The organism is Clostridioides sp. ZZV15-6598, from assembly GCF_020657705.1.
Taxonomy (GTDB): Bacteria; Bacillota; Clostridia; order Peptostreptococcales; family Peptostreptococcaceae; genus Clostridioides; species Clostridioides difficile_F.
The window spans coordinates 1-53,074 of sequence record NZ_JAGWCS010000016.1 but is presented as its reverse complement, the minus strand read 5'-3'; the positions used below and the strand labels follow the sequence as shown (position 1 = coordinate 53,074).

Annotated in this window: 46 protein-coding genes and 2 riboswitches; of the genes, 40 read left to right on the top strand and 6 right to left on the bottom strand. The window is 29.6% G+C overall.

The genetic code is table 11. From position 1 onward, the window contains the following. Positions 1 to 3 precede the first annotated feature (3 nt). Positions 4 to 1,008, top strand: a complete 1,005-nt coding sequence (locus tag KGF50_RS05180; protein WP_227847109.1) for an AI-2E family transporter — start codon at positions 4 to 6, stop codon at positions 1,006 to 1,008. A gap of 144 nt (positions 1,009 to 1,152) precedes the next feature. Here the strand turns inward: KGF50_RS05180 and KGF50_RS05175 are convergent, their stop codons facing one another. From KGF50_RS05175 to KGF50_RS05165, 3 genes are all read right to left on the bottom strand, one after another. Then, positions 1,153 to 1,461: a DUF1540 domain-containing protein gene (locus KGF50_RS05175; RefSeq protein ID WP_021385244.1), complete on the bottom strand. Its 309-nt coding sequence runs from the start codon at positions 1,459 to 1,461 to the stop codon at positions 1,153 to 1,155. Positions 1,462 to 1,522: 61 nt separating this feature from the next. Continuing rightward, the gene (locus KGF50_RS05170; RefSeq protein WP_227847108.1) at positions 1,523 to 1,951 is read right to left on the bottom strand and encodes a hypothetical protein; all 429 of its coding nucleotides are present in this window, start codon (positions 1,949 to 1,951) and stop codon (positions 1,523 to 1,525) included. A 226-nt stretch (positions 1,952 to 2,177) separates the two neighbouring features. Continuing rightward, positions 2,178 to 3,635, bottom strand: a complete 1,458-nt coding sequence (locus KGF50_RS05165; RefSeq protein WP_227847107.1) for a carbon starvation CstA family protein — start codon at positions 3,633 to 3,635, stop codon at positions 2,178 to 2,180. A gap of 420 nt (positions 3,636 to 4,055) precedes the next feature. On the opposite strand from KGF50_RS05165, the gene nadA reads away from it, so the two are divergent. From nadA to saoL, 12 genes are all read left to right on the top strand, one after another. Further along, positions 4,056 to 4,970, top strand: coding sequence for a quinolinate synthase NadA (nadA, locus tag KGF50_RS05160; protein ID WP_227847106.1), 915 nt, complete (start codon positions 4,056 to 4,058; stop codon positions 4,968 to 4,970). Positions 4,971 to 4,982: 12 nt separating this feature from the next. After that, positions 4,983 to 6,284, top strand: coding sequence for an L-aspartate oxidase (locus tag KGF50_RS05155; protein ID WP_227847105.1), 1,302 nt, complete (start codon positions 4,983 to 4,985; stop codon positions 6,282 to 6,284). Beyond that, a complete protein-coding gene (gene nadC, locus KGF50_RS05150; protein ID WP_227847104.1) occupies positions 6,265 to 7,101 on the top strand; it encodes a carboxylating nicotinate-nucleotide diphosphorylase in 837 nt (278 codons plus the stop codon). Before KGF50_RS05155 ends, nadC begins: the two co-directional genes overlap by 20 nt. A 304-nt stretch (positions 7,102 to 7,405) precedes the next feature. Then, positions 7,406 to 7,738 (top strand): DsrE-related protein SaoD, encoded by a 333-nt coding sequence (gene saoD, locus KGF50_RS05145; RefSeq protein WP_227847103.1) that lies wholly within the window; start codon positions 7,406 to 7,408, stop codon positions 7,736 to 7,738. An 86-nt stretch (positions 7,739 to 7,824) separates the two neighbouring features. Beyond that, a complete protein-coding gene (gene saoT, locus KGF50_RS05140) occupies positions 7,825 to 8,082 on the top strand; it encodes a thioredoxin-like (seleno)protein SaoT (RefSeq protein ID WP_255654769.1) in 258 nt (85 codons plus the stop codon). Between the two features lie 26 nt (positions 8,083 to 8,108). Beyond that, positions 8,109 to 9,194 (top strand): efflux transporter SaoE, encoded by a 1,086-nt coding sequence (gene saoE, locus KGF50_RS05135; protein ID WP_227847101.1) that lies wholly within the window; start codon positions 8,109 to 8,111, stop codon positions 9,192 to 9,194. Then, complete coding sequence (gene saoC, locus KGF50_RS05130; RefSeq protein WP_227847100.1) at positions 9,187 to 9,645, top strand: Cys-Cys-COOH (seleno)protein SaoC; 459 nt, start codon at positions 9,187 to 9,189, stop codon at positions 9,643 to 9,645. The genes saoE and saoC overlap by 8 nt, the downstream gene beginning before the upstream one ends. 29 nt (positions 9,646 to 9,674) lie before the next feature. Then, positions 9,675 to 10,763 carry an ABC transporter substrate-binding subunit SaoX gene (gene saoX, locus KGF50_RS05125; protein ID WP_227847099.1) on the top strand — a complete coding sequence of 363 codons (1,089 nt, stop codon included), beginning with the start codon at positions 9,675 to 9,677 and terminating at the stop codon, positions 10,761 to 10,763. A 4-nt stretch (positions 10,764 to 10,767) separates the two neighbouring features. Then, the gene (gene saoB, locus KGF50_RS05115) at positions 10,768 to 11,565 is read left to right on the top strand and encodes an ABC transporter substrate-binding (seleno)protein SaoB (RefSeq protein WP_255654768.1); all 798 of its coding nucleotides are present in this window, start codon (positions 10,768 to 10,770) and stop codon (positions 11,563 to 11,565) included. Then, complete coding sequence (gene saoP, locus KGF50_RS05110) at positions 11,526 to 12,332, top strand: ABC transporter permease subunit SaoP (RefSeq protein ID WP_255654767.1); 807 nt, start codon at positions 11,526 to 11,528, stop codon at positions 12,330 to 12,332. Before saoB ends, saoP begins: the two co-directional genes overlap by 40 nt. Next, positions 12,332 to 13,084, top strand: coding sequence for an ABC transporter ATP-binding protein SaoA (gene saoA / locus KGF50_RS05100; RefSeq protein WP_227847096.1), 753 nt, complete (start codon positions 12,332 to 12,334; stop codon positions 13,082 to 13,084). The genes saoP and saoA overlap by 1 nt, the downstream gene beginning before the upstream one ends. A 12-nt stretch (positions 13,085 to 13,096) precedes the next feature. Continuing rightward, positions 13,097 to 13,738, top strand: a complete 642-nt coding sequence (gene saoL, locus KGF50_RS05095; RefSeq protein ID WP_255654766.1) for a MerB-like organometallic lyase SaoL — start codon at positions 13,097 to 13,099, stop codon at positions 13,736 to 13,738. Positions 13,739 to 13,875: 137 nt separating this feature from the next. Here saoL and yidA read toward each other — a convergent pair whose 3' ends face one another. Continuing rightward, a complete protein-coding gene (yidA, locus tag KGF50_RS05085) occupies positions 13,876 to 14,697 on the bottom strand; it encodes a sugar-phosphatase (RefSeq protein ID WP_227847093.1) in 822 nt (273 codons plus the stop codon). Positions 14,698 to 15,204: 507 nt separating this feature from the next. Here yidA and KGF50_RS05080 point away from each other — a divergent pair. The 11 genes from KGF50_RS05080 (at position 15,205) to KGF50_RS05030 (ending at position 27,726) form a co-directional block, all read left to right on the top strand. Beyond that, positions 15,205 to 16,899, top strand: coding sequence for a M3 family oligoendopeptidase (locus tag KGF50_RS05080; RefSeq protein WP_227847092.1), 1,695 nt, complete (start codon positions 15,205 to 15,207; stop codon positions 16,897 to 16,899). Between the two features lie 318 nt (positions 16,900 to 17,217). After that, positions 17,218 to 17,329: riboswitch (glycine riboswitch) on the top strand. A gap of 103 nt (positions 17,330 to 17,432) precedes the next feature. Further along, positions 17,433 to 17,804: a GrdX family protein gene (locus KGF50_RS05075; RefSeq protein WP_227847091.1), complete on the top strand. Its 372-nt coding sequence runs from the start codon at positions 17,433 to 17,435 to the stop codon at positions 17,802 to 17,804. Positions 17,805 to 17,900: 96 nt separating this feature from the next. Next, positions 17,901 to 18,848 carry a thioredoxin-disulfide reductase gene (gene trxB, locus KGF50_RS05070; RefSeq protein WP_227847090.1) on the top strand — a complete coding sequence of 316 codons (948 nt, stop codon included), beginning with the start codon at positions 17,901 to 17,903 and terminating at the stop codon, positions 18,846 to 18,848. A gap of 76 nt (positions 18,849 to 18,924) precedes the next feature. Beyond that, positions 18,925 to 19,242 carry a thioredoxin TrxA gene (gene trxA / locus KGF50_RS05065; protein ID WP_227847089.1) on the top strand — a complete coding sequence of 106 codons (318 nt, stop codon included), beginning with the start codon at positions 18,925 to 18,927 and terminating at the stop codon, positions 19,240 to 19,242. 267 nt (positions 19,243 to 19,509) lie between these two features. Continuing rightward, complete coding sequence (locus KGF50_RS05060) at positions 19,510 to 20,796, top strand: glycine/sarcosine/betaine reductase component B subunit (protein WP_227847088.1); 1,287 nt, start codon at positions 19,510 to 19,512, stop codon at positions 20,794 to 20,796. 134 nt (positions 20,797 to 20,930) lie between these two features. Next, complete coding sequence (grdA, locus tag KGF50_RS05055) at positions 20,931 to 21,404, top strand: glycine/sarcosine/betaine reductase complex selenoprotein A (protein ID WP_227847087.1); 474 nt, start codon at positions 20,931 to 20,933, stop codon at positions 21,402 to 21,404. Positions 21,405 to 21,435: 31 nt separating this feature from the next. Beyond that, positions 21,436 to 22,746 (top strand): glycine reductase complex selenoprotein B, encoded by a 1,311-nt coding sequence (gene grdB / locus KGF50_RS05050; RefSeq protein ID WP_227847086.1) that lies wholly within the window; start codon positions 21,436 to 21,438, stop codon positions 22,744 to 22,746. A 253-nt stretch (positions 22,747 to 22,999) separates the two neighbouring features. Continuing rightward, positions 23,000 to 24,532, top strand: coding sequence for a glycine/sarcosine/betaine reductase complex component C subunit beta (grdC, locus tag KGF50_RS05045; RefSeq protein ID WP_227847085.1), 1,533 nt, complete (start codon positions 23,000 to 23,002; stop codon positions 24,530 to 24,532). A 10-nt stretch (positions 24,533 to 24,542) separates the two neighbouring features. Continuing rightward, positions 24,543 to 25,688, top strand: a complete 1,146-nt coding sequence (grdD, locus tag KGF50_RS05040; protein WP_227847084.1) for a glycine/sarcosine/betaine reductase complex component C subunit alpha — start codon at positions 24,543 to 24,545, stop codon at positions 25,686 to 25,688. A gap of 243 nt (positions 25,689 to 25,931) precedes the next feature. Beyond that, on the top strand, positions 25,932 to 27,011 hold the full coding sequence (locus KGF50_RS05035) for a M24 family metallopeptidase (RefSeq protein WP_227847083.1): 1,080 nt from the start codon (positions 25,932 to 25,934) through the stop codon (positions 27,009 to 27,011). Between the two features lie 106 nt (positions 27,012 to 27,117). Beyond that, positions 27,118 to 27,726 carry a hypothetical protein gene (locus KGF50_RS05030; RefSeq protein WP_227847082.1) on the top strand — a complete coding sequence of 203 codons (609 nt, stop codon included), beginning with the start codon at positions 27,118 to 27,120 and terminating at the stop codon, positions 27,724 to 27,726. Between the two features lie 186 nt (positions 27,727 to 27,912). On the opposite strand, the gene KGF50_RS05025 is transcribed toward KGF50_RS05030, so the two are convergent. After that, entirely contained in the window at positions 27,913 to 28,785 is an 873-nt protein-coding gene (locus KGF50_RS05025) for a LysR family transcriptional regulator (protein ID WP_227847081.1), read from the bottom strand. 427 nt (positions 28,786 to 29,212) lie between these two features. Here KGF50_RS05025 and KGF50_RS05020 point away from each other — a divergent pair, with 427 nt between their 5' ends. The 9 genes from KGF50_RS05020 to KGF50_RS04980 all read left to right on the top strand — a co-directional run bounded on the left by KGF50_RS05020 (position 29,213) and on the right by KGF50_RS04980 (position 40,685). After that, positions 29,213 to 30,616: a hypothetical protein gene (locus KGF50_RS05020; protein ID WP_227847080.1), complete on the top strand. Its 1,404-nt coding sequence runs from the start codon at positions 29,213 to 29,215 to the stop codon at positions 30,614 to 30,616. Between the two features lie 27 nt (positions 30,617 to 30,643). Beyond that, a complete protein-coding gene (locus tag KGF50_RS05015; RefSeq protein WP_227847079.1) occupies positions 30,644 to 32,188 on the top strand; it encodes an acetyl-CoA hydrolase/transferase family protein in 1,545 nt (514 codons plus the stop codon). Between the two features lie 31 nt (positions 32,189 to 32,219). Further along, positions 32,220 to 33,611, top strand: coding sequence for an aldehyde dehydrogenase family protein (locus KGF50_RS05010; RefSeq protein WP_227847078.1), 1,392 nt, complete (start codon positions 32,220 to 32,222; stop codon positions 33,609 to 33,611). 208 nt (positions 33,612 to 33,819) lie between these two features. After that, on the top strand, positions 33,820 to 35,316 hold the full coding sequence (gene abfD / locus KGF50_RS05005) for a 4-hydroxyphenylacetate 3-hydroxylase family protein (RefSeq protein WP_227847077.1): 1,497 nt from the start codon (positions 33,820 to 33,822) through the stop codon (positions 35,314 to 35,316). A 127-nt stretch (positions 35,317 to 35,443) separates the two neighbouring features. Further along, positions 35,444 to 35,719 (top strand): hypothetical protein, encoded by a 276-nt coding sequence (locus KGF50_RS05000; RefSeq protein ID WP_227432694.1) that lies wholly within the window; start codon positions 35,444 to 35,446, stop codon positions 35,717 to 35,719. A 25-nt stretch (positions 35,720 to 35,744) separates the two neighbouring features. Then, the gene (locus KGF50_RS04995; protein WP_227847076.1) at positions 35,745 to 37,052 is read left to right on the top strand and encodes an acetyl-CoA hydrolase/transferase C-terminal domain-containing protein; all 1,308 of its coding nucleotides are present in this window, start codon (positions 35,745 to 35,747) and stop codon (positions 37,050 to 37,052) included. A gap of 19 nt (positions 37,053 to 37,071) precedes the next feature. After that, a complete protein-coding gene (locus KGF50_RS04990) occupies positions 37,072 to 38,190 on the top strand; it encodes a 4-hydroxybutyrate dehydrogenase (protein ID WP_227847075.1) in 1,119 nt (372 codons plus the stop codon). 302 nt (positions 38,191 to 38,492) lie between these two features. After that, entirely contained in the window at positions 38,493 to 39,410 is a 918-nt protein-coding gene (locus tag KGF50_RS04985) for a 5-bromo-4-chloroindolyl phosphate hydrolysis family protein (RefSeq protein WP_227847074.1), read from the top strand. A gap of 117 nt (positions 39,411 to 39,527) precedes the next feature. Then, the gene (locus KGF50_RS04980) at positions 39,528 to 40,685 is read left to right on the top strand and encodes a toxic anion resistance protein (protein WP_227847073.1); all 1,158 of its coding nucleotides are present in this window, start codon (positions 39,528 to 39,530) and stop codon (positions 40,683 to 40,685) included. A gap of 151 nt (positions 40,686 to 40,836) precedes the next feature. Here the strand turns inward: KGF50_RS04980 and KGF50_RS04975 are convergent, their stop codons facing one another. Continuing rightward, on the bottom strand, positions 40,837 to 42,336 hold the full coding sequence (locus KGF50_RS04975) for an IMP dehydrogenase (protein WP_227847072.1): 1,500 nt from the start codon (positions 42,334 to 42,336) through the stop codon (positions 40,837 to 40,839). A 618-nt stretch (positions 42,337 to 42,954) separates the two neighbouring features. On the opposite strand from KGF50_RS04975, the gene KGF50_RS04970 reads away from it, so the two are divergent. From KGF50_RS04970 to KGF50_RS04940, 7 genes are all read left to right on the top strand, one after another. Further along, positions 42,955 to 44,376, top strand: a complete 1,422-nt coding sequence (locus KGF50_RS04970; protein ID WP_227847071.1) for a PTS mannitol transporter subunit IICBA — start codon at positions 42,955 to 42,957, stop codon at positions 44,374 to 44,376. Between the two features lie 30 nt (positions 44,377 to 44,406). Beyond that, positions 44,407 to 46,542 carry a BglG family transcription antiterminator gene (locus tag KGF50_RS04965; protein ID WP_227847070.1) on the top strand — a complete coding sequence of 712 codons (2,136 nt, stop codon included), beginning with the start codon at positions 44,407 to 44,409 and terminating at the stop codon, positions 46,540 to 46,542. Between the two features lie 30 nt (positions 46,543 to 46,572). Then, positions 46,573 to 46,995, top strand: coding sequence for a PTS sugar transporter subunit IIA (locus KGF50_RS04960; protein WP_227847069.1), 423 nt, complete (start codon positions 46,573 to 46,575; stop codon positions 46,993 to 46,995). A gap of 18 nt (positions 46,996 to 47,013) precedes the next feature. Beyond that, a complete protein-coding gene (locus tag KGF50_RS04955) occupies positions 47,014 to 48,165 on the top strand; it encodes a mannitol-1-phosphate 5-dehydrogenase (RefSeq protein ID WP_227847068.1) in 1,152 nt (383 codons plus the stop codon). A 106-nt stretch (positions 48,166 to 48,271) separates the two neighbouring features. Further along, a riboswitch (purine riboswitch) is annotated at positions 48,272 to 48,373 on the top strand. A 187-nt stretch (positions 48,374 to 48,560) separates the two neighbouring features. Continuing rightward, positions 48,561 to 49,133: a xanthine phosphoribosyltransferase gene (locus KGF50_RS04950; RefSeq protein WP_227847067.1), complete on the top strand. Its 573-nt coding sequence runs from the start codon at positions 48,561 to 48,563 to the stop codon at positions 49,131 to 49,133. 57 nt (positions 49,134 to 49,190) lie between these two features. Further along, complete coding sequence (gene fsa / locus KGF50_RS04945) at positions 49,191 to 49,841, top strand: fructose-6-phosphate aldolase (RefSeq protein ID WP_003423115.1); 651 nt, start codon at positions 49,191 to 49,193, stop codon at positions 49,839 to 49,841. A gap of 137 nt (positions 49,842 to 49,978) precedes the next feature. After that, positions 49,979 to 52,903, top strand: coding sequence for a sigma 54-interacting transcriptional regulator (locus KGF50_RS04940; protein WP_227847066.1), 2,925 nt, complete (start codon positions 49,979 to 49,981; stop codon positions 52,901 to 52,903). The last annotated feature ends 171 nt before the right edge of the window (positions 52,904 to 53,074 follow it).

Sequence of the window (53,074 nt, the reverse complement as noted above, 5' to 3'; positions counted from 1 at the left end):
GAATTGACATCTGATAGTTCAAAATATAAGATTGTTTCTATATCTGTGGTAGTGATTATTTTAATTACATTTTGGTATATGTTAAATATGGTGCTTTTAACATTTATAATGACTTTTGTTTTTTATAATTTATTAGTTTCCATAAGAAAAAGAATTAGGAAATTATTTTCTTTATATGTTCCTGATTCATTGATAATTATAGTATTATATTCATTATTTGCTATATTATTAGTATTGATTAGTTATGCAGTTGTGCCAATAATTATAGTTCAACTTACAGAGTTAAGCAGGATTTTAAGTAATTTTGATGTAAATCAATTTGCTCAATCTTTAGGACCAAAGATTTATCCTATTGTTTCAAAGTTGGATTTTAATAAATATATTTCACAGGCAGGATTGTTAATAGCATCAGCAGCAACTAAAGTTGGAAGTTTTGGGATAAATATATTACTAGCTTTTTTACTGAGTTTACTGCTTTTACTTGAAAAAAATGATATTAAAAAATTTGGAAATAAACTTGCAGAAAGTAAGATTTCTTTTATCTATAATTCTCTTGTATTCTTTGGAAAAAGTTTTGTGAAAAATTTTGGAGATGTAATGAAAGTACAAGTAATGATTGCATTTATAAATTCTATTGTTTCTATGATTTTTTTAGGATTTATGGGTTTTCCTCAAATATGGGCTTTAGGGCTTATGATATTTGTTTTGGGTCTTATTCCTGTAGCTGGAGTTATAGTGTCTCTAATTCCATTAACAGTAATAGCCCTTAATATAGGAGGGATAGCAAAAGTATTTGGCGTTTTGGCTATGATTTGTATAGTGCATGCAGTGGAAACATATATATTAAATCCTAAGTTGATGTCAAATAGAACAAAACTTCCAGTTTGTTTTGTTTTCATTATTTTACTTGTGGGAGAGCATTATTTAGGAGTATGGGGATTATTAATTGGAGTTCCAATATTTATGTTCCTTATGGATATATTTGGTGTAAAGTTTACCTCAAGATGATAATTTATATGACATTAATTTACTAATACATAATGATTTAATTGTAAAAAAGAACCTATAATAATAGATATCTTTTAAAAGGTGTCTGTTTTATAGGTTCCATTTTATTTTTTATAAACACTATATAGTTAAATATCAATGAAATTATTTCATTTCAAAAGTTTCACAACTTGCATTTCCTGAGTTTATATGAACTTTTTCAGCTTTGCAAAGTTCATTTTTGTTGTATTTACATTTTACAGCTTCACAATGAATATTATCTGTATCAACTTGGTTAGTGTCATTAGAACGACTAGTTATTCCAGATGTATATTTGTCTTCAAAAGAAGCACAATAAGTATTTCCTGTAGTAGTTGCTTGCATTCCATCTACTTTTATGCTACCAGCATAGCAATATCCACTAGTATTATAAGCACAGTTAGTAGCGTCACAATTTAAATTATTATTTTTCATAAATAACCTCCTAAGTTTTTTATTTAAACTTATTATGTGAAGTTATTTAAATTTTATACACTTATTTACAATTACATTTCTTACATTTAACAATTACATCTTCAGAAGTTTCTCTTCCTAAATTTTTATTAACATGATATACATCAATATTTTCAGTTGAACCACATATAGAACATTTAAAGTTATTTTCTAGTAAAGTTCTTTCTCTAAACAACTTCCAGTACATAGAATTAATATAATCATTATATTTTACCTTAAGGCATGTCTCAAGAAAGTTTATGTATAGATTGTCTAAATCTCCTGTATTTAAGTCTGTATACTCAGGCTCAAAATATTCACAGCATCCTCTAAAATCAGGTTTGGTATCTGAAATAACACATTTAATATCATATCTGTAATCTAGGCTGGGCCCCTTCAATGAAAGGTGTGTGCAAAAAGAACAAGATGTTTCTGGTAAATTTTTTTCTAGTTCATGTAATTTATTATTCATAAGTATTCCTCCAAAAAATTATTTTGAGTATATAAACAAGTAGATTATTTTAAATCTTTTATTTATTTATATTAGATATATAGGATAAATATTCCAATAAAAGATAGCTGTTTATTTATTAATGTATTTAATAAAAAAGAGGCTAATCTCTATTTTGAGACAGCCTCTTTTTTATTGAGTTATTTAAAATTAAAAGTTTTAATAAAAATCTAATAATATTTTATATTTAGCTAGCTAAATTTGTATCCGTTTTGTTTTTTAGTTTTCTGCCATAGTATACAGTTAAAACTGCATATAAAACAGTAAAAATGGTAGCTAAAATATATGATATATTTATACTTAAGTTAAATCCAATTTGAGCATTGAATATATAACTAGAAATTACAAAAGAATAAAACATACCTGGGATTAAGCTTATGATGTAATTTTTTTCTTTTATTATAAGATAAACTGTAATCATAGCAAAGGCGAATATAGCAATAGTTTGGTTACTCCAAGAGAAATATCTCCATAGTATATTAAATCCAGAAGCACTAAGTTTTGCAAATATAAGGATGGCTATAACAGGAATAAATATACAGATTGATAATATAACACGATGTTTCTTTTCTTTTTGGTCATAATGGAAGTAATCTGCAAGCATTAATCTTAAAGATCTTAAAGCTGTATCTCCAGAAGTTATTGGTAAAACAATAACACCTATTATAGCTATAATACCACCAACAGAACCAAGTAAGTCTCTAGCAACTAAACCTATTACATCAGGAGAACCTATTAATTCACTAGGTATTCCTTTGTTGTAAATACCCATAGCAGCTGCAGCCCAAATCATTGCAATTAAACCTTCTAAAATCATCATATTATAAAAAGTGCTTCTACCTTCTTTTTCATTTGAAACTGATCTTGCTATAAGAGTAGCTTGAGTTGAGTGGAATCCAGAAACAATACCACAAGCAACTGTAACAAAGAATGTAGGGATAAGAGGAATTCCATTAGGATGGATGCCTTTCCAGTTTGCTAGGCTTAAATTAGCTAAGTCATAACCTTGTGTAAATATTCCAATTCCAACACCAGCAGCAGATAAAAGTAGAATGGCTCCAAATACTGGGTATATTTTTCCTATTATTTTATCAATTGGAAATAGTGTTGCACATAAATAATATACAAAGATGATTCCATAAACTATCCAAACGACTGGATTATTGATAGTTGATTTCATATTTAAAATTTGAGTAACTACCAAATCGCCAGGTGTATAAATAAAAACTGCACCAACCAAAAGCATTAATAGGCAAAGGAATATATTATAAACTTGAAAGACCTTATTACCTAAAAATCTGCTTATAAGAGAAGGCATCTGTGCTCCTTTTTCTCTTATACTAATCATTCCACTCATATAGTCATGTAAAGCTCCCCCCAATACACAACCAATAGGAATTAGTATAAATGCAATAGGACCAAATAAAATACCTTGTATAGGTCCTAAAATCGGTCCTGTACCAGCTATATTAAGCAACTCAATAAGACTATTTTTCCATTTTTTCATTGGAACATAGTCTACTCCATCACTCTGAGCAAGTGCAGGTGTTTTTCTGTCATCTGGGCCAAATACTTTTTCACAATAAGCGCCATATAAAGCACCTCCTATTAGTAAAATAGCCAAACCAATTAAGAACGTTGTCATAACATCACCCCATTTATAAAATTTTTTTGGATTCTGTATACATATTGTCTGAATGTGTAAGTTTTTATAAGATTTTATCCTTAAAGTGCTTACAAATTCTATAAAGTATTAAAACTAATATAATTTCAGAAATAAATACATATACATAATCATGTACTTAGTATACATGTATTTGGAAAAATTTTCAATATTATAGCAAGAAAGAATATAAAAAATATTCTGATAATATTCTACAAAAAATTAAAAAATACAAAAAAAATAATTTAAATAGATATAAAAAAATGATAAATTAATTGATAGTGTAAGTGTCTATATCTTAACAATATTAAGAGGTCTAAAATTCTTGAAGAAAAAATAGTCAAGTGATATAATGAATTTACAGGTGTATATACACTAGTACATATAGAAAGCGGTGCAATTATGGATAAAGATTTAACATATCAAATCAAAGAGCTAAAGAAAGAAAAAAATGCAATAATACTTGCTCATTTTTATCAACCACCAGAAATACAAGAATTAGCAGATGCAGTTGGAGATTCGTATTACTTAAGTGAAATCGCTAGAGATTGTAAAGAAGAAGTGGTTGTATTTTGTGGTGTGAGATTTATGGGAGAAAGTGCTAAGATATTATCACCTGAAAAAACTGTATTGATGCCAGTAAGTAACGCTGGGTGTGCTATGGCAGATATGGTAGATGAAGAAGGCGTGATAAAACTAAAACAACAGTATCCAAATGCTTTGGTTGTATGTTATATAAACTCTACAGCTAAAGTTAAAGCACATTGTGATGTTTCAGTTACATCATCTAGTGCAATTAAAATATTAGAAAACATAGATAATAAAGAAATTATATTCCTTCCAGACAAGAACTTAGGAGGATATATTGCAGAAAAATTCCCTAATAAAGAATTTATATTTTGGGATGGATATTGTAAATATCACAACAATATAAAAGCTGAAGAAATAATTGAATTAAAAGAAAAGTATAAAGATGCAGAAGTATTGGTACATCCAGAATGTAAAAAAGAAATAAGAGACTTAGGGGATTATGTAGGTAGTACATCAGGAATAATAAAATATGCGACTAACAGCAAAAATACAGATTTTATAATAGCAACTGAAGAGGGTATCTTACATGAATTAAAGAAAAACAATCCTAATAAAAATTTTTATATTCCTGGTGGAAGAATACTATGTACAGATATGAAAAAAACAACATTAGAGAATTTATATAGTACTCTTAAAAATATGGAAAACGAAGTTATTGTAGAAGCTGAAATTATGGAAAAAGCTTTAAATTCACTGCTTAATATGCACAGATTAGCAGAAGGATAGAGGGATAGACTTATGAATTTAGAACAGGATGTTTTAATAATTGGAAGTGGTGTTTCGGGATTATATTGTGCATTAAATTTGGATAAAAATTTAAATGTACTAGTAGTATCAAAATCTACAATTGAAAACAATAACACATATCTTGCACAAGGTGGAATTTCAACTGCTAGAAATATTGATGATATAGAATCTTTTGTAGAAGATACAATGAAGGCTGGGCAGTATAAAAATAAGGTTGAAGCAGTTAAAGTTCTTGCAGATGAATCTATAGAAAATGTAGGTCAAATAGTAGACTATGGTATGCCCTTAGACAAAGAAAATGGAGAGATAGATTATACAAGAGAGGGAGCTCATAGCGTAAATAGAATAGTTCATAGCAAAGATAATACAGGAGAGGTTGTTTTTAAGACGCTATTGAAAGAAGCTAAAACTAGGGAAAACATAACCCTTATAGAAGATGCTTATCTTTTAGATATATTAAAAGATGGTAATAAGTGTATAGGAGCTAGAATTTTTAAGTCTCAAAAAGAAATTCATATCTTTTCAAAGGTAGTAGTTTTAGCTACAGGTGGAATTGGTGGACTTTTTAAAAATTCTACCAATCAAAGACATCTTACAGGTGATGGAATTGCTATAGCATTAAGAAATAATATTAAAATAGAAAATTTAGAATATATTCAAATACACCCAACAGCTTTCTATGAAGAAAATAGTGAAGGTAGAAGGATGCTTATATCTGAATCTTTAAGGGGAGAAGGGGCTAAGCTTTTAAATAAAAATAAAGAAAGATTTGTAGATGAACTTCTTCCAAGAGATGTAGTTTCAAAAGCTATTTTTGAACAAATGGAAAGAGATGATTTACCTTATGTGTATTTAGATGCAACACACTTAGATAGTGAGTATTTAATCAATAGATTTTCTTTTATATACAATGAGTGTTTAAATAGAGGAACAGATATAACCAAAGAATATATAAAAGTATCTCCTGCACAACATTATTTCATGGGCGGTATACATGTTGATTTAGATTCAAAAACATCTATGGAAAATCTATATGCAGTAGGTGAAATTAGTTGTACGGGTGTTCATGGAGCTAATCGACTAGCAAGCAATTCACTACTTGAAGGTCTTGTATTTTCAAAAAGAGCAGCTAAAAATATAAACTCAGTTATAGGGAGTATAGAAGTGAAGTTTATAGATGTACCAGATATAGATGTGGATGTAGAAAAGGTAAAGGAAGAGAATAAAATATTAGTTATAAAAGAAATCGAAAGAACAAGTGAGGATTTTGGCGATGAATTATTTGATTATTGATAAAATGATACAAGATGCTTTAATAGAAGATGTTCCAAGTGAGGATATAACAACTAATTCTATTGTAGATGAAAATTCTAAGTCTACTGTAGATTTAATTTGTAAACAAGATGGTATAATAGCGGGTTTAGGTGTGTTTAAAAGGGTTTTTGAAATACTTGGAGATGTAGAGATAGAATTGTATAAAAATGATGGCGATAGGGTAAATAATGGTGAAAAGATAGCTGTATTAACTGGAAATACTAGAAACTTACTTGTGGGAGAACGGGTAGCGTTAAATTATTTACAAAGAATGAGCGGGATAGCTACTGCTACAAGTATGTATGTGGAAAAGCTTGAAGGTACAAATACTAAACTATTAGATAGTAGAAAAACAATACCAAATCTTAGAATTTTAGATAAATATTCTGTAAAAGTAGGTGGAGGATGTAATCATAGATTTAATTTATCTGATGGAATATTACTCAAAGATAATCATATTGGAGCTGCAGGTAGTGTTAAAAATGCAGTTGAATTAGCTAGAAAAAACACTTCTTTTGTCAGAAAAATAGAGGTAGAAGTGGAAACTCTAGAGATGGTAAAAGAAGCTATAGAAGCTAAAGCAGATATAATAATGTTAGATAATATGAGTTTGGAGACAGCAAAAAAAGCTGTAGAAATGATAAATGGGAGAGCAGTTGTAGAGTTTTCTGGAAATGTAAATTTAGATACAATAGAATCTATAGGAAAAATTGGTGTTGATGTTGTCTCTGTGGGAGCGCTTACACACTCAGTGAAAGCTCTTGATATAAGTATGAAAAATTTAAGAAACATATAAAACAGTATTAAAATAAATTCAATAAAAAAGTATTAAACAGGTTTAATTTAATAATATGATAAATAAAAAATAGATTACTTAAATAAGTTAGATAAATTTAAGTAATCTATTTTTTATTTATTAAAGTTAACTGAAAGGACAAAATAACCAAAAAATAATTAAATAAATATAGATAAATACTATATACAACTTTCATAATATAGTTATTATCAATTTTACAGATAAATACGAATAAACTTATAATATAATTACATATGTAAAATTTTGTATAAAATTTAGAAAAAAAAGTATAGGGGGAATAAAAATGAAAGTAGCTTATATTTTTAGTAGTACTAACACACAAAAAATTCTAGACAAAATGATAATACCACAATTAGAACAAGGAACTCATGGAGTAGATGTCCTAGGGATGTTTTTCTTTATGGATAATACCTTATTTTTGTCTAAAGGTAATCCAGTAGGAGAAAAATTAAGTAAATTACATGAAAAGACAGATATGATAATAATGGCTTGTGACCAGTGCGCTATAGAAAGAGGCATAGAGGATAACTTGGTCGATGGAGCTACAATTGGATGTTTCCCAAATTTATATGCTTGTTTAGGTGGTGCAGGTGTGGACCAAGTTATAACATTATAAAATCTTGAGGTATACAATCCATAGAAAAATTTTTCTGTGGATTATTTTAAGTAAAAGATAAATTGTTTAGAGTAGGGGATGGAGAAATGGACAAAATTTTAGTTGAATTCATAAATACCTGACCATCTTGTGATGAGCATGGAGTGTTTATAAAAAAAATGTCTGAGAAGTATACTAATAAATTAGAAGTAAAACTTTACCAAGCAGGTAAAGATTTCTCATATGTCAAGAAGTATGGAATCATAACAAAAGGAACATTAATAATAAACCAAAAAAAGAAGTACGATAGATTAAATAAAGATACCATCGAAAAGGCAATAGTAGAAGCTATAAATAATAGTTAAAAGTTTAAAAATTAGGAGCAGTAAAAATGAATATAATAGAAATTGTTTTAAGTGGAGTGAAAAACACTGTAGTAGCTTCTATAGTTACACTAAATGGGGCATCGGGATGGCTTATGATAAGTTTTATATTGGCAGGAGTTCTTCACAATGTTTTAACGCCAAAAAGGTTTCAAAAACAACTTGGAAATAAGAAGTTTTCATCTTTGATTAAAAGCACTATTTCAGGAATGTTTTTACCAATTTGCAGTTGTGGTGTAATACCACTTGGAATAAGTATGTACTATTCGGGAGCATACTTAGGGCCAGTACTTGCCTTTATGACATCAACTCCAATAATAAATCCAATAGCTGTAGTTCTTTGCTTAGGTCTTTTGGGACCTAAAATTACAATCATTTATCTTATATCTGGATTTTTAGTACCATTTTTAGTAGGCGTTTTGGGGAATACTTTTGGAAAAGAAGAATTATTTCTGCAAAATGACTCAGATGAAGAAGCTATAGAATTAGAAGAAGAAAAGAAAAGCTTTATAGAAAATATGATTGATGGGCTTAAATGGTCTTTTGGAGAGTTAGCACTTACTATTAGTAAATATGTAATAATGGGGATGCTTTTTGCGGGATTTATAACAACAATTTTTCCAAATAGTATAATTCAAAAATATTTAGGAAATCCAGGTTTACTATCTCTTGGAAGTATATCAATACTTGCATGTGTTATGTATGTGTGTGCTGTAGGACATATTCCATTTATAGCAGCTCTTGTTGCAAGTGGAGCATCTCCTGGGATAGCGATAACATTTTTGATAGCTGGGGCAGCGACAAACTTACCAGAACTTATAAGTATGTGTAAACTTATTGGAAAAAGAACTGTTGTTATATATTCAGTTACGCTGACACTCTGTTCAATAATAATAGGTTATATAACAAATTTACTTTTGGCAAACAACAATACTGTGAATTTAGAGACAACAAATTCTTCAATACAATTAGCAAATAAACTAATGTTAAATATACCAGATAGTTTTGAATATATATGCACTATTTTAATTATTTTATTTGCACTTAAAGCAGTAATACCAAAGATGAAAGAGGTCATAGGAAATCATGCTTAAAAAGGTAGTTATAATATCATGTGTAGTAATTGCATTAATAGTTTTATCAAGGGTAGTGGATGATAACCTTAAACAAAATGACTCTATTCCAAATGTAAATCAAGAAACATTAAAATATTTCAAGAAAAATCATAGGGAAGATATAATAACTTGTGCTGAAGAAGATTTAAATAATGATGGAAAAAAAGATTTAGTAGTTATATATAAAAAAGGTAATAATTCAAATGAAATGGTAGTGGTAGTTTCTGATAAAGATGGTCATTATATAACAAAACCAATACCAGCACCTATAGAGAATCAAACTATAACTTTTAAAAATATTGATGAGAAGCCACCAATAGAAGTAATAGTGTCAGGTTCTAAAAATGGCAATGTAGGATACGCTATTTATAGAGTAGAGGGTAAAAAACTTGTCGATTTATTTGGAGAAGATATGGACAAGTGTTGCTAAAAATAATACATAAAAGGTGGGTAATTGAAATGAAAGTATCTAAAAAGATTCAAGCATTAATTTTAGTTAGTGTAATGGGAGCATCTATACTAACTGGATGTAGCAGTAAACCGAAAGAAGAGGGGAAAAAAGCTGGAAAGGATGATTATGCGATAACAGTAGGGTATTATAATTGTGACCATATGACAGCTGGACCAGTAGCAGAAGCAGCAGGAATATATAAAGATTTAGGTCTTAATGTAAAAACTGTTGGGAATGGTAAAGTTCCTGAAGCCATGGCAGCAGGAAAGATGGATGCTGGTTATATAGGAACAAAGGGGCTAGTAGGAGCCATACCTAAAGGTTCACCAATAACAATAGCAGCAAATAATCACACAGGTGGGTCTGAATATCTAATAGTTTCAAATGATATAAAAGAGCCTAAGGATTTAGTAGGTAAAAAAATTGCAACAGATATGAGTGATTTCTTGTGGACGAGTGATTATGGACCAGAAACAGGATTACCAACTGATCCATCAAAATATGAAGTTGTAAATATGGATTCAGATAAAGACAAATATTTAGCTCTTAAAACTGGAAAGATACAAGCATTTACATCTTGTGACCCTTGGGGTTCTGTAGCTGAAAATGATGGAGTAGGAAAAATAATAGCATCAACTCAATATAAAGAAAAAGCTAATGATAAAGAATATAACTGTTGCTCATTCTCATTGAATAAAAACTTTATAAAAGAGCATCCAGATTTAGCAAAACAATTGGTTTTAGCTCATACTAAAGCAATAGAATATATATATACAAATCCAGCAGAAGCAGCTAAAATATTTGCAAAATATTATAATGTAGAAGAAGAAGTTGCACTTAGAACTATTTATAAAAAGACAGTTGGAGAAGGAAGAACTCTTACTTGGAAAGTTACAGGAGAAGAATATAAAAACAATTTACAAATGTATAAAGATTTAAAGGCACTAGATGATATACCTAAATATGAAGATACAATTGATACAAGTTTATTAGATTCTTGTGGGGCAGACGATTTTGATAAGTTTATAAAAGAAAAAGTTAATCCAGAGTTTCCAGAAGGTATGAGCTATGAAGATTGGAAAGCAAAGGTATTATAAATAAATGGAGAGAATAAAAAATATAATAATACTTTTTATCATTATTTTAGGAAGTATATTTATAATATTTTTTAATTTTGAAGATAAAGAAGAAATAAAAGGAAAATTAAGAATAGGGGTATCTGATGATACCTCTGGTTTTGTAATAAATTATATGATAAATAAAGATTACTTTGAAAATATAAAAGTAAGTGATGTAATGGAGACTTTTACAATTAATGATTGCTGAGCAAGTACAATGCAATGGGCTCTGAGTTCAGAGGAAATAGATATAGCAATCATATGTAAAGATGCAGCAAAACAGTATGTAAATGCAACTAGTGAGTTTGAAATTGTTGGTACAGTAGTTCAAAATTCAGATATATTTTTATTAAAGAAGAATAATCCTCAAAAGATAGGAATAATTCAAAATAGAAATTATCAATCTGAATTAGTAAAAAAATACTATGAAAATATAAAAATTTCTCCATTATTAGGTACGGCACTAGCATATGGACTGGAAAGTAATTTAGTAGATGGTGTTGTAATAGACTGTATAAAAGCAATTGGATTAGAAGGAGAAAAAAAATCTACAGCTAAGTTAGGGGACTATGATACCTATGTATTAGTTGTGAATAAGGAGTTTAAGAAAAATAAGTCGTATAGTGATTTTATAAAACTATACAATAAAAGTGTTGATGATTTAAAGAATGAAACTATTTTTAAGAAAGCATTAAAAGAGTATAAGAATATAAGAAATATAGATATGGAGGAAATAAGAAGTTGGAAATTAAAATTTCTAAAGATAGAGGAGATAGAATAGCTAAGAAAAAATCTAAAAGTAGTATGGATATTTTATATAAAATAATACTCTTAGTTATTATATTTTTAGCCTGGCATTTTGCAGCAAAAGATATAGGGAGTTCTTTATTACTCCCAATGCCAGTAGATGTAATAAAAGGTTTCTTTTACTGTGTGACAGATGCAGAGACAGTGACTAATCTACTTATAACACTTCAAAGAGTGCTTAAAGGATTTATGTATGCATTATTGTTTGGACTTCCAATAGGATTTATTATGGGATTTTCTAAGACTTTTGAAAAGCTTTTATCTCCAGTAGTAGATTCTGTAAGACAAGTTCCTATAATGGCATGGGTTCCTCTTACAATAGTATGGTTTGGTATAGGAGATGGCCCAACAATATTTTTAATAGCTTTTTCAGGAGTTTTTCCTATAATTTTAAATACTATTCAAGGTGTAAGAGCAATATCAAAGGATTATTATAATGCTGCTAGAAGTATGGGGGCATCACCAATTGTAATATTTGCAAATGTAATAGTACCAGCATCTCTTCCAGATATATTGACTGGTTCGAGAATTGCCATAAGTACAGGTTGGATGTCTGTTATCTGAGCCGAGTTCATAGCTACGAGTGCCGGTCTCGGTTACTCTATGGTACAAGCTCAGACATTGATGCATACAGATGTATTAATTGGGCTTATGATATTTGCAGCCTTAATAGGATTTATAATAGATAGAGTACTAAAATTTATAAATAAAATCCTTTGTAGATGGAGGTTTGCAGATTAATGAAATTAAGTGTGAAAGATATAAATAAAACATTTGTAAATAACAAAGTACATACAAAGGTTTTGGAAGATATAAGTATAGATATAGAAAATGGTCAATTTGTTTGTCTTTTAGGGCCATCAGGATGTGGAAAAACAACTTTACTTACTATAATAGGTGGATTTCAAAAGGCAGAAAGTGGAGATGTTTTTATAAATGATAAAAAAGTTAAAAAACCAGATATAGATAGAGCTTTTATATTTCAAAACTACGCTCTATTTCCATGGAAGACTATAAGAGGCAATGTTCTATTTCCTATGAAACAGCAGAAAATACCAAAAGAAAAGAGAGAAGAAATGTTGGAAGAACTTTTGGTTATGTCTGATTTAAAAGGGAAAGAAAAGCTGTTTCCTCATCAATTATCTGGAGGAATGAAACAAAGAGTTGCTATGATAAGAGCTTTAGCATGTAATCCTGAAGTATTATTAATGGATGAACCACTAGGAGCAGTTGATTTTCAAATGAGACAAAACTTACAAGAAGAACTTGAAAGAATATGGACCAAAAAGAAAATAACTGCATTAATGGTAACTCATGATGTTGATGAAGCTGTATATATGAGTGATAGAGTTATAGTAATGTCAAGGGATAAGGGAAGGATTCTTGACGATATAAATATAGATATTCCAAGACCTAGAGCTAGAGGGAGCCAAGAATATGAAGAATATAAGAATAAATTAACTGACATTTTGTCAAAATGTTATGATGTTTAAAGAGGAGTGGAAATGAGTCAAATAGAAAAATACAATAGTTTAGATGACACACAACGAAAAATAAGAATATATATTATGGATATGATAATAGATAAATGTTCTAGTGTTACACTTAAAGAAGTAATTGGACATATAAGTGAAAATTTAAATTTAGAAAAAGAGTATATAGAAACTACACTAAAACATTTTATTGATAAAAATATAATGGTTGTTGATGAAGATAGTATAAATTTTATATATCCAGTATCAGCATTACCTACTAATCATAAAGTTACATTAAGTGATAATAGAAGCTTTAGTGCAATGTGTGCTATAGATGCGATAGGGACTTCTTGTACATTTAATCAAGATGTAAGAATAAATTCTATCTGTAGTGCCACAGGCAAAGAAGTAGAAATATTTATAAAAGATGAAAAAATTGAATATGTAAACAATCCAGATTTAAGAGTGCTTCATATAAACCTTGATAAGCATTCAAATTGGGCAGCAAGTTGCTGAAATGTAATGAATTTCTTCTGGACGAAGAATGATTTTGATATGTGGACAAAAGAAGCAGGATTATCAGATGATGAAGATATATATTGTTTGGATATTAATGAAGCAATAGTAGAGTCATATAAAATATTTAAACTTGAACAAAAAGTATTAGTATAAGAATATATCTATCAAAAACTAAAAATATCCTTTAGACAAAATCTCTATACAATACAAGTAATATACACTATTAGTACTTGACATATATATGAGATGGATTTAAATCTAAAGGGATATTTTTAGTTTTTTTTAGATATTTAGATAGCTTTATTAAGTATATATTTGTTTATAACCTTTGCAACTCCATTTTCATTGTTGGTATCAGTAACATAATCAGCAATTTCTTTTATACTACTACGTGCATTTCCCATAGCCACACCAAGTCCTGCATATTTTATCATATGTTGGTCATTTTCTTCATCACCAACAGCAATAGCATTTTCTATAGGTATATTTAGATTGTTACATAATGTTTGAAGTGCAGTACCCTTATTAGTAGTTTTACCTAAAAATTCTAAATAAAAAGGGGCAGACCTTACTATAGTATATCTATTGAATAAATTCTTAGGAAGTTGTTTTATAATTTCTTCTAATCTTTCTGGTTCATCAACTATCATGACCTTACAGATTTTAATAGATTTATCAATTTTATCTTTGTGTATATATTTAACTTCTATATCGTTTAATTTAGCTTCATGAAGTGTGTACTTACCAGGCGTTTCGTTTGGCGTGACTAAATTTGTCATTGTATTTATGTGTATTTTGGTATTATATTTTTTACAAACATTGTTGTATATAAAATCGAAGTCATCTAAAGTCATCTCTACATCATGTATTATTTTTTCACTTTTAACCTCTTGAATTATAGCTCCATTGAAGCATATAACATAATCACCTTCGTCTGTTAGGTTTAATTGGTTTAAAAGTCCCTTGACACCAGGAAGGGGTCTACCTGTTGTTATAACTACTTTAGCTCCAGCCTTCTTTGCTTCTTGAATAGATTCAAATACTTCAGGAGTAACTTTTCTTTTTGTATTTAATATTGTTCCATCAATATCTAGTGCGATTAATTTGTACATATCAACCTCCAGTAAATTATATCCTTAATTTTCTAATGAAAACGTTGGCACAGCTAGTGTTGAACAAAATTTCAGTAGAAAATTTAATGTGTATATTATTATACCAAGAGATAAGGAATTTAGAAAGTTTAATAGTATTAATTTTTTGATAAAATTATTACTTATATAACATATTCATGTAATATTGTATCTTTTATAAGTGTATAAATGTTAACTGTAAAAAATGGTATCGTTTGCATTTTGATATAGATATAAGCTTCTATTATAAATGATAGTAGCTTTATATGAAAATTTTATTAAAGTTTGCACAGTGATTAGTTTTATTCTATAAAATATTGTAATTAGAATAATCATATGTTATTATTCAACATGATTACAATGTAAATATTATTCAAAATAATGATTTATAAAGTCATAGTAGTATATAATGCATGTAAATAATAGCATGTAATACATATAAAACTATATTTATAATATAAAGAACAAATTTATGAAGGAGAGTTTTAAATGAAGTTTTCAGAGTTTAAGTATGAAAGACCAAATTATGATAGTATAAAAAAAGAATTTTTAAAGTGTGTAGAAGAAATAGATAATTCTTGTTGTTATGATGAACAACAAGAAAATATACATAAAATTAATTTGTTGAGAAATAAAATAGAAACGTTGTCAAACATAGCATCCATAAGATACAGTATAAATACTCTTAATAAACTCTATCAAGAGGAAAAAAATTATTGGGACGAATACATGCCTTTATATGAAGAATTAAATTCATATTTTTATAATATTATAGTAAATTCAAAATTTAAAACTAATTTAAAAAAAGAATTTGGAGAACAATTTTTTACAATAGTAGATTATTCTTTAAAAAGTTTTTCCAAAGAGATAATAAAGGAATTACAAGAAGAAAATAAATTGTGTTCAGAGTATACTAAACTTTTAGCATCTGCACAGATAATGTTTGAAGGAGAAGAAAGAAACTTATCTGGTATGGGAATATTTATGAGTTCTAAGTCTAGAAAAACAAGGGAATTAGCAAATAAGGCATATTATAATTTCTTTGAAGAAAATGAATCTAAATTTGATGATATATTTGATAAATTAGTTAAACTTAGAGATAAAATAGCAAAAAAACTAGGTTTTGAAAACTTTGTAGAGCTTGGATATATTAGAATGATGAGAAGTAATTACAGAGAAGATAGGATTGAAAATTTTAGAAAACAAGTACTAAAATATATTGTGCCACTAGCTGATGAACTTTATGAAAAGCAAGCTAAGAGAATAGGCTTAGAATCTTTGAGTTACATAGATGAAGACTTAGAATTTTTAACAGGAAATGCAACTTTAAAGGGAAATTCAGAATACATAATTAAAAATGGAAAAAGAATGTATGCTGAGTTATCTAAAGAAACTGATGAATTTTTTAATTTTATGTTAGAAAATGAACTTATGGATTTAGAAACAAAGAAAGGAAAAGGGGCTGGTGGATACTGTACCTATATACCTGACTATAAGTCGCCATTTATTTTTTCTAACTTTAATCAAACATCTGATGATATAGATGTATTGACGCATGAGGCAGGTCATGCATTTCAATTGTATATGTCCAGATGGATTGAGATGCCAGAGATTAATTTTCCGACACTGGATAGTTGCGAAATTCATTCAATGAGTATGGAATTTATAACATGGCCATGGATGGAGTTATTTTTTAAGGAAGATACAGATAAATACAAGTTTACTCATTTATCGTCTGCAATTAAATTTATACCTTATGGAGTAGTTGTTGATGAATTTCAGCATTATATTTATAAAAATCCTAATATCGACAAATCAAAAAGAAAAGAAATATGGAGATTTTTAGAGAAAAAATACTTACCACATAGAAATTATGATGATAATCCTTTTTTAGAACGAGGTTGTTGGTGGTTTAAACAAGGTCACATATTTAAAAATCCTTTTTACTATATAGACTATGCATTAGCTCAAATTTGTGCATTACAATTCTGGGATAAAATGATTAAAGATAAAGAATCTGGATGGAATGATTATATAAACATCTGTAAAGTAGGAGGAACAAAGTCGTTTTTAGATATTGTAAGTATAGGAAATCTATATTCTCCATTTGATAATGAGTGTATAAAATCTGTTATAGATGATGTAAAATCATGGTTTGATGAAATAAATGACATCAATTTGTAAAAAATTATGAGAAATACATTCTGTAAGAGCAAGAATTAAAAAAATATACCTTTCTTACAAAAATGGTTATATTTTTAATTAATCTGAAATAATAAACCAAAAAAGATTTGTACTTAAAAAAAAAAGAAAATACGGGAAATATGTAATATCAACATTTGGAAAAAAAAGTAAAAATGTATACAAAATACATATAAAAAAACTATTGCAAATTTTATAGAATGTTTATATACTTAAGTCAACAGAGATAGAAAAAAGCTATTTATAAAAATAAAAGATAAATTGCTAACTTTTCAATTTTCTGAAAATATAATAATCCGGGCGAAGAGTATGGGAGACTGCTTTATAAAAAAGCGACCGAAGGGACAAATTTAATCTTACATACCCAGAAGATTAAATGAAATTCTCAGGTAAAGATGACTGTATTTGGACGGGTCTCTGAAAATGATTTTAACAGGGAAGACAAATTGGGAGATTTGTTTTTCCTGTTTTTTATTTATCGAGTAATAAATAAAAATTTGAAAGAGAGTAAAAAAATGATAATAATTACAAATAATCCAAAAGTAAAAGAAGAAGTTCAAGACAGAGAAGTTTTATTTAAAGATACAACTTACATTGGAATCTTAGAAACAAGTAGAGATTTGATACATGAAGGATATGAACTTTTATCTCATCCACTATATGGGAGTGTAAAACCAAATGAAACACCTTACAGAACAGTTATACTAAAACAAGGAAATCGTTTGGATATAAACTCTTTAACCTTAATTGAAGAAGCAATCATCACTGCAAGTAAATTTCAGAATAATAAAAAGACTCCAAGATGGACAGAAAGTGTTCAAGATGACTTTAGAGTAATTGACTATGATATATTTTATAATACAATACAAAGAATGCAGTATGAATAAATGAGTTTGTTAAAAAGTTATTAAAAAAGTCTAAATATTAAATATGATTTAATATTAAATAAAAGTAAGAAATTTAATTAGGGAGGATAAGTCAAGATGGAAAATGTGTATGACTTAGTAATAATTGGTTCAGGACCAGCAGGACTTGCAGCAGGTCTTTATGGAGCAAGAGCAAAGATGAAAACTCTAATCCTAGAAAAAGATAAGACTGGTGGGCAAATTGTAATAACACATGAAATTGCAAATTATCCAGGGTCAGTTCCAAATGCAACAGGACCAAGTCTAATAGCTAGAATGGTTGAGCAATGTAAAGAGTTCGGAGCAGAAATGTTAAGAGACAACATTGTAGATACTGAGCTAGATGGAGATATAAAAGTTTTAAAAGGACAAAAGGCAGAATATAGAGCAAAAGCAGTAATAATAGGGACAGGAGCAACACCAAGAAAAATTGGTTGCCCAGGAGAAAAAGAACTTACTGGTAAAGGGGTTTCATATTGTGCAACTTGTGATGCAGATTTCTTTGAAGACTTTGAAGTATTTGTTGTAGGTGGAGGAGACAGTGCATTAGAGGAAGCAATGTACTTAACTAAATTTGCTAGAAAAGTAACGATTGTACATAGAAGACAAGGGTTTAGATGTGCTAAAAGTGTTGAAGAAAAAGCAAAGGCTAATCCAAAGATAGAGTTTTTACTAGATACAGTAATAGAAGAAATAAAAGGTGATGGAATATTAGAATCAGTTGTATTTAAAAACAAAGTTACTGGGGAGACTCATGAATACTTTGCAGATGAAGAAGATGGAACAATGGGAGTATTTGTTTTCGTTGGATTAGATGCTCAAACTGATTTATTCAAAGGGAAAGTTGATATGGATGAAAAAGGTTATATAATAACTGATGAAGATATGAGAACTAATATACCAGGTGTATTTGCAGCAGGTGATTGTAGATCTAAGACTCTAAGACAGGTTGTAACTGCAACTAATGATGGAGCAATTGCATCTATAGTAGCTGAGAAATACATTGATGAAAAGTTTGAAAACTAAAAATCTGTAAAGTAAAGTCGATGGATAATATTTAAAATATTAAAATAAAATAAAAATTTCAAGGGGGAACATGAAAATGTTAGATTTAGATAAAAGTACTTTTGATGAAGAAGTTTTAAACGCAGAAGGTTTTGTATTTGTTGATTTCTGGAGTGAGGGTTGTGAACCTTGTAAAGCTTTAATGCCAGATGTTCATAAATTAGCTGAAACTTATGGGGATAAAATAAAGTTCTGTAAAATGGATACAACAAAAGCTAGAAGATTAGCTATAAAACAAAAAGTATTAGGGCTTCCAACTATGGCTATATATAAAGATGGAGAAAAAGTAGACGAAGTTACTAAGGATGATGCTACAATTCCTAATATAGAAGACATGATTAAAAAATACCTTTAATATGTTGATATAATGTTAACAATAAAAGAAAAAAATCTATTTAAGTCTAGAAGTAGAGTAAAAAGGATTTTTATGTCTTAGTTTGTTAAAAAAATAATTTTAAATAAAATATTTTTTTTACGATAAAGAATTTTTAGTAATAAAACAAATATCAAGACATAAAAGTACAGTATGAAAACATCTTTAAAATAAGTTAGAAAATATTGATATAACTTTGAGAAAAACTCAAATGCATATATACAAAATTAAATAACAGGAGGTGCAAGTATGCGTCTTGAATTAGGGAAAATCTTTATAAAAGATATTCAATTTGGTGATGTAACAGAAGTGAAAGATGGAGTATTATTCATCAATAAGCAAGAGATGCTACAAGAAATTGGTGGAGATGAGCATATTAAGTCTATAGATATAGAATTAGCTCGTCCAGGTGAAAGCGTAAGAATAACACCTGTAAAAGATGTTATTGAGCCAAGAGTAAAAGTTGAAGGTGATGGGGGAATATTCCCAGGTATCATATCCAAGGTTGACACTGTAGGAGAAGGAAAAACTCACGCTTTAAAAGGTGTAGCTGTTGTAACTACTGGAAAGATAGTAGGTTTCCAAGAAGGTATAGTAGATATGACTGGAGAAGGAGCTAAATACACTCCATTTTCTAAATTAAATAATGTAGTAGTAGTAGCTGAACCTATTGATGGTTTAAAACAATATGCTCATGAGAAAGCTGTTAGAATGATAGGATTCAAAGCAGCAATGTATTTAGGAGAAGCAGCAAGAAATCTTACTCCAGATGAAGTTTCAGTATATGAAACTAAACCTCTTCTTGAGTCAATAAAAGAGTATCCAGAACTTCCAAAAGTAGGATATGTTTACATGCTTCAAACTCAAGGATTATTACATGACACTTATGTATATGGTGTAGATGCAAAACAAATAGTGCCAACATTATTATATCCAACAGAATTAATGGACGGAGCAATTGTAAGTGGTAACTGTGTTTCTGCATGTGACAAAAATCCAAGTTATGTTCATATAAACAATGGAGTAGTTGAAGATTTATATGCAAGACATGGTAAAGATATAAATTTTGTAGGTGTAATTATAACTAATGAAAATGTTTACCTAGCAGACAAAGAAAGATCTTCAAACTGGACTTCTAAGTTATGTAAATACTTAGGATTAGATGCAGTTATAGTTTCACAAGAAGGTTTTGGAAATCCAGATACTGACCTTATTATGAACTGTAAAAAAATAGAAATGCAAGGTGTAAAAACAGTTATAGTTACAGATGAATATGCTGGACGTGATGGAGGTTCTCAATCACTTGCAGATGCAGATGTAAGAGCAGATGCTGTTGTAACAGGTGGAAATGCTAACCAAGTTGTAGTACTTCCTAAGTTAGATAAGGTAATTGGTCATTTAGAAGTAGTAGATGTAATAGCTGGTGGTTCTGATGGAAGCTTAAAAGCTGATGGAACTATTGAGGTTGAAATACAAGCTATAACAGGTGCAACTAATGAAACAGGATTTGGTCATTTAACTGCTAAAGGATATTAAGACTTATTTCATTAAACGATTTAGTAATATTATGATTGAGTAATATCAATTAAAAAGATTGTAAATAAATTTATCAAAACATAATGAATGTTATAGATATATAAATAATTAGAAATATAATAAGGAGGATTATTATGAGTTTACTTAGTAATAAAAAGGTTCTTATAATAGGTGACCGTGATGGTATACCAGGACCTGCGATAGAAGAATGTGTAAAAACAGTAGAAGGAGCAGAGGTTGTTTTCTCATCTACAGAATGCTTTGTCTGAACAGCTGCTGGGGCTATGGACTTAGAAAATCAAAACAGAGTTAAAGAAGCTGCTGATAAATTCGGAGCTGAAAATGTTGTGATTTTACTAGGTGCTGCTGAAGCCGAAGCTGCAGGTCTTGCAGCCGAAACAGTAACTGCGGGGGATCCAACTTTCGCTGGACCACTTGCTGGAGTTGCCTTAGGATTAAATGTCTACCACGTTGTAGAGGAACAAATGAAAGAATTATTTGATGAAACTGTATATGAAGATCAAATAAGTATGATGGAAATGGTTTTAGAAGTTGAAGAAATAGCAGAAGAAATGTCTGGTATAAGAGAAGAATTTTGCAAATTTTAATGCCTAAAAGCAAAAGGGGTGAAACTAAGAGATGGGAAAACTAAGAGCAGTACATTATATTAATCAGTTCTTTGCTGGTATAGGTGGAGAAGAAAAAGCTGATACTAAGCCACATGTGGCAGAAACTTTACCTCCAATAAGTTTACAACTTGATAAATTATTAGGTGAAGATATTGAAATAGTTGGTACAGTAGTGTGCGGAGATAGTTATTTCAATGAAAATATAGATAGCGCAAGTGAAGAAGTTTTAGCAATGATAAAAGGTTTTGAACCACAACTTTTCATAGCTGGGCCTGCATTTAATGCTGGTAGATATGGAGTTGCTGCTGGAACAATAACTAAAGTTGTAAAAGAGGCTTTAAATATACCAGCTTTAACAGGTATGTACATTGAAAATCCAGGTGCAGATATGTTCAAAAAGGATGTTTATGTAGTAGAAACTTCTGATTCTGCAGCAGGCATGAGAAAAGCACTTCCTAAGATAGCCAAACTTGCAATAAAACTTGCTAAAGGTGAAGAAATTGGAACTCCTAAAGAAGAAGGATACATAGCTAGAGGAATAAGAGTTAACTACTTCCATGAAGACAGAGGTTCTAAGAGAGCTGTTGACATGTTAGTTAAGAAAATAAAAGGCGAGCCATTTGAAACTGAATATCCAATGCCAAACTTTGATAGAGTTGACCCAAGTAATCCTGTGAAAGACCTATCAAAATGCAAAATAGCTTTGGTTACTTCTGGTGGTATAGTTCCAAAAGGAAATCCAGATAGAATAGAATCTTCTTCAGCTTCTAAATATGGAACTTATTCTATAGCAGGAGTTATGGATTTAACAGAAGAAACTTATGAAACTGCACATGGTGGGTATGACCCAGTATATGCAAACTTAGATGCAGATAGAGTTTTACCTGTTGATGTACTTAGAGATTTAGAAAAAGAGGGTGTAATTGGAAAATTACATGAAACTTTCTATACAACTGTAGGTAATGGTACATCTGTTGCAAACTCTAAAAAATATGCTTCTGAAATTGGAGCAGCGTTGGTAGCTGATGGTGTAGATGCAGTAATCTTAACTTCTACATGAGGTACTTGTACTCGTTGCGGTGCAACGATGGTAAAAGAAATAGAAAAAACTGGACTTCCAGTAGTTCATATGTGTACAGTAGTACCTATTTCGTTAACAGTAGGGGCTAACAGAATAGTTCCAACTATAGCAATACCTCATCCACTTGGAAATCCAGCACTTGACCATACAGAAGAAAAAGCCCTAAGAAGAGGCCTTGTAGAAAAAGCATTAAACGCTTTAACTACAGAAGTAGATGGTCAAACAGTATTTGAAAAATAAAAATAACACACACATATATTATATAGATAAAAATATAAACACACACTAAAAATAAAAAATAACTATACACAAAAAAAATAATATAGATTTCATGAATGGGTAAATGTGAGTTATTCATTCATGAAATCTTAAAAAATACCAAAATACATAAAAAAATAATAAAATAAAATATACAATAAAATAAAAATATAATAATTGAAGTCTTTAATGAAATTAAAATTAGGTGTTCATAAAATTTATGGAGGTGCACAAAATGACTTATCCAGTTTTAAAAGGGGCAGGCTATGTACTTATTCATACTCCAGATATGATAGTGCAAAATGGAAGTACTTGTACAGTTGAAAGAGCAACAAATCCAGATTCAGAATTTTTACAAGAAGTAGGTAATCATATAAGAAGTTACGAGGATGTAGTTAACTACATGCCAAATCAAGTTTACATAGGAAACAGAAGACCAGAAGAATTAAGAGATTTACCAATGCCATGGTGTGAACAAAAAGTTGAGGGAACTAGAAATGGTAAATTTGGTGAAATAATGCCTCAAGATGAGTTTATAGCTTTAATGCAAATAAGTGATGCATTTGACTTAGTAAAGTTATCACAAGAATTTATTGATGAAGTAAAACCAAAAATCGAAAATAACTACCCTGAAATTGCACCATTTGTAGGAAAATTAAAGGGTGATGATATAGAAGAAGGTAAGGAATTAGTAGCAACACACATAGCAGAAGGATTATACCATGATGGAAAATTCGTTGGCTATGTAAAAAGAGCACATGATGTAGATGTTAACTTAAATGCCCATACAATGTTTGAAAATTTAGTAGTAAAAGCATCTGGAGTTTTATCTGCTATTCAAATGCTAAGACATAGTAAAATAGACCCTGCTGAAATAGATTATGTTATTGAGTGTTCAGAAGAAGCTTGTGGAGATATAAACCAAAGAGGTGGAGGAAACTTTGCTAAATCAATAGCTGAAATAGCTGGACTTCAAAACGCAACTGGTTCTGATACAAGAGGATTTTGTGCAGCACCAACACATGCATTAATTCAAGCCGCAGCTTTAGTAAAATCTGGAATACACAAAAACGTAATGGTAGTAGCAGGTGGAGCAAGTGCTAAACTTGGAATGAATGCTAAAGATCACGTTAAAAAAGGTCTTCCTGTACTTGAAGATGTTGTTGGAGGATTTGCAGTACTTGTATCTGAAAATGATGGTGTAAATCCAGTTATAAGAACTGACTTAACAGGTAAGCATACAGTGGGAACTGGTTCTTCACCTCAAGCAGTTATGACAGCACTTATAACTTCAGGTCTTGATAGAGCTAATTTAAAAATAACAGACGTTGATGTATATTCAGTTGAAATGCAAAATCCAGATATAACTAAGCCAGCAGGAGCAGGAGACGTTCCAGAAGCAAACTACAAAATGATAGGTGCACTTGCTGTTAAGCGTGGAGACTTAGAGAAGAAAGAATTAAAAGATTTTGTGGCTAATAAAGGATTACCAGGATGGGCACCAACTCAAGGACATATACCATCAGGAGCACCTTATATAGGATTTTTAATAGATGATTTAACTACAGGAGATAGAAATAGAGCTATGATAGTTGGAAAAGGTAGTTTATTCTTAGGAAGAATGACCAACTTATTCGATGGAGTATCTTTTATAGCTGAAAGAAATACAGGTGTTACTGAAGAGACTTCAGGAATATCTAAAGATGAAATTAAGAAGATAATAGCTGAATCTATGAAAAAACTAGCATTAGATATGTTAGAAGAATAGGGGTGAGGATATGTCAAAAAAAGTAATCGCAGATGTATTCTTAGAAGTAGCTAATGCAATAGAAAGCGGCGAATTTGGCAAAAAAATAAGAATTGGTGTGACTACACTTGGAAGTGAACATGGTGTAGAGAACATGGTTAATGGTGCACATTTAGCAAAATCTAATTTATTTGATATAGTACTTATTGGACCAAAAGTGGAAACTGACCTTGAAGTAGTTGAAGTTAATGATGAAAAAGAAATGCATGGAAAAATGGAAGAATTATTAGATTCAGGATATATAGATGCTTGTGTTACTATGCATTATAATTTTCCAATAGGAGTATCTACAGTAGGTAGAGTAATAACTCCAGCAAAAGGAAAAGAAATGATACTTGCAACAACAACAGGAACAAGTGCTACTAATAGAATAGAAGCAATGGTAAGAAATGCTATTTATGGTATTGCTACAGCCAAATCAATGGGAAATAAATGCCCAAAAGTTGGAATACTTAATGTTGATGGAGCTAGACAAGTTGAAAAATGTCTAAAAGAGTTAAAAGATAATGGATATGATATAGAATTTGCAGATTCAATTAGAGCAGATGGTGGATGTGTTATGAGAGGTAATGATTTACTTGTAGGTGCACCTGATATTATGGTTACTGATACATTATCTGGAAATATATTTATGAAAGTATTTTCTTCATATACTACAGGTGGAGACTATGAAGCTCAAGGCTTTGGGTATGGTCCTGGAGTTGGAGAAGACTATGATAGAAGAGTGCTTATAGTATCGAGGGCATCAGGTTCTCCAGTAGTATCTAATGCATTAAAATATGCTTATGATGTTGTAAAGGGAGAAATAAATAATATTGCAAGAAACGAATTTGCAAAAGTTAAAAGTGCAAAATTTGATGATATTATAGCTTCTCTTACTAAAAAAGAAGTTAAAACTGAAAAAATAGAAGTTAAAATGCCAGATAAAGAGGTTGTTACTCGTCAAATAGCTGGTGTTGATATAATGGATTTAGAAGATGCAGTATCTGAACTATGGAAAAATGGAATCTATGCTGAAAGTGGTATGGGTTGTACAGGGCCAATAGTTCTTGTAAATGATGCTAAAGGTGATTTAGCTGTTGAAACTTTAATCAAGGCTGGTTACACTGCAAAATAAATAGAAATCATACATGTAAATGAGGAGGCTGTCTCAAAATAGAGATAAGCCTCTTTTTTATTGTTAAAATGATGAAAATATTATTTGTTGTTACTTATATTAAGTAAAAAATCAGTGGAAATGTATAAATAATATTAAGAACATATGAAAAAATTTTAGAAGTAAAGCATCTATAAGATAAAAAATAACCTTATTAGTGATATAATATAACTAAAGTAAAAATTATTTTTTGGAGGCAAAATCATGAGCAAAGTAGAAAAAGTAGTAGAATTGTTAGAAGCTAAGGGACTTGATGCATTATACTTAACAAAAAAAACAAATGTAAATTACATAAGTGGCTTTCCTGATGAAGAAGCATATGCAGTTATTTGTAAGGATGGAAATTTTTTAGTTACTGATAGTAGATATATGGAGCTTGCGGAAAATGTTTGTAAAGGTTTTGAAATTATAAACTGGCATAATTTTGATAGAAGTGTAGCAAAAGCTGTAAAAAGTGTGTGTGATAAAGTAGGTATAAAAAAGCTTGGATTTGAAAGAACAAATATTGTATTTGATAAATATGAAGAACTTAAAAATCTAGTTGAACAAGATGGAGGAGAATTGATACCTACAGAAAATATTGTAGAGACACTTAGATATATAAAGGACAAAGAAGAAATTAAAAATACAAGAAAAGCTTGTGAAATAGCTGATAAAGCATTAGAAGAATTGGTTCCACATATAAAAGCTGGAGTTACTGAAATAGAATTAGCTACAAAACTAGAATATTTTATGAAAATGAATGGAGCACAAAATATAGGATTTGAAACTATATTGATATCAGGAGCAAAAACTTCATTACTTCATGGTAAACCAAGTGACAAGGTTATAGAAAAAGGTGATTTTGTACTTGTAGATTATGGAGCTATGTACAATGGATATATTTCTGATACAACTAGAACTTTTATAGTTGGAGAAGCCTCTGAAAAACAATTAGAGATTTATAATTTAGTTAAAGAAGCACAAGATGTTGGAGTTGAAAACATGAAGGCTGGTGTACATGCTACAATTCCAGATGCAGAAATAAGAAAAGTTGTTAAGAAGTATGAAGATTACTACTATCAAGGGATAGGACATGGAGTTGGAAGAGATGTTCATGAAGAACCTTTTATTGGTAATTATGGTGATAAAACAATAGAAGAAGGATGTATAATAACAATGGAACCAGGTATTTATTTCCCAGGATGGGGAGGGGTTAGAATAGAAGATACTGTTTTAATTACAAAAAATGGATCTGAGAGACTAACTAAATTCCCTAAAGATTTGATGATTTTAGACAAATAATTTAATTTTTATATGATTTTTTACAAAAAATAATATTGTAATCTCACAATTAAGCCCTCTTTACATATCTTAGTAAAGAGGGCTTAATTGCGAGGTGATAATGTCTATGGACAAAAAACATAAATTTATGAAAAGTATAAAAAAAGCCTGGTATAAAATTAAGTTAATAGATAGATGTCTTATAATTGTCATGGCAATACTCATGTTTGAATCTATATACACTTTGTTTGTCAATGAAGTTAACTCACAAGATACTACTACTATTGATGTAGTGGTAAGAACTACTTCAGCAGCAATATTTGGATACTTTTTAAGTGCCAATTTTATAAGTAGAACTTCAAGAAAAGTTACAAATACTGATGCATATTCAAATATTTTTATAGATGATAATTCTTCTAATAAAGGTCAAGTACCAAGTCAAAACAATATAATGAATGTGAAAAATACTATTGGATTTGAATTAGAAAGTGACAATTATCAAAATAATGATAAAAAAGTGACTGTTAATAATGATGAAGAGATTGAAAGAGGAGAAACTAGTGAATTGCAAATTGTTATAGCTACTGTGATTTGTGTAGTAGCATTAATAGTGCTTTTTATTGTAAGAAATTTTACGACGCCAGCAACAGCATCTCTAGGAACCATTTCACAGATGAGAGACTTTGTCTCTGGATGCGTGGGTTTTTTGTTAGGTTGTCCAAGTAAACCTAATTAAAAATATGAGTATTAAAATAGGTAAAATTAATATTAAAGGTATCAGTATAATAATATTTAAATTATGAATATATATCATTGTAATTCTCTTGAGATAATATATTTTATTGTTATACTGATACTCAAAAATACTTATAATATTTATCAAAATATATATAATGCTATATTTACATAATATGTAGAAATATTAATTTATATGGATAGAAGCCATATATTCAATAAAAAGTTTCATACTATGAGATATATATTGATGTTTTCTCCAAAGAACACCAATATTAGCAGTAATCGCACGTTCTAAAGGAATTGAACAGAGATTTTCGGTATTTTGAAATATTTCTTTATATAGTATCGTTGAAGCTAAATCATTTTCTAATAAATAACGAATAGTAGAAAGCTGATTTGAGTGTAAAATTATATTTGGTTTAACTTTCTCAAGTCTTTTTGTAATAATTTTGTAGTGATAAGAACCTTCAGATAGTATGACAAAAGGAATATTTTTCAACATATAGTTTGAAATAATGGACTGTTTTGCTAATTCATTTTTAGGATTTGTAACTAAATATAATTCTGTTTTATAAATTGTTTTTGAATCTATATCATCATAAATATCACTATCAATTATACCAATGCAAAAATCAAGTGTAGATTCTTCAATCATTTTGGCACCAACAAATGTTGGAACTTCAAAAATTTTAAGCTCAATATCTGGATAAATTACATTAAATCTAGGTAGTATCTTTGAAAGTAAAAAAGTACCTAAAACTGTAGGAATTCCTATTTTAAGAGATGCTTTTCTTTTTTTTCCCAAGTCTAGTGCATCACTTTGAAAATCTTCAAACTGTCTCGTGAAATTTTTTGCCTTATCTAAAAAAATTTTCCCCTCAGGAGTTAAATCTATTTTATTACCTATTCTAAAAAAAAGTTCAAAACCAAGTTCTTTTTCTAATTCTTTAATAGCTAATGTTATAGAAGGCTGAGAAATATGAATACTTTCTGCTGCTTTAGTCATGTTTTTATATTTACAAACAGTTTGAAAATAATATAGATAATTTATGTTCATTGGCTAATAGCTCCTTTCATTTATGTAATTAGTGACAAGTATATAATTAACAACAATATAAGTTTTGTATATTCTTGTAAAAAAATAGAATAGTCTTAAACTATCATAGCATAAGTTTTTGATATTTTCAATCTATTAAGAATAGTGCTATTATTAAATTAACAAAAGATAACAGCTGACATGATTTAGTAAAAAACTATTTGGAACATAGTCATATCAATGAATATTAAAATTTTAACTATCTAAAAATAATTAGTATTTATGCAATTTAACTCTTAACTAAATTGTAACAGAAAAAACTAATATTAGAAGGATGAAATTTTTTTAATTAGAAATGTTAATTTAATAACAAAATATAATTTTGCGAAGTTTGCAAAGAGGGGAGAGATATATTTTTTAATAAATATCGTTAATTTAATAACAAAATATGAAAGGGAGTGGTTTGGTGAAGTTTGAGTTGATGGATTTTTTAATGAACCCTTTTGTCCTTATGTTTGCTGCTGTAATTACAGGAATATTATTTGGAAAAATTAAATTTGGGAAGTTTAATTTTGGAGTTTCAGGAGCATTATTTACAGGATTATTTATTGGATGGCTTGTGTATAGCTTAGGAAATTCAGTAATAGCAAAAGGAGAGACAGCAGCAGGGTATAAGGCGGCAACTATCATGATGGGTAATGGCATTATTTCTTCTGATTTCTTTGATTTTTTTCTAATTATATTTGTCGCAGCAGTTGGTTTATTAGCTGCCAAGGATATGAAAGCTGTACTTAAGAAGTATGGAGCTAGATTTGTGGTTTTAGGAGTTCTTATAACTTTTATAGGAGGCTCTATGACTTATGCAATGACTTTGCTATCAAGTAATAAAGGAAGTAGTGCATATGAGGTTTCTGGTGTTTATACAGGAGCCCTAACAAGTTCTCCTGGTCTAGCTGCTGCTTTAGAAACAGCTGGTAAACATGCAGAAGATGTATCAAAAGAGTTTGAGAAAGCATCAATAGAAGATAAAAAAGAAATATTAAAAGTAGTTGATCCAGAGGGAAAATTGGATGTAGCTACAACTACATCACTAACTCAAGAGCAAATAGATAAGTATATCGCATATGCTGAAGCAGGTGTTGGTATAGGGCATGCAGTTGCATATCCTTTTGGAGTATTAATAGTAATCTTGGGAGTAAATTTCCTTCCTAAAATGTTTAGAATGGACCTTAGAGAAGAAAGAAGAAAATATGAAAAAGAAATGAAAGAAGCTAGAGATAGTGTTGGTGGTAAAACGATACCAGAAGTTCCATTTAATATAATAACATTTTTCTTAACATGTCTTGCTGGATATTTAGTTGGAGGAATACATGTGTTCATGGGTCCATTAGGATACTTTACATTAGGGGCAACTGGTGGCTCTCTAATTGTATCTCTAATACTTGGATATGTAGGTAAGATAGGTGCAGTAAATTTCAGAATGGAAGAAAAAGTATTAAATATTCTAAAACAAATAGGGCTAGTATTTTTCTTAGCAATAGTTGGATTAAGATATGGTGGTAAAGTAGTTGATTCAATTATGACATCTGGTATGCATCTAGCTCTAGTAGCCATAGTAGTAGGAATTACAGCTATGATGATTGGATTTTTAGTTGGTAAGTATGTATTTAAACTAAATTGGATTTTGTTATCTGGAGCTGTCTGTGGTGGTATGACATCAACACCAGGGCTTGGAGCTGCTGTTGATGCTCTTGATAGTGATGACCCAGCAGCGGGGTATGGTGCTACATATCCATTTGCACTGTTAACTAAAGTTATATTGGTTATAGTTTTACACAAACTTCCAATGTAAATTAAGATTTTATATGGGGGGATATTTATGAATAATGAAGGAGTATTTGAAGAACTAAGCGAAAGATTAAGAAATAAAAAGTTATGTGATTTAATTATGAATGCAGATGAAGCTGCTAAACTTATAAATAATGGGATGGTTGTTGGACTTAGTGGATTTACACCTTCAGGTTACCCAAAAGCAGTACCATTAGCGGTTTCAGAAAGGGCTAAAAGTGGAGAAAAGATAAAATTGACTGTATATTCAGGAGCATCTTTAGGACCAGAAGTAGATGGAGCATGGGCAGAAGCAGGTATAATTGAAAGAAGACTTCCTTATCAAACTAATTCAATACTTAGAAACAGTATTAATAAAGGTGAGGTCAATTATATAGATATGCATCTAAGTCATTCTACTCAATTTTTAAACTATAAAACTATACCTAAAGTGGATGTAGCGATAATAGAAGCACTTGCCATAACTGAAAATGGAGATATTATACCAACTAGTGGTATAGGAAATTCTCCATCTTTTGTAAAAAGTGCAGACAAAGTAATTGTTGAAATAAATCTGGCAAAACCAATGGAGATGGAAGGTATGGCAGATATATATATTACAGAAAATCCGCCAAACAGAAAACCAATAGAAATAAATCATCCTAAAGATAGAATCGGAACGACATATATACCTTGTGGTTTAGATAAGATTGCAGGAATAGTAATCACTAATATGCAAGATAAAACACGTCCATTGGGTATTGTAGATGAAGCCTCAAAAAAGATATCAAATAATATTATTGCTTTTCTGAAAGAAGAAGTAAAATCAGGTAGATTGTCAAAGAATTTACTTCCTCTTCAATCTGGTGTAGGAAGTGTAGCAAATGCGGTTTTATATGGACTATGTGAATCTGAGTTTGAGAATTTGACTTGTTATACAGAGGTTGTGCAGGATTCAATGTTGGATTTAATCAGAATGGGTAAAGTTACAATGGCATCAACTACATCTGTAAGTCCATCCCCAGAAGGATTAATAAAATTTGAGAATGATATAGATTTTTTTAAAGATAAAATTATATTGAGACCTCAAGAAATTAGTAATAACCCAGAAATAGCTAGAAGAATTGGTGTAATTGCAATGAATACTGCAATTGAGGTTGATATTTACGGAAATGTAAACTCAACTCATATCATGGGTTCAAAGATGATGAATGGAATCGGTGGTTCTGGTGATTTTGCTAGAAATGGAGCAATAACTATATTTAGTACTGAATCAATTGCAAAAAACGGTGATATATCATCAATAGTACCTATGGTGTCTCATGTAGACCATACTGAACATGATGTAATGGTAATTGTAACAGAACAAGGATATGCTGATTTAAGAGGTCTAGCACCTAGAGAAAGAGCTATTAAGATAATAGAAAATTGTGCTCATCCAGATTATAAAGAGCAACTTATGGATTACCTAAATAGAGCATGTCAAAATGGGGCAAAGCAAACTCCTCATATATTAGATGAAGCTTTATCATGGCATAGTAAATTTATGAGTACAGGTACAATGAAGAAGTCAGAAACTTTTGAAAGTGCATTATAAAAATATTTAATAAATTGGAGGAATATTAAAAATGGAAAAAGCAGTAGAAAACTTTGAAGATTTAAGCAAAGAATATATTAATGGATACATTGAGAGAGCTAGAAAAGCTCAGAGAGAGTTTGAATGTTATACTCAAGAACAAGTGGATAAAATAGTGAAGATAGTTGGAAAGGTAGTATACTATAACGCGGAATATTTAGCTAAACTTGCAGTAGAAGAAACTGGAATGGGTGTATATGAAGATAAAGTAGCTAAAAATAAAAGTAAAGCGAAAGTTATATACAATAATTTAAAAGATAAGAAATCAGTTGGTATAATTGACATAGATAGAGAAACAGGGATAACAAAGGTAGCTAAACCAATTGGAGTTGTAGCAGCGATAACTCCTTGTACAAATCCAATAGTTACACCTATGAGTAATGCTATGTTTGCATTAAAGGGAAGAAATGCAATTATTATAACACCACATCATAAAGCAATTGGATGTAGTACTAAGACTGTTGATATGATTAATGAAGAATTGGAAAAAATAGGAGCGCCAGAAAATCTAATACAAATACTTGACCAACAATCAAGAGAAAATACAAGAAATTTAATTTCATCAGCAGATGTAGTAATTGCTACTGGTGGAATGGGAATGGTAAGAGCTGCATATTCAAGTGGAAAGCCAGCTCTTGGTGTAGGAGCAGGAAATGTCCAATGTATTATAGACAGAGATGTAGATATTAAAGAAGCAGTACCTAAAATCATAGCTGGAAGAATATTTGACAATGGTATAATTTGCTCAGGTGAGCAATCAGTGATAGTGGCAGAAGAAATGTTTGATAAAGTAATGGATGAATTTGAAAGTAACAAAGGTTTTATAGTTAGAGATAAAGCACAAAAAGAAGCTTTTAGAAATGCAATGTTTGTTAATAAATCTATGAACAAAGATGCAGTAGGGCAATCAGTTCATGCAATTGCAAAAATTGCAGGAGTTGAAATACCAGAAGATACAAAAATAATAGTGATAGAAGCAGATGGAGCAGGTGAAGAAGATATCCTTGCAAAAGAAAAAATGTGTCCAGTTATATCTGCATATAAGTATAAAGACTTTGAAGAAGGTGTAGCTATTGCAAAAGCAAATCTAAATGTAGAAGGAAAAGGACATAGTGTATCTATACATTCAAATACAATTAAGAATATAGAATATGCAGGAGAAAACATAGAAGTATCAAGATTTGTAATTAATCAATGTTGTGCTACAAGTGCTGGAGGAAGCTTCTTTAATGGTCTTGCACCTACAAATACTTTAGGTTGTGGTTCTTGGGGAAATAACAGTATTTCTGAAAATCTTGATTACAAACATTTAATCAATATTTCTAGAATTGCTTATTATATGCCAGAAAATGAAGTACCTACAGATGAAGAACTTTGGGGATAAAATTCAAGTATAAAAAAGTATTCATTCTAAATTAAAATAGAAATATATTTTAATTTAGAATGAATCTAAACTAAAAATGAATTTAATTTAAAATATCGAAGTAAATTTAGAAGATTGAAAGACAAACAAAAAAAGGACGCATTATAAATTAACATAAATAAATTAACATAAATAAAAATTATTATAAAATAGAAGGAGTGGTTTTATTATGGCATTAATGACAGGAGCTCAATATATTGAAAGTTTGAGAAAATTAAATACTAAAGTTTATATGTTTGGTGAAGAGGTTAAAAATTGGGTTGACCATCCAATGATTAGACCGTCTATAAATTGTGTAGCAGCTACTTATGATTTGGCACATGACCCAGAATATGCAGATTTAATGACAGTTACTTCAAATATTACAGGAGAAAAAATAAATAGATTTGGTCATCTTCATCAAAGTACTGACGATTTGATAAAGAAAGTTAAAATGCAAAGACTATGTGGTCAAAAAACAGCTTCTTGTTTCCAAAGATGTGTAGGTATGGATGCTTTTAATGCGGTATATTCAACAACATTTGAGTGTGATAAAGCGCATGGAACTAATTATCATGATAATTTTGTAAAATACTTAACTTATATACAAGAAAACGATTTAGTAGTTGATGGAGCTATGACTGACCCTAAAGGAGATAGAGCATTATCACCTAGTGCTCAACCTGACCCAGATATGTTCCTTCATATAGTTGAAAGAAGAGAAGATGGAATAGTGGTAAGAGGAGCAAAAGCACATCAAACTGGATCAATAAATTCACATGAACATCTTATAATGCCTACTATAAGTATGACTGAAGCAGATAAAGACTATGCTGTATCATTTGCAGTTCCTTCAGATGCTGAAGGTGTGTTCATGATTTATGGAAGACAATCTTGTGACACTAGAAAATTAGAAGATGGAGCAGATGTTGATTTAGGAAATAAGGAGTTTGGAGGACAAGAAGCTCTAGTAGTATTCGATAATGTATTCGTTCCAAATGATAGAATTTTCTTATGTGGAGAGTGGGATTACTCAGGTATGTTGGTGGAAAGATTTGCTGGATACCATAGACAAAGTTATGGTGGATGTAAAGTTGGAGTAGGTGATGTAATAATAGGAGCAGCAGCTTTAGCAGCTGATTACAATGGAGCAAACAAAGCTTCTCATATAAAAGATAAATTAATAGAAATGACTCACCTTAATGAAAGCTTATATTGTTGTGGTATAGCATGTTCATCAGAAGGACATAAGACAGAAGCTGGAAACTATCAAATAGATTTACTTCTTGCAAATGTGTGTAAACAAAATGTAACTAGATTCCCTTATGAAATAGTAAGACTTGCAGAAGATATAGCTGGTGGGCTTATGGTTACTATGCCTTCAGAAAAAGACTTTAAATCAGATGTCAAAGTTGGAACAAGTGGAATGACAATAGGTGAAGTATGTAATAAATATTTTAAAGCTTCTTCAGTAGCTTCAACAGAAGAAAGAATGAGAATATTAAGATTCTTAGAAAATATATGCCTTGGTTCATCTGCTGTTGGTTATAGAACTGAGTCAATGCATGGAGCAGGTTCACCACAAGCACAAAGAATAATGATTTCAAGACAAGGAAACATAAATCAGAAGAAAGAATTAGCTAAGACAATTGCAGGAATAAAAAAAGAGAAAGCTCTAAATTTATAAAAAGTTGATATATAAATGGGAAAATATATTGACTTATACTAATTAATGAAAAAATATATCGTATAAAAATAAGCGTGAAATAGTAGTTTGAGCTATAAAAAGAGATTTTTAGAAGGAGAATTTACACATGACCTGTGGAGTTAGATTTTGTGGGGGCTGTAACCCTAGATACGAAAGAGGGAAGGCTCTTGCAATAATCAAAGAGCACTTCAATGGTAGAGTAGATTTTAGTGTAGCAGAAGAAGATGTAGAATACGATTTATTACTTATAATTGGAGGATGCACAACTTTATGTGCATCCTACCAACAATATAAAGTTAAAAAATCATATATTAAAATTTGGGATTTTAGTCATATAGAAAGAGCTATAAATATAATAGAATCAGCAATTTGTGAGGCTTAAATAAGAGTTAGATGGGGTGATTTCATTGAATTGGCGAGAATTGTATCAAAGTAAGTTATGTACTGCTACAGAGGCTGTAAAGCATATTAAAGATGGGGATACGGTAGTATTTGCACACTGTGTAGGTGAGCCTCCTGCACTAGTAGATGCTATGATTGAAAATGCAAAACAGTATAAAAACGTTGAGATTAAGCATATGGTAAGTCTAGGGAGTGGTGGATATACTGGCGATGGAATGGAAACTCACTTTAGAGTAAATCCGATGTTTGTAAGTGGAAATGTAAGAAAGGCAATTGAAAATGGAGATGGAGATTTTACTCCTGCATTCTTTCATGAAGTACCAAAATTAATTAGAGAAAAAAGATTAAAATGTGATGTTGTTTTAGCACAGGTAACTCCACCAGATGAACATGGGTATTGTAGCTTAGGGACATCAGTTGACTATACCTACGAAGCTATTAAAACTGCTAAAACAGTAATTGTTCAAGTAAATGACCAATTTCCTAGAACTTATGGTGAAGTAGTTCATGTATCAGAGTTTGATTATATAGTTGAAAAGTCACAACCTTTATATGAACTGCAACCTGCTAAGATTGGGGAAGTAGAAGAAGCAATAGGTAAAAATTGTGCTTCTCTAATTGAAGATGGTTCTACCTTACAACTTGGAATTGGCGGAATTCCAGATGCAGTTATGCTATTTTTAACAGATAAAAAAGATTTAGGAATTCATTCAGAAATGATTTCAGATGGAACCTTAGCTCTCTATGAAAAAGGTGTTATAAATGGTAAATATAAAAATTTTGATAAAGAAAAAATGACAGTTACATTTTTAATGGGAACTAAAAAATTATATGATTTTGCTAATAATAACCCAGTAGTTGAAGTGAAGCCTGTAGACTATGTAAATCATCCAGCAGTTATAATGAAACAACATAAAATGGTTTCTATAAATTCTGCTATACAAGTTGATTTGATGGGACAGGTAGTTGCAGAGGCAATGGGTCTTAGACAATTTAGTGGAGTTGGAGGTCAAGTTGACTTCATACGTGGAGTATCTATGGGAGAAGATGGAAAGGCAATTATAGCCATGCCTTCAATAACTACAAAAAAAGATGGTACAGTGATTTCAAAAATTGTTTCAATTGTTGATGAAGGTGCTCCTATAACAACATCTAGAAATGATATTGACTATGTTGTAACAGAGTATGGAATAGCAGAGTTAAAAGGAAAATCTCTTAGAGAAAGAGCAAGAAACTTAATCAATATTGCTCATCCAAGTGTAAGAGAAAGTCTAGCACTAGAGTTTGAAAAAAGATTTAAAGAGAAATATTAATAGTAGAGGGGTGTTAAGAATGGAAGCACTTAGAGTAGTTCCAAAAATATTTTATTTTGATACATTTAAAGAATTTAACGAAGAATTTAAAATAGGAAAAAATGATTTAGTAATTACAAACGAATTTATATATGAACCATATATGAAACCTCTTGGAATAGATACCAATCTAATTTTCCAAGAAAAATTTGGAACAGGTGAACCATCTGATGAAATGATAGATTCTATGACAAAAGAAATGAAGAAATACAATTTCAATAGAATTATCGCCTTTGGAGGAGGTACAATAGTTGATATATGCAAGATATTAGCACTTGATGTTCCAGAAAAGTCTATTGACTTATTTGAAGGAGAAGTAGCACCTAAAAAAGTAAAAGAATTGGTGGTAGTTCCTACAACATGTGGTACAGGAAGTGAAGTAACAAATGTAGCCATCGCAGAGTTAAAATCTAAGCATACTAAAAAGGGTCTTGCAGTAGAAGAAACTTATGCAGATTATGCAGTATTAATTCCAGAATCAGTAAAAGGATTGCCTTATAAATTTTTTGTAACAAGCTCAGTGGACGCTCTTATACATGCTATTGAGTCCTATCTATCTCCAAAAGCAAGTCCATTTACAGAAATGTATTCTTTACAGGCTATAAAAATGATTATGGATGGATATAAAAAGATTGTGGCTAAAGGAGAAGAAGAGAGATTCAATCATCTTAAGGACTTTGTACTTGCATCAAACTATGCAGGAATTGCTTTTGGAAATGCTGGTTGTGCAGCAGTGCATGCTTTATCTTATTCAATAGGTGGCGCTTTTCATGTTGCACATGGTGAAGCAAATTATCAGTTCTTTACTGAAGTATTTAAGATGTACTCTAGAAAAAATCCTAATGGAAAGATTACACAATGTACAAAAATTTTAGCGGATGCCCTTGAATGTGACTCTAATTGTGATGTTTATGGAGAATTAGAAAAATTCTTAAACAAATTAATAGCTAAGAAAGCTCTAAGAGAGTATGGAATGGTGGAAAGCCAGATAGATGAATTTACTGATAGCACAATAGCTAATCAACAGAGATTACTTGCCAACAATTATGTAGAACTTAGTAGAGAAGAGATAAGAGAGATATTTGCAAATCTTTATTAATATAAATTTTTTATTTGGATTAAGTATAGATGATATAAATAATGATAATTATATCAATATAAAAAATAAGAGGACTTAAATTTACTTAAAATTAAGTCCTCTTATTTTTGTATAGCATTAAATATTTGCATAGCATTAAATATAAGTACATTTTTAGTTAGAAAATGTACTTACATTTAAGTCTATTACCCTATTTGAAATAATTTGTAGAATTTCAAATTCCTTGACAGTAATAAGTAAGTAATTGTATAATCAAACTGAAATATAATAATAATATTAGTAAAAATGAAAGGATATAAATCATGTATAAACCAGAGAATTTTTCTAAAAAATCTGTATTAATAAATTCGTTTTTAAGTAAATTTTTAAAGATAGTTGGATGGGGTCTAGTAGGTTTATTTACACTATCGGCCTTAGTATTGTCAACTATTTCAATTATAATTGGATGGGCAGTTATACTTCCTATTCAAGTATGTGCTTTATTTTTAATAATAGGTGGGGTTTGTATTTTTAAAGGTAAAAGATTAGGAGACCAAATTTCTCGATATAAAAAATACTGTACAATCATAAGCAATAAAAATATTATTCCAGTAGAACTTATTGCAGAAAGTACATCTAAGTCATTAAAATTTATAGTAAAAGATGTACAAAAAATGATAGATAAAAATTACTTTATAAATACTTATATTGATAAAAGAAACAATCAAATTGTATTAACAAATGAAGATGGAGTTCCACCAAAATATGAAGATGTAGTATATGAAGCTGAAGAAGATGAAGTTGAGAATAGTAATGAAGTTGATATGATTATTAAAAAAGGAATGGACTATTTGAGACAAATAAAGGAAGCTAATGAAAATATTAAATCAGAATCAATGTGCAGCAAAATTGTACAAGTAGAAGATGTTACGAGTAAAATATTTGATGTTGTAAAACATGACCCATCAAAACTTATTCAGATACAAAAATTTATGGATTATTATATTCCAACTACTTTGAAGCTTTTAAATTCATATCATACATTGGAAGAACAAGGAATAGACAGAGAAAATATAACAACAACTATGGAGAGTATTGAAAGTACAATGAGTACAATTGTAGTGGCTTTTGAAAACCAATTGGATTCTCTATTTGAGGATGAAGCTATTGACATATCTACAGATATTACTGTTTTAGAGAATATGTTAGTTCAAGAGGGATTAACAGGTGGAAAGTTTTAACTGTAATATAAAAAATATTCTGTTATTTTTGAACAGTTAATTAGATATAAAGGATAAAAATATGCAAGATATAAGTATTAATTAGTACTTTATGAAGGAAGAGGAGAGAAGTATAGAATGAATAATTTAGATGATATACCAGTTATGCCAACACTGACACTTGACCCATTTGGTGAAGAAACAAAAACAAATGATATAAATAATTCTGACCTATTAATGAAAAAGAATGAAAAAGACCCAGAAGAAGAAAAACTATCAGAAGTTGAGCGTAAAATGGTAAAAGAATTTGCAGAAAAAATAGATATTACAAATACAAATATGATTTTGCAATATGGAGCTGGGGCTCAAAAAAAGGTAGCAGGATTTTCGGAAACCGCTTTAAAGAGTGTTAAAACTAGAGATTTAGGCGAAGTTGGTGATATGCTTACAAATCTAGTTACTGATTTGAAATCATTTTCAGCTGACGAAAAGGAACAAGGTGGTTTTTTAGGGATTTTTAAAAAGGCAAATAATAAAATTTCAAATTTAAAAACTAAGTATGACAGTGCAGAAACAAATGTAGACAAAGTAAGTAAAGAACTTCAAAAGCATCAAGTTAAAATATTGAAAGACATAGCAATGCTTGATAAAATGTATGAATTAAACTTAGCTTATTCAAAAGAACTGACTATGTATATTATAGCAGGGAAACAAAAGCTAAAAGACATGAAAGAACTTGAGATGCCAAAATTAAGAGAAAGAGCAAGCCTGTCTGGTTCAACAGAAGATGCTCAATCTGTAAATGATATGGTTTCACTTTGTGACCGATTTGAAAAGAAGATTCATGACTTAGAACTAACTAGAATGGTATCACTTCAAATGGCTCCACAGATAAGATTGGTTCAAAATAGCAATAATTTAATGGCAGAAAAAATTCAATCTACTATAGTAAATACTATTCCATTATGGAAAAATCAAATAGTACTTGCTCTTGGAATATCTCATTTGAATCAAGCTATGAAAGCACAGCGTGAAGTTAGTAATATGACAAATGAACTTCTACTAAAGAATGCAGAAACATTGAAGATGGGAACAATAGAAACAGCCAAAGAATCAGAAAGAGGCATTGTAGATATAGATACAATTAAGAAGACTAATCAATCTTTAATATCAACTATTGATGAAGTAGTTAAGATACAAAATGATGGTAGAATAAAGAGACAAGAAGCAGAAGTTGAATTATCAAAAATAGAAAGTGAACTTAAAAGTAAGCTTCTTGAATTTACAGTTAAATAAAAGATTATATCAAAATAAAAAGGGGCTATCTCAAAATAGAGATAAGCCTCTTTTTCATTGTTGAAATGATGAAAATATATTTGATTTCATACAAAAAAAGAGTGCCTCATGAACTAAAAAGTTCATTTTGAGACACCCCATTTTATTTATATTATAAGTTTCTGTTATCTTTTAGCATAACATCATGAGCTCCACCTTCAACTATACTAGTAGAAGATACAAGTGTTAGCTTAGCATTTTTTTGAAGTTCAGGAATGCTAAGAGCACCACAGTTGCACATAGTAGAACGAACTTTACTTAGAGAAAGTGTAACATTGTCTTTTAAAGAACCAGCATAAGGAACATAAGAGTCAACACCTTCTTCAAAAGAAAGTTTCTTATCTCCACCAAGGTCATATCTTTGCCAGTTTCTAGCACGTGCAGAACCTTCTCCCCAATATTCTTTCATGTAACTACCATTTATATTAACCTTATTAGTTGGACTTTCATCAAAACGAGAGAAATATCTACCAAGCATTATAAAATCAGCACCCATAGCTAAAGCTAAAGTTATATGATGGTCATAAACAATACCACCATCAGAACAAATTGGAATGTAAATACCTGTTTTTTCAAAATATTCATCTCTAGCTTGAGCAACTTCAATTATAGAAGTAGCTTGTCCACGTCCTATACCTTTTTGCTCACGAGTGATACATATAGAACCACCACCAATACCAACTTTAACGAAGTCCGCACCAGCTTCAGCAAGGTAAAGGAATCCTTCACGGTCAACTACATTCCCAGCTCCAACCTTAACTGTATCACCATATTTTTCACGAATAAAATCAAGAGTTATCTTTTGCCACTCAGAAAAACCTTCTGAAGAGTCTATACATAAAACATCAGCACCAGCTTCAACTAAAGCAGGAACACGCTCAGCAAAGTCTCTAGTATTGATACCAGCTCCAACTACATATCTTTTAGAAGAATCTAAAAGTTCAAGTGGATTTTCTTTATGAGAAGAGTAATCTTTACGGAACACCATATATACAAGATTACCATTGTCATCAAGTACAGGAAGAGAATTAAGCTTATGATCCCATATAATATTGTTTGCTTCTTTTAAAGTAACATCTTTGTTAGCATAAACTATGGATGACATAGGAGTCATAAATTCACTAACTTTAGTATCTAAGTCCATACGACTTATACGGTAATCACGACTTGCAACAATACCTAATAATTTACCAGTTGAAGTACCATCTTCAGTAACAGCAACTGTAGAATGTCCAGTTTTTTCTTTTAGTTCAAGTATGTCTTTTAATGTATTGTCAGGTTTAATATTTGAATCACTCACAACAAATCCAGCCTTATGAGATTTAACACGTGCTACCATAGCAGCTTCACTTTCAATAGTTTGAGAACCATATATAAATGAGATACCACCTTCTTTAGCAAGCGCAATAGCCATCTTGTCATCAGAAACAGATTGCATAATAGCAGAAGTTAAAGGTATATTCATATGAATATCTGATTCTTCGCCTTTTTTAAATTTAGTAACAGGTGTTTTTAAACTTACATTAGCAGGTATACAATCAATAGAAGAGAAACCTGGTACAAGTAGGTACTCACTGAAAGTATGTGATGGTGTATCAAAATAAAACGCCATTTTTTAATCACTCCTTAATATTTTTATACTTTATTATAATTGATAGTATTAATTATAACTTATTCTTTAATTTTATTAAAGTATTTTGTCAGATATTGAGATTTTTGAAAAATTTAAACTATTTTAACCGAATTTGTTTAATATATGTTGCTTTGTACAGTCAAACTGTATATTAAATAATGTTTTATTTAATGTAGTAGGTAATTTGAGGTTAATTCTTAGTATATAATATCTTATATTATGTTTATAGACTCCTGTTACTAATATTGTGTATAGAGCATTATTGAAAGTATAAATTAATTAAATCTATATTAGTATATCCAAAAGTACTTCTAAAAAATTTATTTCATAAAATTCTTAATCACTTTTATATAAGGTTTTATAATATTCAATCAAATACACAAGTACTTTATAAATATAGTATTATTTGTAAAGATTGATATTCTAAAATACTACATAAATAAAATTAAACAAAAACTAAAATGACAAATGTCATTATCTTAAGTGACATAGAAACGATTTCTTAAAGTTGTTACTATAAAACATAAACTCTATAATAAAAGTATAACAAAAGGGAATCATATCGATATAGAATATAATTCAAATGGAGGTAAAATTATGAGCAGTTCTAATCAATCGACAATAAAGACATCTATACAGCGAGTAGGTAAATTTTTAAGTGGAATGGTAATGCCAAATATAGGAGCTTTTATAGCATGGGGTCTTATAACAGCATTATTTATACCAACAGGATGGATGCCAAATGAAAAATTAAGTACTATAGGCGATCCAATGATAAAATATCTTTTACCACTATTGATAGCATATACTGGTGGTAAAGCTATAGCAGGGCAAAGAGGCGGAGTAATAGGTGCAGCAGCAACGATGGGAGTAATTGTTGGAGCTGATATACCAATGTTTATTGGAGCAATGATAATGGGACCATTTGCAGGATGGGTAATCAAGAAGTTTGATAAATTCGTAGATGGAAAAATACCAACAGGATTTGAAATGTTAGTAAATAACTTCTCAATAGGTATAATAGGTATGCTTCTTGCAATATTAGGTTTTTATGCAATTGGACCAGCTATAGTAGCAGGTACAGCTCTTATAGAATCAGGAGTACAATTTATAGTTAGTAAAAGTTTATTACCTTTAGTTTCAGTATTTATAGAACCTGGAAAGGTATTGTTCTTAAACAATGCAATAAACCATGGTATATTAGGTCCTATAGGTATAGCTGAAGCAAAAGAAGCAGGTAAATCTATAATGTTCTTACTAGAAAGTAACCCTGGACCAGGGTTAGGTGTTCTATTAGCATATTGGATGTTTAGTAGAGGAAGCGTAAAACAATCAGCACCAGGAGCAGTAATAATACATTTCCTTGGTGGTATTCATGAAATTTACTTCCCATATATATTAATGAATCCAGTTTTAATATTAGCTACAATGGCAGGTGGAGCAGCAGGAATACTAACTTTTTCAATACTAGGAGCTGGACTTGTAGCAGCACCATCACCAGGAAGTATATTTGCACTTATGGCATTAGCACCAAAAGGAGGATTACTTCCAGTATTAGCGGGGGTTGCAGTTGCGACAGCTGTATCATTCTTAGTGGCAGCACCATTTGTTAAGAGAGCTTCAGCAAATCAAAGTGCAGAAGATGGTACTTTAGAAGAAGCTAAAGCAAAGATGAGTGATATGAAATCTGCAAGCAAAAGTTCAGATAAGAAAGTTGAAGAAAAACAACTTGAATTAAATGAAATTAAGAAGATTGTATTTGCATGTGATGCAGGAATGGGTTCTAGTGCAATGGGAGCTTCTAGATTTAAAAATAGAATAAAAAACTTGAATTTAGATATAGAAATTACAAACTCATCTGTTGATAATCTTCCAGATGATACTCAAATAGTAGTAACTCACAATACATTAGTTGAAAGAGTTGCCAAAAATAATTCAAATGTTGAGATAGTCTCAATAAACAACTTTTTAAATGACCCAAATTTAGATATACTGTTTAAAAGATTAGAATCTAAATAAAAAATAAAAAGTACCACTGATTAGGAGTGGATGAATTTGAAAAAAAAGAAGATTACATCTAGACAAAAAAAGATAATACTCATGATAGTAGAACATTCTAAGAAGAATATTCCAATAACTGTTTCTGAGATTGCAGGAGAGTTAGAGCTAAGCTCAAGAACTGTACTTAGAGATATGTCAGGAATTGAAAAATGGTTTGATGAAAATGATTTTAATTTTGTAAAAAAACCAGGTGTAGGTTTGATTTTAGAAGAAAATATAGAAAATCAAAATTTTATCATTGAGTTGTTAGAAGAAGAAAAAATAGAAAAAGAATACAGCAAAGAAGAAAGAAATTTAATTATATTATCAAAGCTACTAGTTTCTAATGAGCCAGTAAAATCTTATTACTTTGCAAAAATATTAAAGGTATCTGAAGGGGTACTAAACAATGATTTTACAGTAGCAAGTGAATGGTTAGAAAGATTTGATATTGAGCTTATTAGAAAACCAGGGCTTGGTGTGTACCTCAAAGGTCAGGAAAAAAACTTTAGAGAAGCATATGTAAACCTTATATATGACTCATTTAATGAAAAAGAAATATTAGATATGGTCAGAAATATAAGTGAGAATATACAAACTGATAAAGCAATAGAAATTTTAAGTGAAAACAGACTTTTAAATTTAATGGACAAGTGCATAATAAGAAAAGTTGAAAGTACATTGACAAAGAAGCTTTCAGAGTTAGATGTAAATTTAGCTGATAGTGCATATATAGGGCTTGTAGTTCATATTTCACTAGCTTTACAGAGGATAAAAAATGGTGAAAACATAACTATGGAGAATGATTTTCTAGAGGAATTATCTTTAACAGAAGAATTTAAACTAGCTCAAGAAATTGTAAAAGGCATGGCAGTTGATTTTAGTATGAATATACCATTAGATGAAGTTGGATATATAACTATGCATATTAGAGGTGCAAAGCAAAGGTCATCTTCAAATCATAAAGCTTTAAACTTGGATGATATAGAAGTAATGGATATTACAAATAAAATGATAGATTTAGCAGAAGATGAATTTAAGATAAGTCTTAAAAATGATGAAAGATTATTTAAAGACCTAGCAAACCATCTGGGACCTTCTATAAACAGATTGAATATGGGACTAGAAATAAGGAATCCACTTTTAGATGAAATAAAAACTAAGTATTCATATGCTTACAATGGAGTCGAAAAGGTTTCTAAAGTCATAAAAGACAAGCTAAATATAAATTCAATACCTGAATCTGAAATAGGATATATTGCAATGCATTTTGCATCAGCTATAGAAAAAAATCTAATGATGCATGCTAATATAAATATTGTTGTAGCATGTCCTACTGGAATAGGTACTTCAAGATTTTTATCGACTAAAATTGAAAATAAATTTCCCAATCTAAACATACTTGAAACTATTTCAGCTATAAACATAGATGAAGAATATTTAAAAGAAAAAGAAGTCGATTTAATTATATCTACAGTGGAACTAAATACAAACTTAGATTATATATGTGTAGGGCCATTTATGAGTTCAGATGATGAGCTGATAATCAAAGAAAAAATAAAGTCTATAGCTCAAAACAAATTAATGGATTTAAAAGTAAAAGATGATACTAAAAATAAAAATAAAGTGTATGAACAGATAACAGAAAGTATGAACATAGGAAGAGATATTCTTGAGTTTTTAGATGAAATTCAATTTAAAAAATTTAAAAGCAAAGACTTAGATGAACTTATTATGGATTCATCAAAAATATTTGTAGAATCTAGTGAAGATGTAATATCTATAAAAGAATCCTTAGAAGAAAGATTAAAAATATCAATTCCATATATAGAAGAATCAAAGATTTTATTATTGCACTGCATGAGTGAAAGAATAGATATTATGAAGTTAGCAATAATAAGATTAGAAAATAACATAAAACTAAACTCTAATGAAGAAATTGAAAATGTAGTTTTTATGTTACTTCCTAAAGATTCACCAAGTTATCAAAGACAAATAATGAGTGAAATAAGTGGTTCATTAATAGATAATTTTGTTTTTACTAATAAAATAAACAAATTTTCTATACCAGAGATGACATTAGAAATAAAAAATATAGTTTTTAATTTTTATACAAATAAATTAAAAACATTAATAGATAAATAAAATTTACATTAAAAAAGGAAGGTTGATATTATGAGTAAAGTATTAAGTGAGAATAATATATTTTTAGGATTAGATAGTGTTTCAAAGGAAGAAGCTATAACTTTAGCAGGAAGAAAATTATTTGAAAATGGATATGTAAAAGAAGATTATATACCAGCAATGTTGGAAAGAGAAAAGGTAATGACTACATATATGGGAATGGGTGTTGCTATTCCACATGGTGTAAATGAAGCGAAAAAAGAAATATTATCTTCTGGAATAGTTATACTACAATTCCCTAATGGTATAGATTTTGATGGAGAAAAGGCATATTTATTAATAGGAATAGCTGGTGTTGGAGATGAGCATTTAGAGATACTATCTAATATAGCAATAGTTTTAGATGATGATTTAACAGAGAGACTAAAAAATTCAAATGACAAACAAGCTTTTATGGAAGCTTTTGCCAACTAATCTTAGGAGGAACTTAAAATGAAAAAGGCAATCCAATTTGGAGCAGGAAATATTGGAAGAGGATTTATTGGAGGTTTGTTAGTTAAGTCAGGTTATCATGTTGTATTTGCTGATGTTAATGAAGAAATATTAAATTCAATAAATAAAGATAAAAAATATACTATACACATAAGAGATGTAGAATGTGTAGATGAGATAATTGACAATATAAGTGCAGTTTCATCTATAAAAGAAGAAATAATAGACGAGATTGTAGAAGCTGAAATAATAACTACAGCAGTTGGGCCTTTAGTTTTAACTAAAATAGCACCTACAATTGCTAGAGGTATAAAAACTAGAAAAGAAAAAGGATTAAAAAATAATTTAAATATAATAGCTTGTGAAAATGCGATATATGCAAGTTCTTCTTTAAAAGAGGAAATACTTAAGTGTCTAAATAAAGAAGAAGTAGATTATTTAGAGAAATATATCGGATTTCCTAACTGTTCAGTTGACAGAATAGTTCCTCCTGGTAAAAATGAGAATCCTCTTGATGTAACAGTTGAAAATTTTTATGAGTGGAATGTTGAAAAGCAAGGATTTAAAGGAGAAATACCTAATATAGTTGGAATGAATTTAGCTGATAACCTTATGGCTTATATAGAACGTAAGTTGTTTACACTAAATACAGGTCATGCTATAACTGCTTATATAGGGTACTTAAAAGGATATAAAACGATAGAAGAAAGTATAAATGATGAATATATTTGTAATATAGTGAAAAATGCAATGACAGAAAGTGGAGAAGGATTAATCAAAAAATATAATTTTGATTCAGAAGCACATTATAAATATATTGATAAGATTTTAAACAGATTTAAAAATCCATATCTTAATGATGATGTAGTCAGAGTTGGAAGAGAGCCACTGAGAAAATTAAGTGATAAAGACAGATTGATTAAGCCTCTAATAACAGCAAAATCATATGGCTTAGCAGTTGATAACTTAATTCTTGGAATAGGTGCAGCACTTCATTATAACAATAGTGAAGATGCTCAAAGTGTAGAATTACAAGAACTAATAAAGTCTAATGGAGTAAAAAAAGCTATTGCTAAAATAGCTAATATAAACAATGATGAAGTACTTCTAGATAATATAGAAAAAAGTTATATTTTTATGGAAAATTTATAAGTTTACTTAAAAGAGTTGGATTTTGTTGAGTAACTAATGACTGTTTTATTCTACACAGTTTGAATTATTTGTTGAATAATAGAGAATTATAATATATAATTAAAAAGAATAAATTAATATGTTTACCTGTATACTTTTGATAATATGGTTCAAATGTTTCTACTAAGCTACCAATAATAGCTTAACTACAGGAGTGAAGATGATATAGTTTATACTTATTTTAAATTATATATTAAGTTGGTTACTTTGAATTTTAAGCTCCTGTCTATGATATAGACAGGAGCTTTTTTAGTATTCTAAGATAAAATACAAGCAATGCAGAGAGTAAAATTAAAGAGAATATAATTTTTTTTATTAAGATTAATATAATTTAGAAAGGTTTAGGTGGGAGTACAATGAAGGCTTTAGAGGAAAAGATATTAAGAGAAGGTAGTGTTTCAGGAAATGATATACTAAAAGTCGATAGTTTTTTAAATCATCAAATTGATGTAGCTTTTTTAAATGAAATAGGAAAAGAATTTAAAGAGAGATTTAATGGAGAAAAGGTAGATAAAATATTTACAATAGAGGCTTCAGGAATAGCTATAGCATCAATTGTTTCACAATACTTTGACAATGCTCCTGTAGTTTTTGCGAAAAAATCAGAATCTAAAAATTTAGATAAGGATGTGTATGAAACTAATGTATATTCATTTACTAAGGCAAAAGAATATGCAGTAAAAGTTTCTAAAAAGTATATAAATGAAGGCGAAAACATATTGGTAGTAGATGATTTTTTAGCTAATGGAAGGGCAGCTCTTGGGCTTAAAGATTTAATTGAGCAAGCAAATGCAAACCTAGTTGGAGTAGGGATTGTTATTGAAAAAGGATTCCAAGCTGGAGGAGCACTTTTAAAGGCTAATGATGTAAGATTAGAATCTTTAGCAGTAGTTGAATCTATAGATAATGGAACTGTAAAATTTAGATAATTTATGATATTATATACTTGTGTTTAGCACATATTCTAATTATGGAGGATTTTTTAAATGAGATTTTTTATAGACACAGCTAATATTGAAGAAATAAAAGAAGCAAATGATTTAGGTGTAATATGTGGAGTGACTACAAATCCATCTCTAATAGCTAAAGAAGGTAGAGATTTTATAGAAGTAGTTAAAGAAATCAGTGAGATAGTAGATGGGCCGATAAGTGCAGAAGTAATAAGTTTAGAGCACAAGGGTATGATAGAAGAAGCAGAAAAATTATCTAAAATACATAAAAATATAGTTATAAAAATACCTATGACAGCAGAAGGTTTAAAGGCAGTAAAAGTATTATCTAGTAAAGGTATAAAAACTAATGTTACACTTATATTCTCTGCTGGACAAGCTCTTTTAGCTGCTAGAGCTGGAGCTACGTATGTAAGTCCTTTTGTTGGAAGATTAGACGATATATCACAAAATGGTCTTGATTTAATTGAAGAAATTGTTGATATATTTAGTGTAAATAGTATTGAGGCTCAAATAATAGTTGCTAGTGTTAGAAATCCAATACATGTTTTACAAGCTGCTAGAATGGGAGCAGATATAGCAACAGTTCCTCTTAAAGTTATAAACCAAATGATTAAGCATCCTTTGACAGACAAAGGAATAGATAGCTTTATGAAGGATTGGGAAGGTGCTTCTTTAAAATTATAATCATATAAATTATGATTATAAGTATAAGAGAAGTTCTTATGGAAATTCTAAGCAATAAGGCTAGGCTATTTTGCCTAGTCTTATTTTGGTGTATAATATATTGAAATAAACTAAAATTTAAGGTAAGGAGGCGAAATATGGATAAAATATTAAGAGAGATACAAAGAGAAGACAAGAAAAATCCATACACTGACCAAGAACTTGCTGAAATATTAAATGTAGCTAGGTCTGAAGTAATAGCAGTTAGAAAAAAAAATAATATTTTAGATTCAAGAGAAAGAAGAAAAAAAATATTAATAGAAGATATATCTAAAATTGTAAATGATAATCCTCAAATGTCTGAAAGAAAAATAACTGAAATTTTAACCGAAAATGGCTATAATATATCAAGAAGTGCAGTATCAAAATTACTAAAAGAAGAAAATTTAAGTCAATCAAAAGGTGAAATTAAAGACAAAGAGCTTGTATCATCCGGAAAGCATGTAAAAGTTAGTAAGGCTGTAGAAGAAGATGGATTTGAAGAATTAATAGGTATAAAAGGCAGTTTAAAAGAGAAAGTAAACCTAGCTAAATCAGCAATAATGTATCCTCCTAATGGTCTTCATACTATAATATATGGGGAAACAGGTGTAGGTAAGAGTGAATTAGCTACATGTATGTACAAATATGCTGTGAAAAATAATATCAAAGAAGAAAATAGTCCATTCATAGTATTTAACTGTGCAGATTATGCAGAAAATCCTAACCTATTGATAGCTCAGCTATTTGGAGTAGTAAAAGGTGCATACACAGGAGCAGATGCAAATAGAGAAGGTCTTGTAGAGCAAGCTAATAATGGAATTTTGTTTTTGGATGAAATTCATAGATTACCTGCTGCTGGTCAAGAAATATTATTTTCTTTAATAGATAGAGGTGAATTTAGGAGATTAGGAGAGAGTAGTTCTAATAGAAAGGCAAATGTTCTCATAATAAGTGCTACAACAGAAAATCCAGATTCTAATTTACTTCAAACATTTAGAAGACGTATACCAATGGTAATCAATTTACCTAATATGAGTGAAAGACCAAAATCTGAAAGATATGAAATAATAATAAAATTCTTTGAAAGAGAAGCAAAAAGAGTAAATAAAAACTTTATAATAACTAAAGAAGTTATGTGTGCACTTATGAATTATAAATGTACTGGGAATATAGGGCAGTTAAAGAGTGATATACAAGTAACTTGTGCTAGAGCTTTTAGTAAGTCAATATTTTCTAGTGACAAGGTAATTATAGATTTAGATAGCTTAAGAGATTATATAAAAAGTGGATATTATGATTGTAATTGTGAAGATGAAAAGTATTCTGAGTTTTCAGTTGAAGATATATATATAGATATTAGTGAATTAGTAAGTGGAAAAAATAGAATTTTGTCTGATAATGAGATAAGTGAAATATACAATTATGCAGAAAAAGAATTGAAGGTTCTAGAAAGCAAGTGTTTTTCAGAAGAAGAATTAAAAAATGCATTTATAGAAAAGTTAGATAATAAATTTAATGCTATTAAAAACAATAAAAACTTGTCTGATAGAAGAAGTCGAATAGATTGGGGAGGACAGTTAAAAGAATCCACACTAGAGATAATGGACAAAGTAATTATATTTATTAAAGAGCAGTTTAAGCATGTAAATCAAGGGTTGTATTTAGCTTTAGCAATTCATATTGAGCATGCTATAGGTAGAATAAAAGATGGAAAAACTATAATAAATCCAAGTTTGGATAAGATAAAAGCATCAATGCCAATGGAATATGAATTATCCAGATATGTAATGGGAATAGTGGAAGATTTAACACAAGTTACATTCCCTGAAGATGAACTTGGATATTTAGCTTATTATATAAATAAATTTTGTTACAATGAAGAAAGTATAAAAGATAAAGTAAAAGTAGTCATAGTTACACATGGTAAAGTTGGAATTGAAATGTCTAATGTTGTAAATCATATTCTTGGTATAGAATGTACATTGGGTATAGAAATAGCACTTACAGATTCACCAGCAGAAGGAATAGAACATGTATTGGATGAACTTAAAAAGATAGAAGCACAAAAAGGAATTTTAGTTCTAATTGATATGGGTTCTTTAGTAATCCTTGGTGATGAGGTTGAAAAAAGACTTGGTATTAGATGCAAGACTGTAAACAGGGTGGATACATTATTAGCAATGGAAGCAGGAAAATTGGCTACAATTGAAGGAAAAAGCTTAGATGGTATAATAGCAGATTTAAAGAAAAATAAAAATTATGCTATGGTAAACACAAATAAATTTAGTTATAGAAAAAATGAATATGGAAAGAAAAATGTAATTATTACATTATGTTTAAGTGGAGTAGGTACAGCTTTAAACTTAAAGGAGCATATAGAAAAGCAAATTGAAGAATACGATACTTCAATTGAAGTAAAGCCAATTGCTTTTTTAAATAATAATTTAGAAGATGAATTAAATGACATTGAATCTGAATATAATATTATTGCTATTTGTGGCACAATTGATATAGATTATAAAAATGTACCTTTTATTTCTTATAATGAGGTACTTGGAAAAAATGGAATTAACAAGGTGTTAGAACATTTAAATAATAAACAACCATCTTTGAGTAGTGATAATCAATTGAATAATTTAATACATGAAGATTTAATTTTATATGATTTTGAAGGAATTTCAAAGGAGTATATAATCGATACTCTTGTATCAAAGCTTGAAGAAGGTGGGTATGTAGACTCAAAATATATATTAAGTGTGTATAAGAGAGAAGCTATGGGAAGTGTTGTAATGGCTTCAAAAGTTGCTGTACCACATGGGCTTCCAGAAAATGTTATAAAGCCAGCAATAGCCATAGCGAGATTAAATAAGCCTATAGTATGGGACAATAAATTTATGGTAGACTTAGTGGTGTTATTAGCACTTAAAGAGAATAATAAAAAAGAAATACGAAGCTTATTTTCAAAGATTAATGACCAGCATACGTTGGAAGTTTTATTAAACACTGAAGATAAAAATGAAATAAAAAAGATATTAAGTTAATTTTCAATATGGAAAATGATATAAAAAATTAAACAGAAAATTTGTTTTAGTATAAGCTTTAAGGAATCCTAATTGATAGATAGTTAATTGTTTAATGTAAGGTTAATACTATAAAATTGATTTATTTGATTTTATAGTGTTGGCCTTTTTATTTGTAGATAGTAAACATAT

Coding starts and splice junctions, on each gene's coding strand:
- KGF50_RS05175 (WP_021385244.1), bottom strand. CDS start 1,461: ATGAAAAATAATAATTTAAATTGTGACGCTACTAACTGTGCTTATAAT.
- KGF50_RS05170 (WP_227847108.1), bottom strand. CDS start 1,951: ATGAATAATAAATTACATGAACTAGAAAAAAATTTACCAGAAACATCT.
- KGF50_RS05165 (WP_227847107.1), bottom strand. CDS start 3,635: ATGACAACGTTCTTAATTGGTTTGGCTATTTTACTAATAGGAGGTGCT.
- nadA (WP_227847106.1), top strand. CDS start 4,056: ATGGATAAAGATTTAACATATCAAATCAAAGAGCTAAAGAAAGAAAAA.
- KGF50_RS05155 (WP_227847105.1), top strand. CDS start 4,983: ATGAATTTAGAACAGGATGTTTTAATAATTGGAAGTGGTGTTTCGGGA.
- nadC (WP_227847104.1), top strand. CDS start 6,265: ATGAATTATTTGATTATTGATAAAATGATACAAGATGCTTTAATAGAA.
- saoD (WP_227847103.1), top strand. CDS start 7,406: ATGAAAGTAGCTTATATTTTTAGTAGTACTAACACACAAAAAATTCTA.
- saoE (WP_227847101.1), top strand. CDS start 8,109: ATGAATATAATAGAAATTGTTTTAAGTGGAGTGAAAAACACTGTAGTA.
- saoC (WP_227847100.1), top strand. CDS start 9,187: ATGCTTAAAAAGGTAGTTATAATATCATGTGTAGTAATTGCATTAATA.
- saoX (WP_227847099.1), top strand. CDS start 9,675: ATGAAAGTATCTAAAAAGATTCAAGCATTAATTTTAGTTAGTGTAATG.
- saoA (WP_227847096.1), top strand. CDS start 12,332: ATGAAATTAAGTGTGAAAGATATAAATAAAACATTTGTAAATAACAAA.
- yidA (WP_227847093.1), bottom strand. CDS start 14,697: ATGTACAAATTAATCGCACTAGATATTGATGGAACAATATTAAATACA.
- KGF50_RS05080 (WP_227847092.1), top strand. CDS start 15,205: ATGAAGTTTTCAGAGTTTAAGTATGAAAGACCAAATTATGATAGTATA.
- KGF50_RS05075 (WP_227847091.1), top strand. CDS start 17,433: ATGATAATAATTACAAATAATCCAAAAGTAAAAGAAGAAGTTCAAGAC.
- trxB (WP_227847090.1), top strand. CDS start 17,901: ATGGAAAATGTGTATGACTTAGTAATAATTGGTTCAGGACCAGCAGGA.
- trxA (WP_227847089.1), top strand. CDS start 18,925: ATGTTAGATTTAGATAAAAGTACTTTTGATGAAGAAGTTTTAAACGCA.
- KGF50_RS05060 (WP_227847088.1), top strand. CDS start 19,510: ATGCGTCTTGAATTAGGGAAAATCTTTATAAAAGATATTCAATTTGGT.
- grdC (WP_227847085.1), top strand. CDS start 23,000: ATGACTTATCCAGTTTTAAAAGGGGCAGGCTATGTACTTATTCATACT.
- grdD (WP_227847084.1), top strand. CDS start 24,543: ATGTCAAAAAAAGTAATCGCAGATGTATTCTTAGAAGTAGCTAATGCA.
- KGF50_RS05035 (WP_227847083.1), top strand. CDS start 25,932: ATGAGCAAAGTAGAAAAAGTAGTAGAATTGTTAGAAGCTAAGGGACTT.
- KGF50_RS05030 (WP_227847082.1), top strand. CDS start 27,118: ATGGACAAAAAACATAAATTTATGAAAAGTATAAAAAAAGCCTGGTAT.
- KGF50_RS05025 (WP_227847081.1), bottom strand. CDS start 28,785: ATGAACATAAATTATCTATATTATTTTCAAACTGTTTGTAAATATAAA.
- KGF50_RS05020 (WP_227847080.1), top strand. CDS start 29,213: ATGAAAGGGAGTGGTTTGGTGAAGTTTGAGTTGATGGATTTTTTAATG.
- KGF50_RS05015 (WP_227847079.1), top strand. CDS start 30,644: ATGAATAATGAAGGAGTATTTGAAGAACTAAGCGAAAGATTAAGAAAT.
- KGF50_RS05010 (WP_227847078.1), top strand. CDS start 32,220: ATGGAAAAAGCAGTAGAAAACTTTGAAGATTTAAGCAAAGAATATATT.
- abfD (WP_227847077.1), top strand. CDS start 33,820: ATGGCATTAATGACAGGAGCTCAATATATTGAAAGTTTGAGAAAATTA.
- KGF50_RS05000 (WP_227432694.1), top strand. CDS start 35,444: ATGACCTGTGGAGTTAGATTTTGTGGGGGCTGTAACCCTAGATACGAA.
- KGF50_RS04990 (WP_227847075.1), top strand. CDS start 37,072: ATGGAAGCACTTAGAGTAGTTCCAAAAATATTTTATTTTGATACATTT.
- KGF50_RS04985 (WP_227847074.1), top strand. CDS start 38,493: ATGTATAAACCAGAGAATTTTTCTAAAAAATCTGTATTAATAAATTCG.
- KGF50_RS04980 (WP_227847073.1), top strand. CDS start 39,528: ATGAATAATTTAGATGATATACCAGTTATGCCAACACTGACACTTGAC.
- KGF50_RS04975 (WP_227847072.1), bottom strand. CDS start 42,336: ATGGCGTTTTATTTTGATACACCATCACATACTTTCAGTGAGTACCTA.
- KGF50_RS04970 (WP_227847071.1), top strand. CDS start 42,955: ATGAGCAGTTCTAATCAATCGACAATAAAGACATCTATACAGCGAGTA.
- KGF50_RS04965 (WP_227847070.1), top strand. CDS start 44,407: ATGAATTTGAAAAAAAAGAAGATTACATCTAGACAAAAAAAGATAATA.
- KGF50_RS04960 (WP_227847069.1), top strand. CDS start 46,573: ATGAGTAAAGTATTAAGTGAGAATAATATATTTTTAGGATTAGATAGT.
- KGF50_RS04955 (WP_227847068.1), top strand. CDS start 47,014: ATGAAAAAGGCAATCCAATTTGGAGCAGGAAATATTGGAAGAGGATTT.
- KGF50_RS04950 (WP_227847067.1), top strand. CDS start 48,561: ATGAAGGCTTTAGAGGAAAAGATATTAAGAGAAGGTAGTGTTTCAGGA.
- fsa (WP_003423115.1), top strand. CDS start 49,191: ATGAGATTTTTTATAGACACAGCTAATATTGAAGAAATAAAAGAAGCA.
- KGF50_RS04940 (WP_227847066.1), top strand. CDS start 49,979: ATGGATAAAATATTAAGAGAGATACAAAGAGAAGACAAGAAAAATCCA.